Annotated in this window: 45 protein-coding genes, 6 pseudogenes and 1 riboswitch (1 of these 52 running past the window's edge); of the genes and pseudogenes, 17 read left to right on the top strand and 34 right to left on the bottom strand. The window is 60.5% G+C overall.

Going from position 1 to position 57,671, the window contains the following annotated elements; translation table 11 throughout:
* The 5 genes from ACEUKI_RS00815 to ACEUKI_RS00795 all read right to left on the bottom strand — a co-directional run.
* Positions 1-614, bottom strand: the 5' portion of a protein-coding gene (locus ACEUKI_RS00815; protein WP_080786105.1) for a PLP-dependent aspartate aminotransferase family protein. It extends 619 nt beyond the left edge of the window; the window shows 614 of its 1,233 coding nt (coding positions 1-614); it begins with the start codon at positions 612-614; its stop codon lies beyond the left edge, outside the window.
* A 129-nt stretch (positions 615-743) separates the two neighbouring features.
* Complete coding sequence (locus ACEUKI_RS00810) at positions 744-1,640, bottom strand: cysteine ABC transporter substrate-binding protein (protein WP_080786104.1); 897 nt, start codon at positions 1,638-1,640, stop codon at positions 744-746.
* 65 nt (positions 1,641-1,705) lie between these two features.
* On the bottom strand, positions 1,706-2,497 hold the full coding sequence (locus ACEUKI_RS00805; protein ID WP_080786103.1) for an amino acid ABC transporter ATP-binding protein: 792 nt from the start codon (positions 2,495-2,497) through the stop codon (positions 1,706-1,708).
* Complete coding sequence (locus ACEUKI_RS00800; RefSeq protein ID WP_080786102.1) at positions 2,490-3,164, bottom strand: amino acid ABC transporter permease; 675 nt, start codon at positions 3,162-3,164, stop codon at positions 2,490-2,492. Before ACEUKI_RS00800 ends, ACEUKI_RS00805 begins: the two co-directional genes overlap by 8 nt.
* Positions 3,151-3,810 (bottom strand): amino acid ABC transporter permease, encoded by a 660-nt coding sequence (locus tag ACEUKI_RS00795; protein WP_007058318.1) that lies wholly within the window; start codon positions 3,808-3,810, stop codon positions 3,151-3,153. The genes ACEUKI_RS00800 and ACEUKI_RS00795 overlap by 14 nt, the downstream gene beginning before the upstream one ends.
* A gap of 226 nt (positions 3,811-4,036) precedes the next feature.
* On the opposite strand from ACEUKI_RS00795, the gene ACEUKI_RS00790 reads away from it, so the two are divergent.
* Positions 4,037-4,687 carry an alpha/beta hydrolase gene (locus tag ACEUKI_RS00790; protein ID WP_115770391.1) on the top strand — a complete coding sequence of 217 codons (651 nt, stop codon included), beginning with the start codon at positions 4,037-4,039 and terminating at the stop codon, positions 4,685-4,687.
* An 8-nt stretch (positions 4,688-4,695) separates the two neighbouring features.
* On the opposite strand, the gene ACEUKI_RS00785 is transcribed toward ACEUKI_RS00790, so the two are convergent.
* Positions 4,696-6,951, bottom strand: a complete 2,256-nt coding sequence (locus ACEUKI_RS00785; protein ID WP_374156353.1) for a GTP-binding protein — start codon at positions 6,949-6,951, stop codon at positions 4,696-4,698.
* A 146-nt stretch (positions 6,952-7,097) separates the two neighbouring features.
* Between ACEUKI_RS00785 and ACEUKI_RS00780 the strand changes: the two genes are divergently transcribed.
* The gene (locus ACEUKI_RS00780) at positions 7,098-7,805 is read left to right on the top strand and encodes a PolC-type DNA polymerase III (protein ID WP_080786100.1); all 708 of its coding nucleotides are present in this window, start codon (positions 7,098-7,100) and stop codon (positions 7,803-7,805) included.
* Position 7,806: 1 nt separating this feature from the next.
* On the opposite strand, the gene gmk is transcribed toward ACEUKI_RS00780, so the two are convergent.
* The 6 genes from gmk to efp all read right to left on the bottom strand — a co-directional run bounded on the left by gmk (position 7,807) and on the right by efp (position 15,488).
* Complete coding sequence (gene gmk / locus ACEUKI_RS00775) at positions 7,807-8,397, bottom strand: guanylate kinase (RefSeq protein WP_144169620.1); 591 nt, start codon at positions 8,395-8,397, stop codon at positions 7,807-7,809.
* Positions 8,398-8,576: 179 nt separating this feature from the next.
* The gene (gene pyrF / locus ACEUKI_RS00770) at positions 8,577-9,497 is read right to left on the bottom strand and encodes an orotidine-5'-phosphate decarboxylase (protein WP_144169621.1); all 921 of its coding nucleotides are present in this window, start codon (positions 9,495-9,497) and stop codon (positions 8,577-8,579) included.
* Positions 9,497-12,880 (bottom strand): carbamoyl-phosphate synthase large subunit, encoded by a 3,384-nt coding sequence (gene carB, locus ACEUKI_RS00765; protein ID WP_144169622.1) that lies wholly within the window; start codon positions 12,878-12,880, stop codon positions 9,497-9,499. The genes pyrF and carB overlap by 1 nt, the downstream gene beginning before the upstream one ends.
* A 1-nt stretch (position 12,881) precedes the next feature.
* Positions 12,882-14,069, bottom strand: coding sequence for a glutamine-hydrolyzing carbamoyl-phosphate synthase small subunit (gene carA / locus ACEUKI_RS00760; RefSeq protein ID WP_370739569.1), 1,188 nt, complete (start codon positions 14,067-14,069; stop codon positions 12,882-12,884).
* Between the two features lie 225 nt (positions 14,070-14,294).
* Positions 14,295-14,867, bottom strand: a complete 573-nt coding sequence (gene nusB, locus ACEUKI_RS00755) for a transcription antitermination factor NusB (RefSeq protein WP_144169624.1) — start codon at positions 14,865-14,867, stop codon at positions 14,295-14,297.
* 54 nt (positions 14,868-14,921) lie between these two features.
* Positions 14,922-15,488 (bottom strand): elongation factor P, encoded by a 567-nt coding sequence (gene efp, locus ACEUKI_RS00750; protein ID WP_144169625.1) that lies wholly within the window; start codon positions 15,486-15,488, stop codon positions 14,922-14,924.
* A 126-nt stretch (positions 15,489-15,614) separates the two neighbouring features.
* Between efp and ACEUKI_RS00745 the strand changes: the two are divergent.
* Together ACEUKI_RS00745 and ACEUKI_RS00740 are read left to right on the top strand one after the other, a co-directional pair.
* A pseudogene (locus ACEUKI_RS00745) lies at positions 15,615-16,382 on the top strand (ATP-binding cassette domain-containing protein).
* The gene (locus tag ACEUKI_RS00740; RefSeq protein WP_144169626.1) at positions 16,379-17,011 is read left to right on the top strand and encodes an ABC transporter permease; all 633 of its coding nucleotides are present in this window, start codon (positions 16,379-16,381) and stop codon (positions 17,009-17,011) included. The pseudogene ACEUKI_RS00745 and the gene ACEUKI_RS00740 overlap by 4 nt, the downstream one beginning before the upstream one ends.
* Positions 17,012-17,087: 76 nt before the next feature.
* On the opposite strand, the gene ACEUKI_RS00735 is transcribed toward ACEUKI_RS00740, so the two are convergent.
* Positions 17,088-17,810, bottom strand: coding sequence for a L,D-transpeptidase (locus ACEUKI_RS00735; RefSeq protein ID WP_144169627.1), 723 nt, complete (start codon positions 17,808-17,810; stop codon positions 17,088-17,090).
* A gap of 58 nt (positions 17,811-17,868) precedes the next feature.
* Positions 17,869-18,159, bottom strand: a complete 291-nt coding sequence (locus ACEUKI_RS00730; protein WP_115770395.1) for an ABC transporter ATPase — start codon at positions 18,157-18,159, stop codon at positions 17,869-17,871.
* Between ACEUKI_RS00730 and ACEUKI_RS00725 the strand changes: the two genes are divergently transcribed.
* A complete protein-coding gene (locus tag ACEUKI_RS00725; RefSeq protein ID WP_260847490.1) occupies positions 18,143-18,631 on the top strand; it encodes a TetR/AcrR family transcriptional regulator in 489 nt (162 codons plus the stop codon). The genes ACEUKI_RS00730 and ACEUKI_RS00725 overlap by 17 nt on opposite strands.
* A gap of 69 nt (positions 18,632-18,700) precedes the next feature.
* On the opposite strand, the gene ACEUKI_RS00720 is transcribed toward ACEUKI_RS00725, so the two are convergent.
* The 11 genes and pseudogenes from ACEUKI_RS00720 to ACEUKI_RS00670 form a co-directional block, all read right to left on the bottom strand.
* Positions 18,701-19,477 (bottom strand): methyltransferase domain-containing protein, encoded by a 777-nt coding sequence (locus tag ACEUKI_RS00720; RefSeq protein WP_131212775.1) that lies wholly within the window; start codon positions 19,475-19,477, stop codon positions 18,701-18,703.
* Between the two features lie 51 nt (positions 19,478-19,528).
* Positions 19,529-19,858, bottom strand: a complete 330-nt coding sequence (locus ACEUKI_RS00715; RefSeq protein WP_115770398.1) for a DUF4432 family protein — start codon at positions 19,856-19,858, stop codon at positions 19,529-19,531.
* Positions 19,800-20,168, bottom strand: coding sequence for a hypothetical protein (locus tag ACEUKI_RS00710; protein ID WP_186289917.1), 369 nt, complete (start codon positions 20,166-20,168; stop codon positions 19,800-19,802). Before ACEUKI_RS00710 ends, ACEUKI_RS00715 begins: the two co-directional genes overlap by 59 nt.
* Positions 20,169-20,370: 202 nt before the next feature.
* The gene (locus ACEUKI_RS00705) at positions 20,371-21,345 is read right to left on the bottom strand and encodes a 3-hydroxyacyl-CoA dehydrogenase family protein (RefSeq protein ID WP_115770400.1); all 975 of its coding nucleotides are present in this window, start codon (positions 21,343-21,345) and stop codon (positions 20,371-20,373) included.
* Between the two features lie 247 nt (positions 21,346-21,592).
* A pseudogene (gene yicI / locus ACEUKI_RS00700) lies at positions 21,593-23,652 on the bottom strand (alpha-xylosidase).
* A gap of 153 nt (positions 23,653-23,805) precedes the next feature.
* Complete coding sequence (locus ACEUKI_RS00695) at positions 23,806-24,627, bottom strand: carbohydrate ABC transporter permease (RefSeq protein ID WP_115770401.1); 822 nt, start codon at positions 24,625-24,627, stop codon at positions 23,806-23,808.
* A 17-nt stretch (positions 24,628-24,644) separates the two neighbouring features.
* Positions 24,645-25,597 (bottom strand): annotated as a pseudogene (locus tag ACEUKI_RS00690) (carbohydrate ABC transporter permease).
* 133 nt (positions 25,598-25,730) lie between these two features.
* Positions 25,731-26,894, bottom strand: a pseudogene (locus ACEUKI_RS00685) (ABC transporter substrate-binding protein); the annotation flags it as partial.
* A gap of 402 nt (positions 26,895-27,296) precedes the next feature.
* Entirely contained in the window at positions 27,297-28,316 is a 1,020-nt protein-coding gene (locus tag ACEUKI_RS00680; RefSeq protein WP_144169631.1) for a LacI family DNA-binding transcriptional regulator, read from the bottom strand.
* A gap of 239 nt (positions 28,317-28,555) precedes the next feature.
* The gene (locus ACEUKI_RS00675; protein WP_080786087.1) at positions 28,556-30,664 is read right to left on the bottom strand and encodes a family 20 glycosylhydrolase; all 2,109 of its coding nucleotides are present in this window, start codon (positions 30,662-30,664) and stop codon (positions 28,556-28,558) included.
* Between the two features lie 110 nt (positions 30,665-30,774).
* Positions 30,775-31,587, bottom strand: a complete 813-nt coding sequence (locus ACEUKI_RS00670) for a carbohydrate ABC transporter permease (RefSeq protein WP_080786086.1) — start codon at positions 31,585-31,587, stop codon at positions 30,775-30,777.
* Positions 31,588-31,611: 24 nt separating this feature from the next.
* Between ACEUKI_RS00670 and ACEUKI_RS00665 the strand changes: the two genes are divergently transcribed.
* The 3 genes from ACEUKI_RS00665 (at position 31,612) to ACEUKI_RS00655 (ending at position 33,434) form a co-directional block, all read left to right on the top strand.
* Positions 31,612-32,214, top strand: a complete 603-nt coding sequence (locus ACEUKI_RS00665; RefSeq protein ID WP_236838392.1) for a LacI family DNA-binding transcriptional regulator — start codon at positions 31,612-31,614, stop codon at positions 32,212-32,214.
* The gene (locus ACEUKI_RS00660) at positions 32,199-32,336 is read left to right on the top strand and encodes a transcriptional regulator (protein WP_318156508.1); all 138 of its coding nucleotides are present in this window, start codon (positions 32,199-32,201) and stop codon (positions 32,334-32,336) included. Before ACEUKI_RS00665 ends, ACEUKI_RS00660 begins: the two co-directional genes overlap by 16 nt.
* A gap of 267 nt (positions 32,337-32,603) precedes the next feature.
* Complete coding sequence (locus ACEUKI_RS00655) at positions 32,604-33,434, top strand: hypothetical protein (protein WP_007054011.1); 831 nt, start codon at positions 32,604-32,606, stop codon at positions 33,432-33,434.
* Positions 33,435-33,707: 273 nt separating this feature from the next.
* On the opposite strand, the gene ACEUKI_RS00650 is transcribed toward ACEUKI_RS00655, so the two are convergent.
* The 3 genes from ACEUKI_RS00650 to ACEUKI_RS00640 all read right to left on the bottom strand — a co-directional run bounded on the left by ACEUKI_RS00650 (position 33,708) and on the right by ACEUKI_RS00640 (position 41,466).
* Entirely contained in the window at positions 33,708-34,823 is a 1,116-nt protein-coding gene (locus tag ACEUKI_RS00650) for an Mrp/NBP35 family ATP-binding protein (RefSeq protein ID WP_144169633.1), read from the bottom strand.
* A 174-nt stretch (positions 34,824-34,997) separates the two neighbouring features.
* Complete coding sequence (gene ligA / locus ACEUKI_RS00645; RefSeq protein ID WP_144169634.1) at positions 34,998-37,760, bottom strand: NAD-dependent DNA ligase LigA; 2,763 nt, start codon at positions 37,758-37,760, stop codon at positions 34,998-35,000.
* Between the two features lie 64 nt (positions 37,761-37,824).
* Positions 37,825-41,466, bottom strand: a complete 3,642-nt coding sequence (locus ACEUKI_RS00640; protein WP_186289905.1) for a M48 family metallopeptidase — start codon at positions 41,464-41,466, stop codon at positions 37,825-37,827.
* Between the two features lie 97 nt (positions 41,467-41,563).
* Here ACEUKI_RS00640 and ACEUKI_RS00635 point away from each other — a divergent pair, with 97 nt between their 5' ends.
* Positions 41,564-43,825 (top strand): hypothetical protein, encoded by a 2,262-nt coding sequence (locus ACEUKI_RS00635; protein ID WP_186289906.1) that lies wholly within the window; start codon positions 41,564-41,566, stop codon positions 43,823-43,825.
* Positions 43,826-43,835: 10 nt separating this feature from the next.
* Positions 43,836-44,069 (top strand): annotated as a pseudogene (locus ACEUKI_RS00630) (aryl-sulfate sulfotransferase); the annotation flags it as partial.
* Positions 44,070-44,169: 100 nt separating this feature from the next.
* Here ACEUKI_RS00630 and ACEUKI_RS00625 read toward each other — a convergent pair.
* From ACEUKI_RS00625 to ppgK, 3 genes are all read right to left on the bottom strand, one after another.
* Positions 44,170-44,955 (bottom strand): ATP-binding cassette domain-containing protein, encoded by a 786-nt coding sequence (locus ACEUKI_RS00625; protein WP_181896242.1) that lies wholly within the window; start codon positions 44,953-44,955, stop codon positions 44,170-44,172.
* 47 nt (positions 44,956-45,002) lie between these two features.
* A complete protein-coding gene (locus tag ACEUKI_RS00620; protein ID WP_186289907.1) occupies positions 45,003-46,268 on the bottom strand; it encodes a pyridoxal phosphate-dependent aminotransferase in 1,266 nt (421 codons plus the stop codon).
* A 289-nt stretch (positions 46,269-46,557) separates the two neighbouring features.
* Complete coding sequence (gene ppgK, locus ACEUKI_RS00615; protein WP_007053237.1) at positions 46,558-47,325, bottom strand: polyphosphate--glucose phosphotransferase; 768 nt, start codon at positions 47,323-47,325, stop codon at positions 46,558-46,560.
* Positions 47,326-47,554: 229 nt separating this feature from the next.
* Between ppgK and ACEUKI_RS00610 the strand changes: the two are divergent.
* Positions 47,555-47,746 (top strand): annotated as a pseudogene (locus tag ACEUKI_RS00610) (nitroreductase); the annotation flags it as partial.
* Positions 47,747-47,790: 44 nt separating this feature from the next.
* Here ACEUKI_RS00610 and ACEUKI_RS00605 read toward each other — a convergent pair.
* Entirely contained in the window at positions 47,791-48,813 is a 1,023-nt protein-coding gene (locus ACEUKI_RS00605; protein ID WP_007054002.1) for a glycosyltransferase family 2 protein, read from the bottom strand.
* An 84-nt stretch (positions 48,814-48,897) separates the two neighbouring features.
* A riboswitch (FMN riboswitch) is annotated at positions 48,898-49,049 on the top strand.
* Between the two features lie 6 nt (positions 49,050-49,055).
* Here ACEUKI_RS00605 and ACEUKI_RS00600 point away from each other — a divergent pair.
* The 3 genes from ACEUKI_RS00600 to ACEUKI_RS00590 all read left to right on the top strand — a co-directional run bounded on the left by ACEUKI_RS00600 (position 49,056) and on the right by ACEUKI_RS00590 (position 52,649).
* Entirely contained in the window at positions 49,056-49,709 is a 654-nt protein-coding gene (locus tag ACEUKI_RS00600; RefSeq protein ID WP_115770460.1) for an ECF transporter S component, read from the top strand.
* Positions 49,710-49,839: 130 nt separating this feature from the next.
* Positions 49,840-52,272: an energy-coupling factor transporter ATPase gene (locus tag ACEUKI_RS00595; RefSeq protein ID WP_144169636.1), complete on the top strand. Its 2,433-nt coding sequence runs from the start codon at positions 49,840-49,842 to the stop codon at positions 52,270-52,272.
* 71 nt (positions 52,273-52,343) lie between these two features.
* Complete coding sequence (locus tag ACEUKI_RS00590; RefSeq protein ID WP_007053232.1) at positions 52,344-52,649, top strand: YhbY family RNA-binding protein; 306 nt, start codon at positions 52,344-52,346, stop codon at positions 52,647-52,649.
* Positions 52,650-52,747: 98 nt separating this feature from the next.
* Here ACEUKI_RS00590 and ACEUKI_RS00585 read toward each other — a convergent pair whose 3' ends face one another.
* Complete coding sequence (locus ACEUKI_RS00585; protein WP_013141089.1) at positions 52,748-53,113, bottom strand: phage holin family protein; 366 nt, start codon at positions 53,111-53,113, stop codon at positions 52,748-52,750.
* A 109-nt stretch (positions 53,114-53,222) separates the two neighbouring features.
* Between ACEUKI_RS00585 and ACEUKI_RS00580 the strand changes: the two genes are divergently transcribed.
* Together ACEUKI_RS00580 and ACEUKI_RS00575 are read left to right on the top strand one after the other, a co-directional pair.
* Positions 53,223-53,831, top strand: coding sequence for a TM2 domain-containing protein (locus tag ACEUKI_RS00580; protein WP_374156352.1), 609 nt, complete (start codon positions 53,223-53,225; stop codon positions 53,829-53,831).
* Between the two features lie 425 nt (positions 53,832-54,256).
* On the top strand, positions 54,257-54,676 hold the full coding sequence (locus ACEUKI_RS00575; RefSeq protein WP_186289908.1) for a glycerophosphodiester phosphodiesterase: 420 nt from the start codon (positions 54,257-54,259) through the stop codon (positions 54,674-54,676).
* A 124-nt stretch (positions 54,677-54,800) separates the two neighbouring features.
* On the opposite strand, the gene ACEUKI_RS00570 is transcribed toward ACEUKI_RS00575, so the two are convergent.
* A complete protein-coding gene (locus tag ACEUKI_RS00570) occupies positions 54,801-55,787 on the bottom strand; it encodes a D-2-hydroxyacid dehydrogenase (protein ID WP_186289909.1) in 987 nt (328 codons plus the stop codon).
* A gap of 324 nt (positions 55,788-56,111) precedes the next feature.
* On the opposite strand from ACEUKI_RS00570, the gene ACEUKI_RS00565 reads away from it, so the two are divergent.
* Positions 56,112-57,569 (top strand): MFS transporter, encoded by a 1,458-nt coding sequence (locus tag ACEUKI_RS00565; protein WP_144169639.1) that lies wholly within the window; start codon positions 56,112-56,114, stop codon positions 57,567-57,569.
* The last annotated feature ends 102 nt before the right edge of the window (positions 57,570-57,671 follow it).

Genomic DNA, 57,671 nt, shown 5'->3' with positions numbered 1-57,671 from the left:
AGATACTTGGTGGCGGAGTGAATCACCACATCGGCACCCAAAGCAAGCGGCTTCTGCAGATACGGGGTCACGAACGTGTTATCCACAATCGAAAGCGCCCCGAAACGGTGGGCCACCGTGGAGATGGCGCGCACGTCGTTCACCTTGAGTAGAGGATTGGTCAGGGTTTCAAAGTAGACGGCTTGGGCAGGCGCGATGCCGTTCGCGCGGTCGCCCTTGACGGCGGCCTCCAATGCTGCGATGTCCTGAGTGTCGACGGCCTCGACGATGATTCCCCAGCGAGTGAAGAACTCATTGAGCTGGGAATACGATCCGCCATAAATATTGTCACCGACCACGATGCGGTCGCCGGGCTTGAAAATGCTCAGTACCGCGTGAATCGCCGCGAGACCGGAGGCGAACGCAAAACCACGCGTTCCCTGCTCGAGCTGGGCGATCTGCTGTTCCAGGAAGTCACGTGTGGGATTGCCGCTGCGCGCATAGTCGTAACGGGGCATCGCGTCGACCCTCTCGAAAGCATATGTCGTTGAGTTGTAGATCGGCGGGTTCACAGCTCCGGTGTTATTATCGTCAACCGGCAGTCCGTGGACGAGCTGAGTATTGAATCCGGTCATTGCGCACCCCCTTAAAGTGTTGCGTCATCTGCGCGAAGCCGTTCCCCGCGCGGCACGATTACGACCTTAACGCAAAACGCCGGCCCGAAGGCCGGCGTTGCTATATGTGTTGGTTATGGACGGGTATAATCAGACCTCTCCGCCTTCTACCACGATGTCATCGGGGTTGACTTCGTTGCCGTAGGCCGGCTCCAGAGTCTCCTGGTAATCCTTGTGGAAGAAGTTGTCTTTGCCGAGCTTGACGATCTCGTCGTTCACGAAGTTCAGCAGTTCGGTGTTGCCCTTCTGCACGGCGGGCGCGATGGTGTCGTCGTCACCAAGGTGGGTGATGCCGACCTTGAAGCCCTTGTTGGACTTGGCCCAGGCGAGCACCTCGGTGTTGTCGGTGGAGAAGGCGTCGCCACGGCCGTCCAGCAGCGCGTTGTAGGCATCGGCGTACTGGTCGTACTTCTGCAGCTTGACGTTCGGCGCGTTCTTCTCGAACCAGGTTTCGGCGGTGGTGCCCTTGGCGATGATCAGGGTCTTGCCGTCGAGCTGGCTGACATCGGTGATCGGGGCGCTCTCCGGGGAGACCACACCAAGCGCCACCTTCATGTACGGCTTGGCGAAGTCGACCTTCTCCTTGCGCTCATCGGTGACGGTGAAGTTGGCGAGCACCAGATCGACCTTGTTGGAGGTGAGCACGTCCACACGGGCGGCCGGGTCGACCGACGTGTATTCCGACTCCACACCCAGATCCTTGGCCAGCTGTTCGGCGAAGTAGACGTCATAGCCCTGGTACTTGCCGTCCTTGTCCACGTAGCCGAATGGCGCCTTGTCGGAGAAGACGGCAATCTTGATCTTGCCGCTCTTCTTGATCTCGTCGAGGCTGCGGGCCTTGGCGCTGGAGCTGGTGCCCGTGTCGGAGGACTTCGCTTCGCTCGGGGTGCCTGCCGACGGACCGCATGCGGCCATGGACGCCGCCATTACCAATGCCGCGCCTGCGGCAATCAGTGCTTTGAATGATTTCCCAACCTTGATACTCATTGGGTTCTCCTTCTCTTGTTGTTATTGATATTTCTTCTCAAATACGTCGATATGGCACAATCGAATCACTCGAATTCGAAGGTGTGCAGGAACTGCTGCGCACGTTCGGTTTGCGGGTGTTCGAAGAACGCCTGCGCATCATACGATTCCTCGACGATGTGCCCGCCGTCCAGCAAGATGATGTGGTCGGCGATGGCTCGCGCGAACTGCATTTCGTGGGTGACGATAAGCATCGTCTGCCCGGACTTGGCCAGTTCGAGCACCACGTCGAGCACTTCACGCACCATTTCGGGGTCGAGAGCCGCCGTAATCTCATCGAGCAGCAGTACTTCCGGGTGCAGAATCAGCGCACGGCAAATGGCCACACGCTGGCGCTGACCGCCGGACAATTCGTGCGGACAAGAGTCCTTGCGATCGGCAAGTCCCACGCGGCCAAGCAACCGGATCGCTTCAGCCTCCACCTCGGACTTATCGCGTTTCTGCACGAGCACCGGCGCCATGGTGATGTTGCCAAGCACCGTTTTGTTCGGGAACAAATCGTAGCTTTGGAACACCATGCCGATACGCGTGCGCAGTTCACTGGACCGGTCGGATCGTCCGGCTCGTTCCGTGCCGGGCTTGCCGGCATCGATCACCTGATCGTTGATGGAAATCGTGCCGCCCTGAATCGGTTCCAGACCGGCGATGGTGCGCAGCAGCGTCGACTTGCCCGAGCCGGAAGGACCCAGCACCACGAGCACCGAACCATGCTCCACCTTGAAGGAGATGCCATCCAGCACCGGCTTGTCGGCATTCGCATACTGTTTGACCAGATGATTCACCTCGAAACCCTTGCAGGTCGTTTCGGGTTCAGTCATTCGACCACCTCTTTTCCAGTCGGCGGGCCACAATGGACAGCGGCCAGCACACGATGAAGTACATAAAGAAAATCACGCCATAAATCCACAAGGTTCCGGTCGGGAACTGGAATCGGTTCGCGTCGATAATCTGCTGGCCGACCTTGATGACCTCGACCACACCGAGCAGCACGGCCAATGATGTCGTTTTGACGATACGTGTCGCCAAGTTTACGGATGCCGGCAGCATACGGCGAACAGCCTGCGGCAGAATCACCCGAGAGAAGGTCTGCCACGGTCTCAACCCCAGTACGTAGCTCGATTCGTACTGCACTTTGGGAATCGACTGCAATGCGCCACGCACCAGATCGCCCAGCTCGGCGCCTCCCCACAGGATGAACACCAGCACGCAGGCACCGGTGGCATCGAGATTCCAATCGAACCATCGAGCAAAACCGTAGTAGGCAAGGAACAGCAACGCCAGCTGAGGCATAATGCGGATGAAGTCGAGGTAGATGCGCATCGCGGCCCGGATCACGGGATTCTTCAGCGTCATCAACCAGCCCACCAACAGGCCGACCGGGATGGACGCGCCTACGGATACGCCGGCTATCCACACGGTGACCCACAGGCCTTGCAACAGACGTGGGAATACGCCCGGCTGGAGTAGTATTTCAGCGCCGCTCATAATCGAATCTCCGCTCCAACCATGTGCCGAAGATGGAAATCGGCAGCAGAATCACCAGATAGGCCACGACCAGCATGAACAACGACTCATAGGTGCTGTAATACATGCCGATCAGATCCTTGGCCATGTACATCACGTCGGCGAGCGCAATGGCGGAGACGACGCTCGATTCCTTAAACAGGAAGATCACATTGGCCACTACGCCGGGAATGGCGGTGGACACTGCTTGCGGCAGAATGACTCGGGTGATGGTTTGCGTGGAAGTCAGTCCCAGCACGTACGCGGTTTCGCGCTGCACGTTGGGCACCGCTTCCAATCCGCCGCGCATTGCCTCGGCCATGTAGGAACCGCCCAAGAATCCAAGGCCGACTATCGCGCAGGTTTCGGCGGACCATACTACGCCGAGTTTGGGCAGACCGAAGTACAGAAAGTACAGCTGTACCAGCAATGGCGTATTGCGGCTGAGTTCGATGTAGATTCTCACGATTTGCCGGGCGACCGGGATACGCGCGATTTCCACGCCAGCGCAGACCAGACCCACCGCGATGGCAAGCAATATGCCAAACACGGATATGAATAAGGTCATCAATGTGCCGTTGACGAAGAAAGGCGCGTAACGCTGCACGAACGACCAATCGAATGTCATCGGGCGCGCTCCTTCCTTTGCTTCTCGTTTCTTCTCCTGCGCATAAACGGTCTTAGCCACCCATGTACGATTTCGGGGGCCGAACATACCTGTCCCCTGCCGTGTCATCGTAGAGTATCAGAACACGTGGCACGGCCGCTGCGCTATACGCATTACTTATGGGACGTTACTCGATGGGCGAACATCAGGGCATTATTGTCACCCAAACAGTGGATACACTGAGGCTATGAAGATCACCAAAGCTCTGACCCGCCTGACCGGTTCCGAAACCGCTCCGGTGTTCGTGCTGTTGCACGGCTGGGGTTCCAATGAATACGATTTGCCCGATCTGCTGAACTATTGCGGTGCCGGTTCGGCTGATTATGCCAGTTTGCAGGCATCCATCGCCTATGGCATGGGATATACATGGTTCGGTGCGTGGGCGCATGAAGGTGTGCCGGAGGGCGAATCATTAGACAAGCAGGCGGCTGAAGCCGCCCAAGCCATTGATGCATGGGTTGCGGAGCATATTCCCGCCACTCGACCGGTGGTTGCCATGGGATTCTCGCAGGGCGGCCTCTTGGCCGCGCATCTGCTGCGTTTCAATCCGAAGCGATATGCCGCAGCCGTCTCCTGCTCTGGATGGCTGGCACCGGGGTCCGTTGCGGGCGATGCCGAATTGGCTTCGTTGAAGCCGCCCGTATTCTACGGGCATGGCGCTGTGGACGACATCTTCCCGAAAGCCGATGTGACGGCGATGGGTGAGTTCTGGCGCGAGCACGGCACGTTGACCGAACAAGTGTATCCGGGCATGGCCCATTCGATCAATATGCCGGAAATGCGCGATATTCAACGGTTCTTGGAGACCAACGGATTCATTCGGCCGCAGATTTGGTAGTCACCACCTCACATGGCGTAGTCTACGTGGGCGAATTCGGGGACCTTGTACCATTTGACAGGGTAGCCGGCACCGTGGGCGCAGAAGACCGAGTCGGGGGTATTGTCCAGATCGGCTTCGGGATCGTAGGCGGCGGCTGCGATGACCTGTTCGGCGTCATGGCATGGCTTGTAGCCGCCGAAGGTGGCGGAGAAGCGGCCATGGCCGTGCGTGTACTGGTTCACGTCCATCGCATAGTCGCGCATTTCGGACACCGGCGCCTCGCCTTCGATCACGGCGTATTCGCCATCGGTGACCGGGGATTCGAAGGTGCCGGCCATGCGCTGGATGTCGCTCATGGCACGGCCGATCATGTCTGCGGGCACTTCGAGCCGGAACCGGTACCACGGTTCCAGCAGTCGGCAGTTGCCCTCCCCTGTGGTGTCCGGCCGGCTCTCGACCGTTGTCTCAGGTCGCCCGCTGACTCCCGCTCTGGCTTCCATGAGCCCTTGACGAATCGCACGATAGGTGGCTTGGCGGAAGTCGCCGCCTTCGGTATGCTTCAGATGCGCGCGGCCAGCCACCACAGTCATCTTGATATCGGTGAGCGGCGTGCCAACGAGCACACCGAGATGCTCACGCTCGGTCAGGTGGGTCAGAATCAGCCGTTGCCAATTGCGATCCAAATCGTTTTCGGACAGGGCCGAGGTCACCGTGATTCCACTGCCCGGCTCCCCCGGCTCCAGCAGAATATGAGCTTCGGCATAATGACGGAGCGGCTCAAAATGACCCGCACCTTCGACCGGCGCGGTGATGGTCTCGCGGTACAGGATGGAGCCGGGGCCAAACGACACATCCAGCCCGAACCGGTCGTGCAGCGTCTGCTGGATGATCTCCAGCTGGACCGCGCCCATCAATTGCACATGAATCTCGGCCAACCGCTCCACCCAGACCACATGCAGCAGTGGGTCTTCGTCTTCCAGCTCGCGCAATGCAGTGATGACCTTATGCAAGGTCAGATCATCGAACTGGGGACGGGCCGGCGAGTTCTTGTCCGTCTCTGCGTCTTGGCCGGCAGTGTCGTTCTCCTCATTGCGGCTGGTTCCCGATGTGGCGGCATCATGCTCGGCATCGTCCCGATTCACGCTGTCATGGCCGGCGCCACCGCGTTTGGCCGCTCCCGAGGTGCCGGCCGTATCGGATTCAGCTCCGGCGGGCAACACCGTGTAGGTCAACACGGGTTGCAGTGACGGTGATTCAGCGTCCGGTTCCGCTCCCAGCCCTTCGCCGGGGAAGGTCCGCGTCAGTCCGGTCACCGCACACACCGATCCGGCAGGCACCTCGGTGACCGTCTCGAATTTGGCGCCATTGTAGATGCGCACCTGATCGACTTTCTCGGACCATACCGTGCCATCATCCCCCTGTACCGGCGACGGTGCTGATGACGCCGAACACGAGGATGAAGAGACGATCTCCTTGGCTTTGAGCGCACCGCCGGTGACGCGCAGCCACGTCATACGGTTGTGCTGGCCGTCGTGGGCGATTTTGAACACGCGTGCGGCGAAGGCGGCCGGCCATTCACGTTCGCGGGTGAACGTCTCCAGCCCGTCCAGGAATTCCTCGACCCCTTCGAGCTTCAATGCCGAGCCGAAATATACAGGGAACAGCTCGCGTACGGCGATCATCGCTCGCAATCTGCCCACGGACAGCGCGCCATGTTCCAGATAGTCGTTCATCGCATCCTCGTCCAGGGTGGCGATGTCTTCGGCGAACGCGTCCAACGGTACCGCGCTGCCCTCAGTGGACTGTTCCATTGCCGGCAACGGATATATCGCATCGCTCAGGCGTTTGCGCAACTGTGCCAGAATGGCCTCGCGGGCGAATCCGGCGGCGTCGCACTTGTTGACGAAGATGAACGTCGGCACACCGTATCTGGCCAGCAGACGCCATAGTGTCTCGGTATGGCCTTGCACGCCATCCGTGCCGGAGACCACAAGAATCGCGTAATCAAGCACACGCATCACACGTTCGGTTTCGGCTGCGAAGTCCACGTGCCCCGGCGTATCCAGCAAGGTCAGACGCAGGTCGCCGTGTTCCACCAATGCCTGGTGCGCGAAAATCGTGATTCCTCGCGCCTTCTCCAAGGAATTGGTGTCCAGAAACGCATCGCCGTGATCCACTCGCCCCAATTTGCGAATCTCACCGGTACGGTAGAGCAGCGCCTCGGACAGCGTGGTCTTGCCCGCGTCCACATGCGCCACGATGCCTGCCACTATCTGTTTCATCAGCTGTGCTCCCTTCCCGATGCGCCGCGCAATTGCCGGCCGCCTAACCAATATATCCGAGAAAATCCGGGAGGGAATAATTTTACCGTCAGACCGGGCTGCCGGTACAATAAGTCACCGAACACCGACTGATATGAGGAGCCTCCGTGACCACTTCCGGCATTACCGTTTTCGGCCAACCATCCCAGCCCAATCATGGTGCCGGCGGGCGAATCGCCATGGACGATGCCCTCTTCCCCACCGATTACGTGGCGCTGGATCTGGAGACCACCGGCTTTTACCCGAACAGTTGCGCCATCACGGAAATCGGTGCCGTGCGCGTGCGGGAGGGGCATATCGTCGATCAATTCCAGCAGCTGGTGAATCCCTTGCGGCCGATTCCGCGTCAGATCACCACGCTGACCGGCATCACCGATGCGATGGTGGCCGACCTCGATCCGATTGGCGAGGTGCTTCCCCGATTCATCGCGTGGCTCGCTGCCCCGGCTGCCGGTCCCGCCGTTGAGCCGATCGTCGGTCATAACGTCAGCTTCGATCTGCGATTCCTGGATTACAACACCCGGCATATCGCCGGCTGCGGCTTTGCCTGCGCGGATTATGACACGATGCAGATCAGCCGCGCCCTGTTCCCCGCGCAGCGGCATCACCGTCTGGCCGACCTGATCGTACGCTTCGGCATCGCGGACAATGAGGAACACCGCGCATTAAGCGATGCCATCCAAACCCAGCAGTGCTTCGAATGGATGCGGCATTACGTCACCGAGCATCACGAAACCGAAGCAATCCGCTGGAAGCAGGCGCCGGCCAAAAACAGCACCGAAATCCTCCACCAGCAGTTGGTGGTAAAGCGGTAGTTTACAGCCCGTATTCCTTGGCGATGACGGACCAGAGGTCGGCGGCGGCCTGATCAACGGTTTCGTTGACGATGGTGACGTCGAATTCGCTTTCGGCGGCGAGCTCCACTTTGGCGGTTTCCAGGCGACGGGCCTGCTGTTCGGCGGTTTCGGTGCCGCGGCCGATCAGGCGGCGCTTGAGCTCTTCGAAGCTTGGCGGCGCGATGAACACGTACACCACTTCGAGGTCGAGTTCGGCGGCGCGCTGCTTGACGCGGCGGGCGCCCTGCAGGTCGATTTCCAGAATCGTGGGCACACCGGCGGCCAGACGCTCCTCCACAGGCTTCAACAAGGTGCCATAATGGGCCATGCCGTGCACCACTGCAGTTTCCAGGAACTCCCCCGCCGCTTCGCGGGCCAGGAACTCATCTTCAGTGAGGAACCAGTAGTTGACGCCATCAACCTCGCCGGGGCGCGGGACACGCGTGGTGGCGGAGACGGACACCCACACTTCGGGGTGGTCGGCGCGCAGCTTGGCTTCCACGGTGCCCTTACCTACTGCGGTGGGGCCAGTCAGGACGATTAGACGGCCGGCATGGGTGTTTTCAGTCATGGGTTCCTCCGGAGATGATGTGGTGTGCAGCGATTATGAATCCAATGTGGTAACGGCTCACCGGCGAGATGACCGGTAACTGCTACAGCCCCGACGAACAGGGAAGAACATGGATCGTGATGCGACGTACGCGATGAGATAGACACGTACGCATGCCGCACCATCCGATTCCGTTCTGATCACTGGTTTTCCGCGCCTTCGGCAGTGGCTTCCATCAGCGCCTGACGTACGTCAAGCGCAATCGACTCGGTAGCTTGGCTCAGTGCGGCGATATCCGGCCCATGCGAGGCGATGAAGCGGGACACGGTGACCAGTACGTTGCCGCGCGTACCACGGAACACGGTTTTCAGATCCTTGGCCTCGGCACCCTGCCAACCGTAACCGGGGGAAAGAATCGGACCGGTGAACTTGGAGGGACCCACGCCGGAATCCTGCATCCATTGGCCGATGGTGGCACCGATGATCAGACCCACCGAGCCCATGCCTTCGATATCCGCGTTATGCTTCTGCGCGGTGGAGGCGATGCCGTAGGCCACGGTACGTCCCTTGTAATCGCCGCTCTGGCGCAACGCGGTCTGCAGACTCATGCCTTCCGGGTTGGAGGTCAGGGAGGCGATGAACACGCCGCGTCCGTTTTCCAGCGCTTCGGTAATCAGGCCGTTCAACGAACGCGCGCCATAGTACGGCAGCAGCGTGATGGCGTCGGCCAGCAACGGTGCACCGGGCTTGAAATAGGCGTCTGCGATGGCGGAAATCGTGGTGGATAGGCCGCCGTGCAGGCAATCGACGATGGTGATGACGCCCATTTGTCGTGCCGCGTAGAGCACGCGCTCGAGCGCTTCGAAACCTTTGGCTCCGTAGCGCTCGAACATCGGCGTCTGGAATTTGACTGCTGCGGCGCGCCCGTTGGCGGCCTGCAGCATACGCATGGAGAAGAGTTCGGCGCCTTCGGCGTCGACGTTGTATCCCCAGTCGGTGAGGAGCTTGCGATGCGGGTCAACGCCCACACACAGCGGCCCGTATTTGGCCATTGAATTGCTTAATCGCAGACCGAAATCCGAACGTTGTGCCTGCAATTCCTCACTGCTGAGTGTAGTCATCAGAACTCCCGTCGCTCCAATTCGAACAGCTGCTTCGAATGCTCCTGAATGCTCATAATCTGATAATCATTATGCTTCACGGCCTCGATAGCGAGCAGTGCGGCCTGGAACTCGGTGATGGTGGTGAACTGCGGCAGATCGGCGGCAATGGCGGCGGCACGGATGGAGTAGCCGTCGGAACGGGAGCCGCGCGAGTTCGGCGTGTTGAGGATCATGTCGATCTTGCCTTCCTCGATGAGCTGAACCACGTTCTTGCCCACGGATCCGGCAGCGTGATGCACCTCGACCGGGGCTTCCGGATCGGTGTCCACGCGGGTGCTGATCTTGTCCACGATGTTCGACTCGATGCCGTAACGGCGAAGCACGGAGGCGGTGCCCTCGGTGGCCCAGAGCTTGAATCCAAGCTCCTCGAGACGAACGGCGATCAACGGCAGCTGACGCTTGTCGGTGTCGTTCACGGAGATGAACACGTTGCCGTGGGTCGGCAGGCCACCGTCGTAGGCAGCGAGCTGGCTCTTGGCGAAGGCGTGCGGGAAGTCACGGTCGAAGCCCATGACCTCACCGGTGGAACGCATCTCAGGTCCGAGCAGGATGTCGACGGTCTTGCCCACCGGGGTGCGGAAGCGCTTGAACGGCAGCACGGATTCCTTAACCGCGACCTGCTGGCCGGGGCGGATGTCGCCGCCGTCGCCCTTGGGCAGCAGCAGACCGTTGGCACGCTGATCGGCGATGGTTTCGCCGGCCATGATGCGGGCAGCGGCCTTGGCCAGTGCCACGCCGGTGGCCTTGGAGGCGAACGGCACGGTACGGGAGGCGCGCGGGTTGGCTTCGATCACGTACAGCGTGTTGGCCATGAAGGCGTACTGCACGTTGATCAGGCCCTGCACATGGCAGCCCTTGGCGATGGCGTAGGTGCCTTCACGCAGGCGACGAATCTGGTCGTCGGACAGGGTGGACGGAGGCAGGGTGCAGGCGGCGTCACCGGAGTGGACACCGGCCTCCTCGACGTGCTCCATAATGCCGCCGATGTACAGTTCCTCGCCGTCGAACAGTGCGTCGACGTCGATTTCGATGGCGTCTTGCAGGAACTTGTCGATGAGCAGCGGGGAGGGCAGGCGGCCGGAGACCACGGTATCGGCCTTGGCCTCGGCAAGTGCGCGGTCCACGTACTTGTTGAGCTGCTTGTCATCGTAGACGATTTCCATGCCACGGCCGCCGAGCACGTAGCTCGGGCGCACGAGCACCGGGTAACCGATGCGGTGGGCGGCTTCCTTGGCCTCTTCGAGGCTCAGGGCGGTGCCGTAACGCGGGGCGTTCATCTCCGCCTTCTTGAGCACTTCGCCGAACAGCTCACGGTTCTCGGCCAAGTCGATGGATTCCGGGGTGGTGCCGAGAATCGGCACGCCGGCGGCCTTCAGACGCGCGGCCAAGGACAGCGGGGTCTGGCCGCCGAGCTGGACGATGACGCCCTTGACCGGGCCCATCTTCTTCTCGGCCTCGTAGATCTCGAGCACGTCCTCGAAGGTGAGCGGCTCGAAGTAGAGGCGGTCGGACATGTCGTAATCGGTGGACACGGTCTCCGGGTTGCAGTTGACCATGACGGTGTCATAGTCCTTGCCAAGCTCCTGCACGGCGTGCACGCACGTGTAGTCGAACTCGATGCCCTGACCGATGCGGTTCGGGCCGGAGCCGAGGATGATCACAGCCTCGCGTTCGCGCGGGCGCAGCTCGGTTTCGTCGGCGTAGCAGCTGTAGTAGTACGGCGTGGCGGCGTCGAACTCGGCGGCGCAGGTGTCGACGGTCTTGTAGACCGGGCGCAGACCGTAGGTCCAGCGCAGTTCGCGGATGGTGTTCTCGCCTTCGTCGCCCAAACCACGCAGGTGGGCCACCTGCACGTCGGACAGACCGGCGAGCTTGGCCTTCTTGAGCAGCTTCGGGGTGAGGGTTTCGGCCTCGCGCACCGTCATGGCGGTCTCATTGATGAGGAAGATCTGCTTCAGGAACCACGGGTCGATCTTGGTGGCCGCGAACACCTGCTCCAGCGTGGCGCCGCCCCAGATGGCGCGCATGAGCTGCAGGTAACGGTGTTCGGTCGGGGTGTGGATGGCCTCAAGCAGTTCGGCCACTTCTTCGGCGGACGGCTTCTCGCCATCCCAATTGAAGCCCATGTGGCGCTTGTCGATGGAGCGCATGGCCTTGCCGAGGGACTCCTGGAAGTTGCCGGCCAGGGCCATGGCCTCGCCCACGGACTTCATGGAGGTGGTCAGGGTGGGGTCGGCGCCCGGGAACTTCTCGAAAGCGAAGCGCGGCACCTTGGTGACCACGTAGTCGATGGTCGGCTCGAAGGAGGCCGGCGTGGACTGGGTGATGTCGTTGCGAATCTCGTCGAGCGTGTAGCCGAGAGCCAGCTTGGTGGCGATCTTGGCGATCGGGAAGCCGGTGGCCTTGGAGGCCAGTGCGGAGGAACGGGAGACGCGCGGGTTCATCTCGATGACGATGATGCGGCCGGTGTCCGGACGAACGGCGAACTGGATGTTGCAGCCGCCGGTGTCCACGCCCACGCCACGGATGATGGCGATGCCGATGTCACGCAGCTTCTGGTATTCGCGGTCGGTCAGGGTGAAGCAGGGGGCCACGGTGATGGAGTCACCGGTGTGCACGCCGACCGGATCGACGTTCTCGATCGGGCAGACGACCACGACGTTGTCGTTGCGGTCGCGCATGAGCTCGAGCTCGAATTCCTTCCAGCCCTCGATGCCCTCTTCGATCAGGACTTCGTCGGTGGGCGAGTAATGGATGCCGGCGCCGGCGATGCGGTGCAGCTCCTCCTCGTTGTGGGCGATGCCGGAGCCCAGGCCGCCCATGGTGAAGCTCGGGCGCACGACCAGCGGGTAGCCGAACTTCTCGGCGATCTTGTCGACTTCCTCGATGCTGTGGGCGATGTCGGAGCGGGCGGATTCGGCGCCGGCCTCATCGACGACCTTCTTGAACAGTTCACGGTCCTCGCCACGGTCGATGGCTTCCAGGGAAGCACCGATCAGTTCGACGTTGTACTTCTTCAGGACGCCGGCCTCGCCCAGCGCCATGGCGGCGTTGAGTGCGGTCTGGCCGCCCAAGGTGGGCAGGAGCGCGTCGGGGCGTTCCTTGGCGATGATCTGCTCGAGGATCGGGGTAGCGATCGGCTCGATGTAGGTGGCGTCAGCCATCTCCGGGTCGGTCATGATGGTGGCCGGGTTGGAGTTGACGAGGATGACGCGGATGCCTTCCTCACGAAGGACGCGGCATGCCTGGGTGCCCGAGTAATCGAACTCCGCAGCCTGACCGATCACGATCGGGCCGGAGCCGATGACCATCACGGATTTGATGTCGGTGCGCTTCGGCATATCACTTACCTTCCTTGGAGTTGTTCTTCATAAGTTCGCAGAAACGGTCGAACAGGTAGGCCGCATCGTGCGGGCCTGCTGCGGCCTCCGGGTGGTACTGCACGGAGAATGCGGGGATGTCCACGCACTGCAGGCCTTCGACCACGTCGTCGTTCAGATCGATGTGGGAGACGAACACCTTGCCGTACTTGCCGTTTTCAAACGGCGCGTCGACCTGCTTGCCGATCGGGGCGTCGACCGCGAAGCCGTGGTTGTGGGCGGTGACCTCGACCTTGCCGGTGGTCAGATCCTTGACCGGCTGGTTGATGCCGCGGTGGCCGAACTTGAGCTTGTAGGTGCCGAAGCCGAGTGCGCGGCCGAGCAGCTGGTTGCCAAAGCAGATGCCGAAGAACGGGTAGCCGGCGTCAAGTACCTGGCGCAGCAGCTCGATTTCGGGACCGGCCTGTTCCGGGTCGCCCGGGCCGTTGGAGAAGAAGACGCCGTCCAGGTTCAGGTTCTCGATTTCGGCGAAGGTGATGGTGGAGGGCACCACGTGCACGCGGCAGCCGCGTTCGGCCATGCGGTGCGGGGTCATGCCCTTGATGCCGAGGTCCACAGCGGCCACGGTGTACAGCGGCTCCTTGCCTTCGTACTCGCCGCACGGCTCGACGGTGTAGGTCTCCTCGGTGGACACCTCGTCGTACAGGCTCAGACCCTGCATCTGCGGGGTGTTCTTGACGTCTTCGAGCAGCTGCTCGATGGTCTTGAGCGCGCCGGTGGCCTGATCGGTCAGGGCGTCGCCGGAGAAGATGCCGGCGCGCATCACGCCTGCGGAACGCAGGTGACGCACCAGCTTGCGGGTGTCGATGTGGCCCAGGCCGACGATGCCGTTCTTGGCGAGGTCGTCGTCCAGGCTGCCCTCGGCACGCCAGTTGCTCACGTTCGGAGAGGGATCACGCACGATGTATCCGGCAACCCAGATGCGGGAGGACTCAGGGTCTTCGCTGTTGACGCCGGTATCGCCGATGTGCGGGAACGTCTGCACAACGATCTGGCGATCGTAGCTCGGATCGGTGAGCGTCTCCTGGTATCCGGTCATACCGGTGGCGAAGACGATCTCACCGGTCGTCTCGCCGAGGGCGCCATACGGCTCCCCCACATATACCTGTCCGTCTTCCAAAACGAGGACTGCATCGTCCTTGTCATACATCGGAATTGCGATGGTCCCGGACTCGTTCTGGCTCACCAAAACCCCCTTATGTTTTTCGGGTATTCGTACCAAGGTTAACGGCCAGCGCAGACTCACACGCCGTTGGGCGCACAGTCTCACCCCGCTGGCGGGGCTGTCGGCAAGGTGCCGACTTGAGAATGTACGGCGGCACAAGTGTCCGCCCATGAAAAAGCCTCCCGAATGGGGAGGCTGAACAACAAATGACTAATCGACCGTCGGCTGAATCTCAGCGGACGGGGCAGCAGGCTCGTCGGATGCACCGGACGAATCGGGCGAATCGGAAACATCGCCCTCATCGGTCGGCTCGGATGCGGCGGCATCGGAATCGGACGATTCCTCATCGGCCTCTTCTGCCACGGACTCCGGTGCCGGTGCTGCGTTCTTGGCGATGCACACCGCAGACAGCAGGCCATGGATGAAAGCGGGCGAATCGTCATCGCACAGGGTCTTGGCCAATGCCAGAGCCTCGTCGATGGCGACCTTGTCCGGCACATCATCGTTGAACAGAATCTCCCAAGCGGCGATACGCAGAATGTTGCGATCGACCACGCCCATACGGCGGACCTTCCAACCCGTGGAGTGTTCGTCCAGGGTCATGTCGATCTGACGACGGTGCTCGGCCACGCCCTTGACGATTTCAATGGCATAGTCGGAAAGCGGGGTCTGGGCACCGGGATGTGCGATGCGCTCGTCAAGCAGGGAGAGAATATCCTGGCTTTTTTCGTCGGCTTCGTACAGGGTGTTCAGAGCCCTTTTGCGCGCGGTGGAACGTGCCATACTGCTGCTGTCCTAGTCCTTTATACGGTCGGTGGTCTGTTGAGGATGCGGAGATCAGTTGTTCTCGCGGCCGGTGTAGGAACCGTCCTCGGTGTTGATCTTGACGCGGTCGCCCTCATTGATGAACAGCGGGACCTGAATCTCGGCTCCGGTCTCAACGTTGGCCGGCTTGGTGCCGGCGTTGGAGCGGTTGCCCTGCAGGCCCGGCTCGGTGTGGGTGATGGTCAGGACCACGGAGCCCGGCAGATCGATGCTCAGCGGGGTGCCGTCGTGGAAGGAGACCAGGCAGTCGGTGCCTTCGAGCAGGAACTTGGCCTTGTCGCCCACGAGGGTCTTCGGAACCATGATCTGATCGTAGGTGGTCATGTCCATGAACACGAAGTTGTCGCCGTCCTCGTAGGAGTACTGGAGAGTGCGGTTGTCCACGGTCTCGAATTCCATCTTCATGCCCGCGTTGAAGGTCTTGTCGACGATCTTGCCGGAGAGCACGTTCTTGATGGTGGTGCGCACGAAGGCGGGGCCCTTGCCCGGCTTGACGTGCTGGAACTTCATGACGGTCCACAGCTGCCCGTCGAGGTTCAGGACGGATCCGTTCTTGATGTCGTTAGTAGTCTGTGCCACGTTATTCACCTATTTCAAATTCAAACTAGCTTAGGCAAAGCCCAAAAATTGCCTCGGCTATTATGCCACACCGGGTATACAGGAAGTGAACGCTGGGGTTTCCCACGTGACCCCCGACTAGACTGGATGAATATGCGATCCTTCTTCGAAGCCGTATCCGTGTCCTGCGTCGTCCCCGCGCAATCGCCGGCGGACGGCGAACGCACGGTGTTCGACAACCTGTCCTTCAGCATGGAACGCGGCGAGATCGTCGATCTGGTGGGACCGTCCGGCTCCGGCAAGTCGAGTCTGTTGACCGCGTGCGCCCGGCTCAACCCGCATGCGCACGGCGCGTTCGCCCTTGAAGGCAAGGGCAGCGGCGAGTTCACGCCGCAGCAGTGGCGGCGGGATGTTGCCTACCCGCCGCAGAAGCCGATTCTGACAGGCATGAACGTGGCCGAGGCGATCCGCCTGCCCTAGACGCTCGCGATTCGCGGCAAGGGCGGCAAGGCCGAGCAGTTGTTGCCCGACGAGCGCATCCGCACGACGTTGGACGCGATGGGCTGCGAGGACATCAATCTGGAGCGCGCCCCGCACGACCTGTCCGGCGGCCAGGCGGCCCGCGTGGCCCTGGCCCGCACACTGCTCACCGATCCGAAGGTGCTGCTGGCCGACGAGGTAGATGCCGGTCTCGACGACGACAACGTGGCCAAGGTGGCTACGATCATGGCGGATGCCGCCACACGCGGCATGACGATCATCCGCATCCGCCACCGTCCGCCGGACGGACGGGCCACCCGCACGCTGACGCTGGACAAGGGGCGGCTGACCGAACGCGAGATGACGGATTCGGCGGCGCAGGACGCGAACGCGGTGCCTGCCGGCGCCGATGAAAATGAGGAGACGCAGGCATGAGCGGCGATCTGGGCAATTCCTACAACATCGATATCTGGGGTCTGCTCATCGCGCTGGGCATGGTGGCCGTGGCGGCCATCATCAGCGAACTGATGCACATGTGCATCGGCAAGACCCTGATGTGGTCGTCGTGCCGCGCATTGGTGCAGCTGTGCGCCACGGGCTTCATCATCGGCTACGTGATCCGGTCGAACAGCGTGTGGATGGTGTTCGCCCTGATGGCGGTCATGCTGGTGGCGGCCGTGCAGATCGTGATGTCCCGCGCACGCGGCATCCCCAAGGGCCTTGCCGGACCGATCTTCCTGAGCCTGGTCATCACCATGCTGCTGATGCTGGCGCTGGGAGCGACCCCGTGGGAGTCGGCCCGCCCGTCCATCGTCTCATCGATTCGCCTGGGCCTGCTGCCCACCACCGCCTCGCTGGCGTCCAGCGGCATCGTGACGATCCCGGGCATGATGGCCGGTCAGGTGATCGCCGGCGGCGACCCGCTCAACGCCGCCAAGTACCAGTTCGTGGTCCTCGACGCCATCGCCGCGCTGACCCTGCTGGCCGACGGCCTGATCATGGTCATGATCTACCGCACCTGCTTCACCGCCGACGACCAATACCGCCCGCCCGAAGCGCGCTAATCAGCTAAGCTCCCTCTGATAAGCTCCCTCTGACGAGGGAGCTGTCGAGCGCAACGAGACTGAGGGAGAGACCACTCTACGCGATGGTGACCAGCGTGCCGTCCGGCACCTGGTCATAGAACCATTGCGCGTCGGCCACGGTCAGGCGCACGCAGCCGTGCGAGGCGGGCTGGCCGAGTTTGGCACCCTCCTCCGGCAGATAGTCGCCGAAGGCCTCGCCGGTCGGCACCGAGTGGAACAGGTACGAACCGTAGAACTGCACCCAATAGTCGGCGCCCATGCCTTCTTCGGCATTGTAGAAGTGTTCGCCGCGCGTATCGATGGTGTACGAGCCGTGCGGGGTGGCGTCGCCGACGCCGGTGCTGGCGATCATCGTATAGATGGTCTGGCCACCGGACTTGACGTACACCCGTTGTTTGGCGAGACTGACCTCCACGCTCAGGTCGGAGTACTGGGATAGGTCGGGCTGTTTGCCGGTCGGCCCCTTCCAGTCCACGCTTTGCGCGGCTTTGTCATCGCCGTTCTGCGCGTTCTGCGTCTTCCGCAACGCGCCCTGTTTGCCGCTATCGGGAACCTGCTTGCGGGTAACGGCCGTGGGCTCGTTCGCCGCTGCGGTTGCGGCGGTGGCTGCCCCGGCGGCGGATGCGGTGTCGGCCCGCGGCCAGCTGCGTTGCGCCGCCGCGGTCTCGACTCCGGCGCCGATCAGGCAGAACAGGATACAGCAGGCGACCACTCCGCGCCGAATCACGTAGACCCGATCGCGACTCCAATTCACGTTCAACGTCGGCAGCCTCACCATATGCCTCTTCTCACCACAAAGACCATTCGAGTCGATTGTAAACAGGCATTGCGACGCCCTACGCCTCGGTTTCAGCCGTGATCTCGACTGCAGGAACGGCATCGTCCGGAGAATCTTCGCCCGACGCCGGCACCGTCCAGCGCCGCCGCAGCAGCACCCACAGGCCGATGATCATGGTCACCGCACCAAGCCCGATGCCGAACAGTCCCGAGGATTGCGCCGCGTGCGCGGTTCCCTGGGATTCCAAAAGCACGTCCTGCGTGACCACCAGCGAGAGCATCGCGTCGATGAAGGTCACGAACTTGACCGACGAGTCGATGGGGTTGTGCGTTTTGTGCGCAATAACCATACCGCGAATCGCAATCAAGAAGAACCCGCAACTTACGCAACAGACGGTCAAGCGCCTCAAGGAGGCGTTCCGGAAGCTGTACGGGACCAAGCCGATCGAGAAGATCTCGGTGCGTCAGATCACCGAGCTCGCCGGCTACAACCACGCCACGTTCTACCTGTATTTCTCGTCCGTGCGCGCCGAGGAGACCGCCTGGCCGTTCCTGCAGCCGATCCTGTTCCCCGGCGAGCCGGATATCGGCTCCATCGCCGATCCGGCCGAACGCAAACGCCGCATCCTCCTGAAGCAGTTCTACGTTTCCGGCATCATCGGCACGTTCCGAGCCGCACTGAACGGCTCGATCATGACCGACCCCACCGAAATCGGGCACTTCGTCTCCGAAAAACTGCTCCCCCGCATCGCGCCGCATATGCAAATGCCATCGCAATCGGAAACAGCGCAGCAGCCAGCGGCATCACCGCAAGCCCAGTAGCGAGGTCAACCCACAGCTGGCGGCGCGGGAAACAGGTCGCGCCGCCCAGTACGCGAATCCGGCGAGCCTCTACCGAGTAGCGAGGAAGAAGAAGCGCGGGAACGGGAAGATGATGCTGCCGTCCGACTGCGTGGGGTATTCCTCGCGGACTTGGGCGAACACTTCGGCCTCGAACTTCTTACGGCCGGCGTCGCCAAGCGCCTGCAGATACGGACGCATGCCGGTGCCGCGATACCAGTCCATAATCGCCTCATGCGAGGGCAGCGTGTGCATGTACGTGACCTTCCATATGCGGAAGGCGCTGGCATGCGCATGCAGCAGCTCCCAGTATTCGGGCGGCGTGAGGTTGTAGAACTCGCGTTGCTGCGGCAGCTTGTCCGCGAACGCAGGCGAGTGCACGATACCGCCGATGATGCGGTGGATCGGCTCCTCATAGTTCATCGGCGTCTGCACGGCCAGCACTCCCCCGACCCTGAGCCGGGCGAGCAGACCGGGAATCAGATGCGGATGGTCCGGCACCCATTGGATGCAGGCGTTGGAGAAGACCACGTCGAAGTCGGCCGGCAAATCGTTCAGCTGCGTGGACACGTCGCACAGCTGGAAATCGATGTCGGGATAGGTGTTGCGCGCCACCTCGATCATGTCCGGCGAGCTGTCGACGCCGAGAATCTTGGCATGGGGATAGCGCTCGCGCAGCACGGCCGTGCTGTTGCCCGGCCCGCAGCCGATATCCAGCACGCGCGTGACGCTGCCGTCGTCCGGCGGCAGCTGCATCGCCAGATCACGCGCCGGCTGCGTGCGCTCCCGTTTGAATCGCAGATACTGTTCCGAATCCCAGGTAACCATGCTCCCCACGCTAATCAGCCGTTCACATATCGACCGATATTATCTCATAATTCAGCCGAGCAGGGCGTCACGGCGGGCGATAAGCGCGTCAATCGCCGCCTCGCCTTCGATGACGGTGAAGGTCAGGGACTTGCGTTCGCTGGCCTGCGGGGCGATGGTGTGCAGGTCGCCGCGCTGCTCGTGCCAGCCGCGGCCGTGGACGCTGGAGTTCGAGGGCTCGAGGCCGACCACGTAGTCGCCCGCCCCCATCGACTTCCATTCCATGAAGTACGGGAAGAGGCTGACGTCGAAGTCCAGACGGACGCCGAGTCCGAGCTTGCGGTTAACCACGGCGGCGAAGCTGCGGCCATTCTCGTCGGCGGCGAGCTCGTGCAGGTACACGCTTTCGGGGAGGTTCGTCGCGGAAGGATTCGTTGGTCACCTCATCCTCGACCGTGATCGACGGCCGGCCGTACACGCTGGTGATTGTGCGACGCAGTACGAGGTTCTCGCCGCGGTATTCGAACTGGCAGACGTCGAGGGCGCGGTCGGCCATGGACACGAAGCGCAACGGACCGTTCTTCACCTCGATGGCCTTGAGGCCGTGGGCTCGGCCTTCCTGGTATTCGATCGGGCGCACGTAGGCGGCCTGCTGAAGGCTGCCCATATGGGCCAGCATGTCGGCTCGCGTGCTGTGTTCTGTGGATGTCATCGTCGTCACCGATCCTTGCATGTATCGGTTTGTTGTCCGTGTGCACATCATACTGTAAGCGTTTTCCGCAATTGTCGCTATCAACAACGCATACGCATGCCGATGAGCCAGATCAGAGAACGACGTAAGTACAACGAAGGCTCCCCTGAGGGGAGCCTTCCATCGTGATATACGTCACGCACGAACATTCGTCATTCGTGCCTTACGCTCCCGCGGCGGCCGCGTCCGCGGCATCGTCCTTCAGTGCACGCAGCAGGGCCTTGTTGCGGGTTTCGATGATGCGCTTGCCATCCTCGTCCTGCCAGGAGAAGAAGCCGCGGCCGGTCTTGGCACCAAGGTTGCCTTCCTTGACCTTTTCGGCGAGCAGCGGGCTCGGGCCAGTGCCGTTGTCCATGTCGTCGAACAGGTAGGTGCTGATGTTGTAGAACACGTCGAGTCCGCCGAGGTCGATGCTGGCGATCGGGCCGACCAGGTTCCAGCGGCGGCCGAGGCTGTACTTCATCACGTCGTCCACGGTGGCCGCGTCCGCGATGCCCTGCTGGACGATGTAGAACGCCTCGCGCAGCACGGCCAGTTGCAGACGGTTGCCCACAAAGCCCAGCGACTCCTTCTTGATCTTCGCCGGCTTCTTGCCGATCTTGGCCATGAGGTCGAAGGTGATGTCCACCACCTTCGGGTCGGTTTTCTCGCCCGGCACCACTTCGACCAGCGGCATGAGCTGTGCGGGGTTCCAGAAGTGCGCCACCACGAAGCGCTCGGGGTGTCCCATCACCGACTGCAGCGCGGTGGGGCTCAGGCCGGAGGTGTTCGTGGACAGAATCGCGTCCTTGGGGGCGGCGTGCTCCACTTCGGCCCAGACGGACTTCTTGATGTCAAGGTTCTCGGCCACGGATTCGATGACGAAGTCCACGTCCGCCACGCCGCTTGCATAGTCGGCGTAACAGGTGATGCGGGCCAGCACCGCGTCCATGGTGTCGCCGTCCTTGAGCAGTCCGGCTTCGGCGAAGTCCTCGGCATCCGAACGAATCGCCTTCATCGCCTTCTCCAGCGAGGCCTCGCCGCGGCCGACCAGATGCACCGGATATCCGGCCAACGCGAACTGCAACGTGATCGCGTGGCCCATGGTTCCCGTGCCGACGTTCGCAATCGTCTTGATATCGTCCACTGTCTCAATCATGGAGACCCCTTCTTTCCGGCGGTTCGTCTGGCGTTGGTGTACGCATGAACAGCACCGTGCCGTTATGCGTTTGCTCGCATTCTATGCCGATTTCGCTACGTGAACATTTGCTGAACATTTCGCGGATTCGACTAGTACAAATCCCTATATCAGCACAAAAGCGTGGTGCCGCAACACCGAAATGTTACAGCACCACGCTGAAATGTTCATGTCGTTACGCTGCTATCGCGCACCCACAGCACGCGCGTCACAGCACCACGCTGCCATTTGGAACGTCGACGATACCGCCGGACGCACCCAGGCGTGCACGGAACGGGCGGCCATCGGAGCTCGCGACCTCGATGCCGGCCGGCGTGCGGCGTGCGGTGAAGGTTACGGCGGAACCATCGATTTCCGTAACAACGGCGTCGGCGGTCTCCACCTCATCCACGAACACGGAGACCAGCGCGTTCTCACCGTACACACGGTCCGGCTTGGTTTCGCCGGGGTTGGTGACGATGACGCTGCCGTCGCGCACCCACAGCGGAATCGAATCGTAGTCGTGGGTTTCCTTGCGCCAGCCACCCTGCGCCTTCTCGCCGGTCAGCCAGTTGGTCCACACGCCGTCCGGCAGATAGTAGGAAACCTCACCGGAGTAGGTGAACACGGGGGCGACCAGCATGGACGGACCGAACATGTACTGGCGGTCCAGCGTGCGACATGCCGGGTCATCGGGGAACTCCACGAACATGGAACGCATGACCGAGGTGCCGTTCACATGAGGCTGCAGGCCAAGCTGGCCGCCGACGGTGGCGGAACGTGCATACAGACAGGCGTTGCCCTTGCCGTAGGTTTCTTCGATGGCTTCGAACACGGCCTGGTTGTACAGCTGGGTGTACCAGTTGTGCATGGAGAGCTTCGGAGAGCCGTCATACCAGACGACGTCGCGCGGGATGCGCTCGCCGAAATCGGTCTTGATGGCGTCCACGCCCTGATTCAGCAGGGCCTTGACCTTGACCTTGAACCATTCACGGGCGGCCGGGTTGGTGAGTCCACCAAGCCCATGCCGGCCTGCCAGAAGTCGGTCTGCCAGACTTCGCCATTGGGCTTGCGCACCAGATAGCCCTTGTCTCGGCCTTCCTTGAACATTTCGCCGCGCTGGCCGATGTACGGGTTGATCCAAGCGCAGATATGCAGGCCCTTGTCTTCGTGCAGGCGCTTCAGCGTGGATTCGATGTCGCCGAAGAAACGCTTGTCCCACTCGAAATCGCACCAATGGAACTCGCGCATCCAGTAGCAGTCGTAGTGGAAGGCGGCCAGCGGAATATCACGCTCGGCCATACCGTCGATGAAGGAGTTGATGGTGGCCTCGTCGTATTTGGTGGTGAACGAGGTGGTCAACCACAGACCGTAACTCCATGCGGGCACATTCGCCGGACGTCCGACGAGCTTGGTGTAGCGGTCGAGAATCTGCTTGGGGGTGGGGCCATAGATCACGCAGAAGTCGATGGCCTCGCCGGGCACGGAGAACTGCACGGCCTCGGTGTTCTCGGAACCGATCTCAAAGGAGACATGGCCGCGGTTGTTGACCAGTACGCCATACCCATTGGAGGTCATGTAGAACGGGATGTCCTTGTAGCCCTGTTCGGAAGCAGTGCCGCCATCCTCATTCCAGATGTCGACGCTCTGGCCGTTCTTGACGTACGCGCCGAAGCGTTCGCCCAGGCCATACACGTCTTCGCCAACCGACAGATGCAGCTGGATGGTGGTGAACACGTCGGATTCATCACGGGCGGAACCGTCCATGGTCACACCGAATCCGCCGACCGGCTGGGCGGTGACGTTCGATTCGGCACCGAGCTTGAATCGGCCCAGCGACTTGCCTGCGCACTCGGTGAGCACCTTGCCGTCCTCGCCGATGAAGGTCAGGTTCCAGGGGGTGCCCTTGACGACCTTCGCGGTAAGTCCGCCAGTGGTCAGCGTGACGTCCGCGCCATTGACGCCGACTTCGCCGTCGCCATTGCCGTTCGCCTGAACGGTCACGTAATCACGGTTGCCGGGTTCGTCGGCATTGAGCGGGAATCCGGGGTATTCGGTGGCGCCTTGCCAGTGTTCGGCACGCACACGAATCACGCCTTCTGCCGGCGTGGTGATGTCCACATTGAATGTGGGCAGGTTCAGGGTATCGTACCGGCCGCGCACCACGGAGGTCGGGGCGAGGACGTTGAGGCTTTCGGTGGTGGCATCCGCCGCCAGTTCGTAGGCTTCACGAGCGTAGAGGGCGTCGACGCCGTCACGAATCATCCAGTAGCCGTTGGTGAACTTCATTGTTGCTGCTCCTTGGTGGAGAGGTGGCTTCGACCGCTAGGGAACAAGGCGGCCGAAACCAAAATCAATATGTACTGCTTGTTGATTGAATTGCCTGTTGTGCGAATGACCTTACTTCACCGCGCCGGTGGTGATGCCGTTCGACAGCGTCCTCTAAAAGAGGAGGAAGAAGATCAAGGTCGGCACGATACTGATCAGCGAGGCAGAGGCCGTGGTCGTCACATCCATCAGACGGTCGCCGGACAGCGAGGCGATGGCGATCGGGACGGTCTGCGAAGAGTTGTCGATCAGGAAGGCCATCGGAATCATGTAGTCGTTCCAAGTCCAGATGAAGAAGAACACCAGCATGACGGCCAGAGTCGGCTTCGAAATCGGGAAGACGATATCCTTGAGAATCTTCCAGCGGCTTGCGCCATCGATGGTGGCCGCTTCCAGAATCGCCTTCGGGAAGGTGCCGTACACCGACGACAACAGGTATGTGCCAAATGCGCTTTGAATCACGGTGAAGATGATGACGATGGACCACGGGTTGTTGTACAGGCCGATTTCCTTGAACATGATGTACAGCGGGTATAGGAGGGCTTCCTGCGGCAGCATGTTCGCGAGCATGATCAACAGGATGATCCAGCGACGGCCCTTGACTCGGCCGATGCCGAGGGCAAAGGAGTTGAACACGGACAGCACCACGGCAAAGATTGCCACCAAGCCGGAGGTCCAAATCGAGTTCCACACCTTTTCGGGGAAGTTGACGCGGGTCCAGAACTTGATGAAGCCATCAAGCGTGAACGAGGTAGGCCAGGACAGCGGGCCGTTAGCGTTGTAGTCGGCCGAAGTCTTGAAGGCGTTCAGGCACAGAACGACGAACGGGAACAGCATCACCAAGCCGCCGATAATCAGCAGTACGATGATCAGCCAGTCACCGGCAGTGCGGTTCTTCTTGACTTTGGCGATTTTCTTCAGTTCAGCTGCGCTCATAGTGCTCATTTTTTCAATCACTCTCCGTCCTCGGCTTCGACCTTCTGCTGAAGGTTGGTGAACACGATGGCCACGATGATGATGACGACTGTCAGAGCGGTCGCAATCGCGGCACCGTAGCCGACCTGCTGTACCTGGAAGAACTGGGTGTAGGAGTAGTAGGACGGCACGATGGTGGTAGTGCCGGGGCCACCCTTGGTCAGCATGTACACCGGGGCGAACACCTTCAGTGCCGCGATGGTGCAGGTGAGGGCCACCACGAAGATCTCCGGCTTGATGGACGGCAGGGTGATGGTCTTGAAACGCTGCCACCAGTTGGCGCCATCGAAGCTGGCGGCCTCAACAGTTCCGGATCGACGCGCTGCAAGCCGGACATGAAGATGACCAACGGATAGCCGACCTGAATCCAGATCATGATAAGCATCAGGAAGATCAGGGCCGTATCCGGCTTGCCAAGCCAGTCATGTTGCAGGCTTCCAAGGCCTATGGCACTGAGCAATGAGTTCAGAGCACCGTTCTCAGCTCGGAAGATCCAGCCCATGACCAAGGAGCCGATGGCGATAGGCAGCAGCTGCGGGAAGTAGTAGACGGCACGCATCGTGGACGCGGCCTTGGGGCCGAACTTCTTCTGCACAACGTCGAAGATCAGCGAGGAGAGGATCAGACCGAGCAGAATCGGGATCACCACCATGGCGATGATCATCCAGATCGAGTTGCGGAAGGAGATCCAGAAGGTATCGTCCTTCATCAGTCGGGCCCAGTTCTTGAGGCCGGCCCAGACCGGCGGCCTAATGCCACGATAGTTAGTGAAACTCAGATAGATGTTCCAGATGCCCGGAACGATGATGATCCAGGTGAGCATTGCCACACCGGGAATCAGGTACAGCCAGAAACGATTCGAAGGGCTGCCCGGGATGCGCGACATTGCGGTTTCTTCCGGGTGCTTGGCTTTATTGGTCTTTGTTTTCATCAGACACTTCCAAACGGTAGAGTGTGCAAGACTGTTGGGACACGAACGGAGACGTGTGACGGCAAGGGAAGGAGAAACCGACCACACGCCTTCGTTCGCCTATTGGAAGAAGGGAAGAGGAAAGGATCGAATGCTACTCGACGACGATGCCTGAGGCCTCGAGGCCCTTGTCGTAGTTGTCCTTCATCTGGTTCAGCGCGGTCTTCACGTCGGCGGTGCCGTTGACCAGCTCCTGCAGGGAGGCGTTGAGCTCATCGTAGAAGGTGGAGGTCGGCCAATCCGGGTAGAAGCCGAGCTGGCCTTCCTTGACGGCGTCATCGAACTGGGCCACGAATTCCTTGGTGTCCTCATCCTTGATGGAATCGACGTCGGAGTTGATAGCCAAGCCACCCTGCTCGGCCATGTAGTTCTGGACTTCCTTGCTCAGAGTGATGTTGATGAACTTGGCAGCCAGATCCTTCTTGGCGGAGTTCTGAGGAATGACCCAGACGTTACCGGAGGAGCCGACAATCTTCTTGGTGTCAGGGAACTTGGAGTAGGAAACGTTCAGACCGGCGGCCTCTTCCTTGAAGCGAGCGTGCCACCAGGTGCCGGAGAAGAGGATCGGATTGGTGCCGGTCATGAGGTTCTGGCCGGCGTCCTCAGCCTTGAGGTTGGTGGAATCCTTGGAGATGTAGCCCTTGTCGACCCATTCCTTGATCTTCTCGGTTGCGTAGGTGAGCGGTTCGGAATTCCAATCGACCTTGCCGTCGTACATCTCGTAGGCCTTGATGAACTTGTCATCGGCCTTGGAGAGCACCAGCTGCCACCACAGGTGCTGGGTCGGGTACTCGGCGGAGCCGACGGACAGTGCGGTGATGCCGTTCTCCTTGAACTTGGCCATCGCGCTTTCCAGCTCGTCGAAGGTGGTCGGAATCGCGATGCCGTACTTGTCGAACATGTCCTGGTTGAAGTAGAGCAGGCAGTCCTCACCGTAGTTGGTGATGCCGTACCAGTCGCCGGAGCCCATCACGCCTTGCTCATCGTACTTGCCGGTGTCGGCCAAGGAACCGGTGATGATCTTGTCCCAGCCATATTCGGACACGTAATCGTTGAGGTTGGTGAGCAGGCCTTGGCTGGCGAGCAGGCCGGACGTGGCGTTGCCCTTGTTGTATTCCATAACGTCCGGAGCGTCGTCGGAGTTGAGGATCTGGGAGGCGTTCTGGCGAATCTGTTCGAAGGCCTTCTTCTCGAATTCGACCTTGACGCCGGTCTCCTTTTCGAAGATTTCGATAGCCTTGTCCCACGCCTTGCCTTGCGCGGTGGTCGATTCCTCGTAGTGCTAGATCTTGATGGAGGTGGGGTTCTCCTCCTGTGCGACTTCATCGCTGCTACCACAGCCAGCAACACCGATCATGGTCGCAACTGCAAGTCCAGCGGCGATAAATTTGCGAGTCAACTTCATCGTTTTCTCCTTTTCAGCTTCTTTACTGATGAGAGAACATTTCGACGATTATTGAAACCGGTCGAAATGCCATCCACTAGAAATATAAGGGACCGGTAACGACGTTCTCAAATTATTTCGATAATTTCGACGATTATTTCAACGACTTTTCGATGTGAGCACTCTCATTCTTAACACTGTTAATTCATATTCGGAATACTGCATAAAATGCGACTATTCACCTAAGGCGAATAGCCACAAACACCCGAGCTCTTGTCAGCTGCGCGAGCATTTCGCCATGGTGCCACGTGCGATATAACGCGAAGAAAGCATCTCCACACGGCCGACATCGTCACGGTCGCCGTTGAGCACCTCCATCATGAGATCCACTGCACGCGAGCAGGTTTCGGTCGGCATCATCGGCATCTCATCCACGCCTCGCGGCAAAGATCCCAGCCCGTGCGTGCATGCGGCCATCACCGAAACGTCATCGGGCACGCACAATCCACGATCCTGCAGACCGTTGAGCACGTTGGCCACATGCACCGCATTCGTCTGGCAAATGATCATGGAAATCGCCGGGTTTTCAAGGAACGTCTCATCCAACATCAGATTGACGTCGTCACGTCCATTGCCGGTAGATGGCTTGAAGATCACGGATATGCCGAGGTCATCGCCCTTTTTCTTTGCGGCGTCAAGAAAACGGACCAGGTAATTGGAGCCGTCTTCATACGCGCTGCTGTCCGCGCCGGCCACCAGCACATGGCGATGCCCCAGCGCATACGCCTTCTCCATCGCCTCGCGACCCATACGCTCGAAATCCAAATCCACCGAATACACCGCATCGGAATTGCTCGGGTACCCGACCGCCACCACAGGCACGTCGAGAGCGCGAGCCACATCGGCACGGGCATCGCACATCAGCACATCCAACAGCAGGATGCCATCGACCACGCCTTCGGCGGCGACCCGGGTCAGTTCCTGATCGCCGTATTCGTGCATGAGCAGCAGGAGGTCATACCCATATCGCTTGGCGCGCATGGCAAGCGCAAAGAAGAACACGGCATAATTCGAATAGTCGGTGTATTCATGGAGCGGCGAACTCAACGCCAGAACCTTGGTCGGGCCTCTATGCCGCAGCTCCTGAGTGCGGCTTGGCATATATCCCAGCTCTTTCGCCGCTTTCAGCACCTTTCGTTTAGTCTCTTCTTTGATGGAGCGCTTTCCGCTCATCACATACGACACCGTGCTAATCGATACGCCGGCACATGCCGCCACATCTTTGATACCTGCCACCACCACACCCCCTTAATGGACCCACCACACCACGAATGTTGACTCTTTATCATACGTTATATACGCCGGTCTCACACATTTTCATGCTTTATGCAAAAGCTGTGAGGCATACGCACATTCCCCATCAAACGCACAGGTGCAAGAATGGCAGCAATTCGCCATTTTTGAAATCACCATGTGCGTTTGACGGCGCGTAAGCCTCACATTGTTCTCAGCAGGACCGAATTTCTGTGAGCCCCCTATAGCGCTCCCCTACGCAATATGTCCGCAAACGACCACACCACATGGGCGATACGCGCCAACTCGGCGTAACGGCCGATGGACAGCCACTGCACACGGTACCGTTCGAACCACAACTCCAAATCGGCGGCAAGACGGGCGCGGCGCGAGGCATCCAGCGCACGGCCGGTCACATCCTTGGCGCCACAGGCGTCCTCGCCGCCAGCCAATACCAGCCTATTGAACAACCGCTGCCCATCCAGCATCACCCACAGCAGCTCCGGGTTCAATCCTCCTCGTGCCGAGCCATCGAGCACCGCGACAACCGCACTGCCGCAATCGATCAACGTCCGGTCGCAATCCCGGCGTCGTTCGAGACGGGCATGGTTCCGCAAGAGCAGTCGGCGGCGCGCGTCGGCGCATCCCAGCGCACGGTCAAACATGAGCTCTCCCCCGCACGACCGTTCCACATACGATGCCACATCCGTATTCAGCATGCCGGTGCCGGAACCGTATTCCAGTTCCAGCACTTGCACGGCGAGGTCCCAGGGGAACGACACTCCATCGGAGTCGATGCGAGCGAGTGAATCCATAAGCCAACCGGATTCGTCGCCATACGCCAGATTAGAAATCCGATGGTTCATTTCGCATGCGTCAATTGCAACCGGGTTCCATGCGTTTTGCGCACCGTAACACAGTCCCGGCACGCTCAACCGCGGATCATTGACATGCCCATAGTCACCCCAATCGGTGACCACCATGCCTTCCGCACCATATTTGAGCCCAGCCACCGCCATGCGGTACGTGTTCAGCCAGGCACCGCCATAGTCGGGGAAGAACCGGCTCCACGCCCGCACAGCAGGGCACACGAATTGGCGGCGGCCTTGTGATGCGATGGTCTGGATCTTGCTTTCGTCGATATCCGGCTCATACATCCAGTTGAGCATCGTGATGTCGCCGGGCAGCAAGTCCATGGTGTGCGGATTCTCGAGCGCGATGTCCGCCCACAGCATCGGTTGTAGACCACGATGGGCAAGCGTGCTGCATAGGTCTTTGACGAAATCGGCATACAGCTCATCGCGACTGGCGCCCGGCGAGTCCTGTACGGACCGGCCACGGCCCAAGTCGAAAGTCTCATCGCCACCAATATTGAAGGACCGCGAGCGGAACAGCGGCGCGTATTCCTCGATTAGGTGCGAGGCGAAATCGTGCGACTTGGGGTTGGCTGCGTTCAGTGTGTGGTGTTCCATTCGTTCGATGAAACTGAACGGACGGTCGGCGTCTTCGGGGAACTCTCCCAGTCCACGATGTTCACGGATGCGCAGGTTCATATACATGGGCCCGAAAGCGGCCAAGGACGGCACCAGTTCGATACCGTGGTGCGTGCAGTATTCGTCCAGGAACATGATGTCGCCGGCCGTGAGCGGGTCAGTGCCGCGCCACGCTTCGCTGAGCTCGCCGAAAGCGAAGGCATGTTCCACGTACAGCTGGAATTGGTTGTACTTATACAACGCCAGCTGATCGATGAACCAGGTGAGGAACGCCACCGTCGGCACACGCCCGCGCGTCACGTCAAGACTGTAGGCGCGCACCGCGAACGCAGGCTTGTCTTGGATATGCAGGCAGGGCAAGGTCCGCGAGGTTTGCCTGATCATCTGCCGCAGTGTCTGCATGCCGTACCGCAATCCGCTTTCGCTGCCACCACGCACGGCGATGGTATCTGAGGCGAACACATCCAGCGTGTATTCGTCATGTGCCAATCGCGCATCCACACACAGCGATATGACGGTGCCGTTCATCGCTGCCGGCGCACCCGCACCCGCGCCCGCATCTCGCGCTTTTTCGGCGGCATTGGCGCCGGCGTCGGCTTCATCTGTGGCTGTGAGGACTCGGCGCGTACGGACGGTGACGCCGCAGTAACGCTCGAGTTCGCTGGACAGCTGCTCAATCGGCAGCGTTTCCCAGGCCTCATCGGCATCTTCGGTGACGGCATATTCGGGAATTCGTTTCTCGATCGTCACCAAGGACCCGATCATAGCCGTGCCATGCGTGTATTCCAATGTCACCGGAGCGGGAATCAGGGTGAGACACGGCGTTGCGGCATCGGCCTTATATTCGAATGTGGGCACAGCTGTCCCTTTCATACTGTTTTTATTATCGTTCGTCCGCTGACGGCAGGCGACACGTGGCCGCGCCGCCATCAGCGGACGAATCGTTTGGTGAGGTACGGCGGCATACGCTATTTCACGGCACCGGTCGTCACGCCCTTCATGATGTTGCGCTGGATGAGCATGAAGAACACCACCACCGGCAACGAGAAGATCACCGAAGCGGCCATCTGCCCGCCGAAATCGGTGCCCATGGTGGGTGTCGAGAAGGACGACAGCCATACCGGCAGCGTATACTTCGACTGGTCCTTCATGAACGTATAGGCGATCATGTAGTCGTTCCAGGCGTTGATGAACGCGAACACCGAGGTCGAGACGATGCCGGGCGCGGCCAGCGGGAAGGTGATCTTCCACAGGATCTGCCAGTCGTTCGCGCCTTCCACGCCCGCGGATTCGAAGATGTCCTTCGGGATGTTCAGGAAGAACCCGCGCATGTTCCAGATCGCGGACGGCAGCACCATGGCGATGTACGCCAGGATCAGGCCGCTGTATTTGTTGAGCAGGCCGAGCTGGTTGTAGATGATGAACTGCGGGATGATGCCGCCGGAGGTCATCTGGATGGCCAGCACGAACACCATGATCGGCTTGCGTCCGCGGAAGCGGTACAGGGTCAGGGCCGCGCACGCGAAGAACGCGACAATAATCGACAGGACGAGCGAGAGGTGCGTGGGCCAGAACACGGGGGTCGTGGTCATGATCTCATCGCGCGGCTTTACGGCGGTGATAATCATCCAGTAGACCGGGAAGAACCATACGACGCAGAACAGCAGGTCGAGGATAGTGGTGCCGGCGCGGCGCGCGATCTTGCCGGGGTTGGTTCGGCGGCGGGGCGATGCGGACTGCGCTGCGCCATGCGGTACGGCCTGTGCAGGACTTGCACTCATTGACGTACTCATAGGTCCTCTATCATGGACGTCGCCGCGGCATCCGGCGTCTCCTACGCCACCGTCTCCCGTTATCTCAATGGCAATCCGCACGTCTCGGCCAAGGCAGCCGAGCGCATCGCCGCAGCCGTCAAGCAGGTGAACTACACGCCGAACAACGCCGTCCGCTCATTGGTGCGCCAACGCACGCAAACCGTGGCGTTCGTGGTGCACGGGCAGCCGGATTCACTGATCGCCGACCCCAATATCAGCACCATCCTGCTCAACGCCAACCAGACACTCGGCAACGCCGATTATCAACTCATCACGCTGATCTCCGTCTCCCCTGCGGCCGGCGCGCGTATCGCCAGACTCGCCTCCAGCGGATTCGCTGACGGATGGATTCTCAACACATTTCATAAGGACGACCCGCTATTTCAGGGATTCGCCAATATCAGCGTGCCAGTCGCCATTTCCGGCGTCGGCTATGGCAGCGCCACCCCCTTCCCCACCGTCGACATCGACAACCGACTCGCTTCACGCAAGCTCACCGAGCATATGTTGGGGCGCGGGTATCGGCGAATCGCCTATATCATCGGACCGTCGTACTTGCCGACGCCGACGCCGACGCCATGCACCCGCAGCTGACCACCGTGCGCCAGCCAATGGACGCATTCGGCGTCAGCTTGGCCACCCTAGTGCTTGGCCAGATCGAGGGCCGGCCGTTCCAGCGCACGGTGTTCCTGCCCACCGAGGTCTTGGCCAGATAGGCGCGCAGAGAACGGTTCTCAATAATATCTGTGCACACTTCTCTACGCCCGAAGCGCACATGGAATATGCCCTAATCACTGCCATGTCGCCGTTTGCGATGATGTGAGATTGTTATGTTCTTGTTCATTTGAGCGCACAGATACTACTGAGAACCGTTCTCTGCGCAAATAGACAATGTGGATAACTCCATAAGCTGGAACCACATTGCCCTGCCTGGCTTGCGTTCAAGTCCAAATCAGCTTTACGGTCGCATCATGAGCTCTTTTATGCATGAGGATATTGTCGGCCGACGCCGAGCAGAACGTGAACGCTGCAATGATGCTGCGCGCCGTTCGAAAGGTCCATTGCTGGTGGGATACATCAATGCGGCCAACTACTACGGCGCGCCCATCCCCCGACATTGCACGCTATCTGTTGATGCCGTGCACGCCTGTGTTTCCAGTGCCAACAAACGCAGACGAATCAAAGGCGTGGTCTTCCATGTGTTTAAGGGAAAACTGGATATCCGCAAAAAGGATTATGAGCAGTTCTGGATTGCCTCGCCGGTCATGATGTGGGCTCAGATGGCCCAATACTCCACACTGGAGGAACTTGCGGCCATTGGAGCCTCTTTGATGAGCCGCGATAAACGGCGCAGAATGGCCACTCGCAAGGATTTCGATACCTACTTGGAAATCAGTCCGCGGTTCATAGGTCGTAACAAATGCCACGAGGCACTGCCCTACATGACAGAGAACACGGATTCTCCGCCGGAAAACACGCTGTTTGGGATGCTGAAGGATTCGGGCTTGGGATGCCCCACCGCCAACTATCGCGTGAATATCGGCAACTCATACGTCATATTGGATATGGCATATCCGGACTGCCGCGTCGCGTTCGAATATCAGGGAGCCTATCACGCCGATCCGGCACAAATGCGAATCGACGCGGCAAAGCGAAACGCATTGCAACTGCTCGGCTGGATCGTCATTCTCGTCACTGCGGATGACCTGAGAACAGCCGACACGCGGCATCGTTTTATCGAGATGGCCCATGTCGTGGTGTCCCGGCAACGCAATCTCGCCGATTGGAACCGCTCATGGGCCATTACCTCTTAGCATCGCACCGATAATGCGCTATTCCGCTATTTACTGCGAGGCGCCCGCCAGATATCGGGCTCGACGTAGATCTCCCATTCATACCAAGGCAGCGCGGCACGGCGTCCTCGTCCATGCGAATGGCCTGCAGGTTAATGAGCCTATCCACGCCGGCAGTGAGCTCCACTGCCTCGACCACCAGGTCACGGGTGCTGTGGTCAAGCGATTCGCCCACCAGCAGCGAGCCGGACTTAAACGCCAGCGCCGCCTACAAAAGTGTGAAGCTGCGCGGGCTCACACTGCCAACAGCCGTTCAGCCAACCCTCGGAAGGTCTGGCCAATGCCATCCGTACGCAAAACGCCGTCGGCGTCCAGCACCGCCGGCCGGCCGGCCTCGCCGGTCTCGCGCACTTCGGGTTCCAGCGGCAGCTGGGCCATCAGCGGCACGTCATAGCCCAGCGCCTGAGTGAGCTGTTCAGACACGCGCTGACCGCCGCCAGCACCGAAAATCTCCAGCTTCTCGCCCTTATGCTCGTAGTAGCTCATGTTCTCCACCACGCCACGCACCTTCATCGGCACCTGCAGGGCCACGAGTCCGGAGCGCACGGCGATGTCAGAGGCGGAGGGCTGCGGGGTGGTGACCACCACGAGTTCGGCGTTGGGCAGCGCCTGGGCCACGGAAATCGCCATGTCGCCGGTGCCGGGAGCCAAGTCAAGCAAGAGGACGTCCGGCTCGCCCCACCATACGTCAGACAGGAACTGTTCCAAGGAGCGCTGCAGTCGCGGCCCACGCCACAGAATCGCCCGGTCAGCACCGGCGAACATGCCGATGGAGATCAGTTTCACGCCCCACGCGGTGACCGGCATGAGCATGCCATTCAGATTGGTGGGCTGTGTATGCACGCCGAACAGGCGCGGCAGTGAGAAGCCATAAATGTCCGCGTCGATGGCGGCCGTGTCGAAGCCGAGGGCCGCAAACGTGGCGGCCAGGTTCGCGGTAACCGAGGACTTGCCGACGCCGCCCTTACCGGAGGCGATGGCGAAGATGCGGGTCTTGGCACCCGGTTTGCTGAAGGGGTTCTGCTTGCGTTCGGCCTTGAGGTCGGCGACCAGATCGGCCAGCTTGTCACGGCTCATCGAACCGACTTCGATATGGGGCAGCAGCTGTGCGCCCGGATAGGAGCTGACCGCGCCATTGATCTGGTTGGTGATGGTCTCGCTCAGTGGGCATCCGGGAACCGTCAGCTCAACGTGCACGGTGACGTCGTAAGTGCCGGTGTCCGACGATGCGGGCGCGGCTTCGATGGCGGCAATCATGCCGAGGTCGGTGACCGAACGACCGAGCTCGGGGTCGATGACCTTGCTCAGGCGTTCGTAGATGTCGGCTTCGATCTGACGTGCGTCGCTCATAAATCCGTATCCTCCTTTAGGGCCTGTTCTACCCTAGCGTGTGATGCGGCGGCATGCCAGAGGGAGTGGATAAGTCACACTGGGGCGGGATTCGCTTTTTCTCTCCCCCAGTCAGCCTAAAGGCTGACAGCCCCCTCATCAGAGGGGGTTAATGAAGCGTCTGAGGGGGCTATTTTAGATGGTGCCGGTGGCTAGGAGCTGGGCGAATTGGGTTTCGCCCAGCATGGGGATGCCGAGTTCCTCGGCCTTGGTGGCCTTGGAGCCGGCGTTTGCGCCAATCACCACGTAATCGGTCTTCTTGCTCACCGAACCGGCCGCCTTGCCGCCGCGCTCGATAATCGCCTCTTTGGCGGAATCACGCGAATAGCCCTCCAACGAACCGGTGACCACCACGGTTTTGCCGGTCAGCGTCTGCGGCAACGAACTGGTCTCGGCCTCGTCGACACCCACGCCGGCGGCCTGCCAAGCACGCAAAGTCGCGCCGCGCCAGTCGCCGGGTTCGCGGGTGGCGGCGAACCAGTTCACCACCGATTCGGCGATTTCCGGGCCCACCCCGTCGATGGCCGTCAGATCTTCAATCGTGGCGTTCTCGATGGCTGTCAGCGAGCCCATCGCCGAGGCAATCAGGCGTGCGGTAGGCGGACCGAGCCGGCGAATCGACAACGCGACCAGCACACGCCACAGGTCGGCGTGACGGGCCTTGTCCATTTCGTCGAACAACTTGCGCGTGTTTTCGCCGGGCCGAATGATCACCGGTACATCCGTGACGCCAGTGCGCGTGGCCTTGTGATCCACGCGCACGATAACCGCGTCGGCCGGCACGTCATACTCAGGATAGGAGGCTGCGGCAAAGCCCGGCATAGCACCAAGTGGAGCCTCAGCCCCGGTAGGTGCGCCGGTCGTCTCGCTGGCGGTACCTCCCTGTGTTTCGGCAGATTCGATTGCGGCCTCCCCTTGCGCGCGTTCGGCCAGCTGCTTGGCCGTGAGCTTTTTGGCCGGCGTGGGCGCGGTCCAGAAGGCAGGCACCTGATGCCACAGGCCAGAGCCGCCGACACGCTTACGCACCTTTTTCTTCTTACCGTTCGCACCGACCGTCTCATGCACCTCGACGATTGCGGCCTCACGCCACACGCGCACGTCGCGCAGATCGGCGGCGGTCAGGTTGAACAACCCGGATTCGTTAGACAACACCGGCTTCTGCGCGGCCGGCAATTCCAGCCCTTCCACCGGCTCGTACGGGTCAGGCTCTTCGCCGGGGGCGACCAGAACCTCGGTGATGTTCGGCGCGTAGGTCGCCACCGAATCAGGCCGGTTCTCCTCCGGGTTGGTCAGAGCGATGGCCGATTGTTCGCCCAAGTGCTCGATGTCGAACGCCTTGCGTGAGGCCAGCGAAATCACGCGCTCGGTCAACTGGGCCGGGCAGCTTTCCACATTCGGGCAGCGAATGTCCTTGTCACCCTCCTTGGCGGGTGACAGTTTCGCACCGCATGAAGGGCAGAACTCGGGCATGACGAATTCGCGCAGCTGGTCCTCACGCCCTTTGCGCCGTTCAAGCACCGGGCCGACCAGTTCGGGAATCACATCGCCGGCCTTGCGCACCACCACGGTGTCGCCGATCAGAATGCCCTTGCGTTTGACTTCAAATCCGTTGTGCAGCGTGGTACGAGCCACGGTGGAGCCGGCCACGTAGACAGGTTTGAGCACGGCGACCGGCGTCACACGGCCAGTACGCCCCACCTGCACGGTGATGTTGAGCAGTTCGGTGTTGACCTCTTCGGGCGGGTATTTGTAGGCGATGGCCCAGCGCGGCGCGCGCGAGGTGGCACCGAGGGTACGCTGCAGGCCCAAGTCATCGACCTTGACGACGATGCCGTCGAGCGCGTGCTCGATGTCGCCGCGATGCTCGCCGTAGTACTCGATCATGTCCAGGATCTCCTGGAATGAGGTCACCGCACGATTGTGCGGGGAGACCGGCACGCCCCACTTGGTGTATAAATCGTAGGCCTGCGACTGGTCGGCGACCACATCATGGGTGCCGCGCGGATGGTCCGGCCCCCAAGTGAGCTGCCCCAGACCATGCGCATAGAAACTCAGGCGACGAGTGGCGGTGATGCGAGGGTCTTTTTGACGCAGCGAGCCGGCGGCGGCGTTGCGCGGGTTGGCAAAGGGCGCTCGTCCGGCGTCCTCCTGCTCGTTGTTCAGGGTGTGGAAGTCATCCCAGCGCATGAACACTTCGCCTCGGATTTCCACGAAGTCCGGAACATCTTCCTTGGGGCCGCCGAGGTTGGCGGGAATGGAGCCGATGGTTCGCACATTCAGGGTGATGTCTTCGCCGGTAACGCCATCGCCGCGCGTCAGGCCCTGTTCAAGTACGCCGTTGCGATAGATGAGGTTCAGGGCGAGGCCGTCGATTTTGACCTCGCAGCTCATAGGCAGGGGCTTGGATTCGGGCCAATCGAGGTCGCGAATCACCGAATCGTACCAATCCTTGAGCTCTTCGATGGAGAAGACGTCGTCAAGGCTCATCATGCGGCTGGGGTGGCGCACGGAGGCGAAGTCGTTGGAGAAGGAGCCGCCGACGCGATGGGTGGGCGACTGCGGATCGTCCAGTGAGGGGAACGCCGCTTCGAGTCGTTCGAGGCAACGCATGCGCGCGTCGTAGGCGGCGTCGGAGCTGACGGGTGAGTCGTCGATGTAGTAGGCGATCTGATCGGATTCCACCCATGCGGCCACGCGAGCCCACAGGCGGGTGGCGGCCTCAGCGGTCATCGTGTTCACGTCGAAACGGTCGAGGCGTATCGCGTCGTCGTCAGTGGGCTGCAGTGCGGCTATCCATTGTTCGGAGCCAGGGGCAAAACGTGCAATACCGGTATCAGGCCGGACCTCGGCCACATCCCCATCGTCGAAATCCCATGCCAGTTGTTCGTTCGTGCTCATGGTTGTCTATCCTAGCGGACTCGGCTCCCCTCGGCCGGCTATACCGTCAACTCCCCTCAGGCGGCTACGCGGATAGCGAGCGCAGGAACTGGGCTTGGATGATGTCGATGTTATCGCCTTCGCCGTCATTCATTCGGGCCACAGCCACCGAGAGCGTGCGGGCCGGCACGAACATGCCCTCATCCACGCACACGCGAGCGGCGTCACGCACGATGTCAGCCACTTCGATATGCGGCCAGACCGGCAGATCATGCGTGGCAAGCACATGGGCGGCGGCCTCCACCGATTCAGGCACCGGTATGCACTGCGAGTCCGCACGGGAAACCAGTTCCTGCAGTTCACTTTCCAGCGAACCAATGGCCCCGGGAGCGATGTGATCGCTCATAATGTAGGCTGCGGCGGCTGTATCGAACCGGTCAAGCATCCATTCGGCGTAGGCAAACCGGTAGTAGGCGAACGCAGCATCGTCGCGGTCCAAGGCCACGCGCAGAGTATTCAGGCAGGCGGCGCGTGCCGAATCCCAATCCTCGTTGCGTGCCAGTTGGATGGCGAGCTTCAGATGTGAGAGCGGGTAGGCGGGCGCGTACGCCACCATACGGTTGAGATGCGGGATAGCCGCCTCGGCACCCTTGATCTGACTCAACACGTCAGCCAGCTCCATGTGCGCGTAGAACAGATTGTCCGGGATAAGCACCGTACGCTCGTCCAATGTGGCGAACAGCCGGTTGTAGACCACGCGCTCGGCATAGGAGTTGAAGTATCGAGGTACGCCATGGCCTGCCGCATACACGTGATCCAAATGGGCCACGGCCGCTTCGGCCGCTTCGATGGCCTGATCGGCTTGGCCCGAGAACAGCATGTCTCGGGCGCGCAGACGCTCCTTGTCAAGATCGTCGGCAAGCGTGAACGTGAAGTCCGGTGTGTCCTTGCCATCGATCAACGCACTGGTGACCTGAGAGGCCAAGCCGGTCAGTTCGGGATCGCATATCGATTCGATGACCTGCATGGCTCGCTGGGCCTTTTCCACGGAGCCGAGCGACGTGTTCCTGGCGATATCGTGGAATTCGTTGACGCCATGCTGCAGCAGGTCCACTCGCTGGATAGCCAGTCCGGAACTGACCTGTGCGCCCAGCACGTGAGCAGTCGCCGGGCTGAATTGACGGTCGGCCAGTTCGGGCTCCTCCTGGGACCCGGTGGGAGAGAACCGGCTGTCCGCCAAGTCGAAGTCGGCGCTGATGGGTTTCAGACCACCTTCGCCGTCCACGTCCATCACGGCACCGAACATGCGGTAGGTTTCCTCGGGATTGTCAAGCCCAGCGGTGTCCAGTCGCTTGAGGAAGGCATCACGGGTGAAGGTGACGGTGACCATATTGCGCACGGTGGGATTGCGGCGCAGCACGCTCATCGGATCATCGTCCATGCCGACGGCCCCATCAGCACCGTCAGTGCCGACGCCCTCGCCGCCGATACCGCCCAAGTCGTCGCCTGCGCCGGTATCGTCCGGCATGCCGAACGCCATTTCGTCGATATCGACGCCCTTCATCAGGTCTTCGAACTGCGAATCGATGGACGCGGCGCCATCGGCGTCAGCGGATTCGGCCGCGGCCTGATCCGTAGCATCCGCAGACGGTCCGGTACCGTTGCCGGTTCCCCCGGCCGTGCCGCGTTCGTCACCGGATGCCGTCTGTCCGAACGTCTCCTCATGAGTGATGGGGCGGGTCGGGTCGCCATGGAAATCACCATCTTTGGGATCGGCTTTGGAACCCACACGCCCCAAATCGCCACTGCGCAGATGTTCAAAAGCGCTTAAAGCCTCGCTCATCATCGCCTCGATGGCGGAATCCTGTTCGGCAATCGCCTCTTCAAGACCAATGGAATCGATGTGCAACGACATCTGGCGCACGGATTCGCTGGTGCCGAAACTTAGCGCGGCCATCATCAGGCCGACACGCAGGTTGTAGGCGGCGCTCATCGACGCGCGTTCGGCGCTGCTCAGCGCACGCCACGTACGTCGAGTGGTGTCATACCGGCTATCGGGCATCATCGAGGTGCCGGCGGTGGTGAAGCCAATGGCCACTTCACCCGAATCCAAGCGCGACCGGAACTCCACGTCAAACCGATACGGCAACCGTAACCGGCGCAACAGTGAGGAGAGGGTCTGACGATACACCCATTCGTCGCTCCTCGCCGGCGAATACGAAGGCCGAGCGGCTTGAGTGTTGGTGTCGCTCTTATCGGTCCGCTCTACAGCACTCTCAGCACTCTCAGCACCCTCAGCACTCTCAGTACTTTCAGCGCCCGCAGCATTCGTCACACCCGAATCCGGCACGTTCTGCTGGGTCAGCACATCTCGAGGATCGGGGAATTCACTGCGAATCTGTCCAGCCGTGCGTGCGGCGATATCGACCAGGCTCAGCACGGCCCGACGCTCCTGCTCGCCATCATACGGGTCAAGCGCCATAATCGCAGGGTTTTCGATGAGTTTCATGTCGATTTGCGCGGCCTCGGCACGGGTCACCGTATCTTCCGTAGGGTTGCGTCCCAAGGAAGCGTTGCGCTCCAACCAAGCGCTCACCGCAGCGAATCGGTTGAGGTTGCCTTCGATCTTCAAGGATTTCAGCGCCTGCCCGAATGCCAAGGACTTATCCCACGTAAAGAAATAGCCGCTCGAATACGTCGAGGTGTACAGGTGCAACGGTTCGGCGCCATGCACCGCTTCCAGTCCCGGCGTGGTGTCGAGAGCGCCGGCTTCGCGCATCAGATCGGCGAAATGATCCTCCAGACCGGAGGCCCGCATGCCGTGGGCACGTGCCGCCAAAGTGTCACGCACCGAACGGCGAATCGCACCGATTGGCGCCTCACGGTTGAGACGGCGGAAGATATTGCCGGAACCGAATCCGATGAGCAGACCATTGATCTGCGGCAACATATACGTGGCGAAGAACGCGATGGTAATGGCATCGCGGTATTCCAAATCATGACGCATCGCAGGCGGCAGATTGGCACGCATCTGCTCAAGCGTGTACCGGTTGCCGGCCTTGAGCCATGAGGCGAGCCACGTCATGCGTCCGGTGTCGTCGCGCCCCACCACGCCACCGGTAATGGCCTTCACACCGTCAGCACCATGACCAAGGCCACGCCCCAAACCACGCCCATGATGCAGCGCACTTCCCAGACCACGGTCTGCACGGGAGAAACCGGAACGTGAACGCGGCTCGTCGCTTTCGCCCAGCCGCTCACCGTCCGGCAATGTCACTTCTTTTTCCTTGCCGAACATGAATCGCGCCTGCATATCCTGCACGTCCACGTTGGGGTCGGTGCCCACGAATACGCGGCCATGCGTATCGGCGAACGCCACCTGCGCAAAATGATCGCGGTCGGGGAAAATGCCAAGCGAAAAGCCACGGCCTCTGGTGGAGGGCAGCTGCGCCCATCCAAGCACCAGCCTTTCCGGCACGTTCTCCAATTCGGGGAAGGTGCGTCGCTTGATTACAGGACTCAGCGCCACTGCATGGCGAGTCAGTTCGTCGATAATGCCGCCTTTACGCTCACTGGTCTCCCGTAAGGCATCGCCGAACGGATTCGTATCGTGCTTCTTCGGCTTGGACAGTCCCAGATCGGCCGCGAGCGCGTTCATCGAATCCTTCAGTCCGCCCAGCAGTGGCGTGCGGTTGTGCTTCCCATGGTCCGATGTACGTTTTGGCATGATTCACATTATCTCTTGTTTGCCCGACATCAAGCCCGAATAAAATCTATAGAATAAATGCGTGCATTCCATAGACCACACTCGCGCAGACTGTCCGATGCCGTCGAATCATGAACGGCACCTGCCCAGCCGCCCGGATATCCGGCACCGGCTGCGTTTGGTGCGTCTGCTGATCGCCTTGCTGGCCGCCGTCGCCGCCATCGCCGCCATGGAGTGCATCGTGTTCAACCTGCCGTTCTGGCGTACGCTCGGAGCGAGCACGGATACGAACGCCGTGCATAACACGCTGGGTTCGGGTCTCACGCGCCGGAATGATGGCATGTTGACCGTCACCGATCCGACCAGGGCCTATCTTGAACTGACCGCGGACGGCACGTCGGATTACCTACGCATCGATACCGCGAGCAGCAAGGTCATCGATAAGGCCCGTGAGCAGGCCGAGGCCGAATCCGAAGCGAACGACGATAAGGAAGTCTTCAAACCGCTGGCGACCATCCATGTGCGCGCGGATGTCGATGGCATCACCGGCCAGGCCCAGTCGATGAATCCCGACGCTATTCGCAGCTATTATGTCAAGGCGCCGGGTGCCGGCATCGTACGTATTTGGATTCAGGAAGAGCGCGGCGCGATCGTACCGGTCACCGACGCCCGCGCCAACGTGCGCGTACCGTTCGTCATCAATTGGATGCGCGTGCTCGCCATGGCCTTGGTGTTGCTGATGATTGCCGTCTGGAGGCCGGGATCGCGCCTGTGGCGTATCACGCTTGACCCGTCCAGCACTCGGCAACGACTTGCTTTCGTGGGGCTTATGGCGATTCCTACCCTGCTTATCGGCGCATCCATCATCCACGAACTGTGGTACGCGTCTCCGCTCGTCTCCCACGTTTCCGGCGATTACACCTATGATTTCGACCAGTATGGGCATGTGGCCGATGCGCTGGTCGCCGGCCGGCCCTGGCTCGACTTGCCGGTTCCCGAACAACTGGCCGCCACCGAGCACCCCTATGACGTAGCCACACGTGCCCAGCTACTCGCCAATGGAGCCAGTCCGCTCTATTGGGATTACGCGTATTATGACGGTCACTGGTATTCCTATTTTGGCGTGTTGCCCGCAGTGCTGCTGTTCGTCCCCTATCGTCTGCTGACCGGTCATAATCTGCCGACATCCGCCGCCGAGTATATTCTCGTGCTGCTGTTCATCATCTTCTTCTCCTTGCTGGCGCTGCGCGTCATCCATCGCGTGATGCCGAAGACTTCGGTGGCGGCCGCGTCGTTAGTAGTGGTCTCATCGTTGGTGAGCGCGCAAGTGGGGTATTTGCTGTATCGCACGAACTTCTATCAGATACCATTCGCCGCATCGCTGACGTTGACGTCGCTGGGACTATGGCTATGGCTCGGCGCGGACACGTCCCGCCGTCCGCTGAGGCCATCGGACCGATGGCAGGCGGGCGATGCCAAGCCTCTCTCCCTGCCGCGACTGGCCTTGGGTGCCTTGTGCATTGCGGCGAATTTCGGATGCCGGCCGACGTTCACCTTGACCGCATTGCTTGCGTTCCCCCTGTTCTGGCCGCAGATTCGCGCGCTGGGCACCGGTCTGCGCACACGCCGTATCAAGCCGTTGCAGGCGTTGCGCGCGCCGCTGGCGGTAATCATCCCCGCTATTCTCGTCGTGACGCCTCTGATGGCGTGGAACATGGTTCGGTTCGATTCCCCGTTCAATTTCGGCAATGCGTATCAGTTCTCCATATCCGATATGACCCGGCATACCACCCCGTCCGCGGATATGCCCGCCAACATCTGGTATTACCTGTTCCTGCCGCTGCGCTTCATGGAACGTTTCCCGTGGCTGGCGGGCTCTCCCGCCCCGATGCCGCAATGGGGCTATTACGAGGTGATGGTCGGCGCGATTTTCACGGCCACGCCACTGACCTTGATGGCTTTGGCGCTGCCCCTGCTGCGCAGATTGGAGACGCGCGGCATGCGGCCATGGCTGATGTCTTGCTTGGCCGTGGCGGCGGTGCTGGTCGTATTCGACAGCCACGTCGGCGGTTTGGGATGGCGGTATTCCGCCGATTTCGGCTGGCTGATCTCGCTGGCGTCCATACCGGGGCTACTGTGGCTGGTCAATGGGCGCGAACCGAGCCGCTCATTGGCGGGGGCCAACGACGCCGTTTCAGGCGATGGCATCGCCCGCGTCACTCCGTGGCGTTGGCTGATGCGCTGGGTCGTGGTGCTGGCCGTATTGTGGGCGCTGGGCATAGCCATACTAAGTTGCTTCGTGCAGTCGCGCAGCGATTCGATGATCGACAACAATCCGACGCTCTGGCATCAGGTTCAGTCTTGGTTCACCCTGCTATAGGACCGGACCGCTCGGCAATGGCCTGTACGCGATTCTCGGCAATGATTCCAACGAGCAGAATTTCATGTACTACTATGACGCGAACGGTGTGATTCGCGGCGAAATCCCGGTGCTCTACTACCGCTCGCACCGTCTGCTGTTCGACAATGACGGTATCATGTGGTTCTCCGCCTCCACCAAGCATTTCGTCGGCATGAACCGTCTAGGCAAGCTGGTCAAGATGGTGCTCAGTTCGGGATACATCTACCGCGTCTACCAGTACGGCTTCCGCGGCTTCTACTTCGCGTGAGCCTTGGCATCGGCCTGAGGCCGATGCCAATCCCCCAACGGCCGATTCCTATCTGCTACCGCTTCGCAGCCTCATACTTGCGGCGAATCAGATCCTCATAAAACGCCACAGCCTCAGCCGGCGCTCCGTCAAACGCGACCGCGTGCTCGTCCAGCACCAGTACGCGGTCGATGGCGTATTCGGGCCGGCGGATCATATCCGTGTCATGCGTGGCGAAAATCACCTGCTTGTTGTAGCTGAACAACGCCTTGGCCACATGCGCGGTGCCAATCTCATCCAATCCCTTGCTCGGCTCATCCGCCACAATCGCACTCGGCTCAAAGCTCAGCGCGGCCGCAATAGCCAGCAGGTGCCGTTTCTCGGAGTCCAGTTCGCTGGCCTTGGCCTTGGAGACCTGCGCCAAATCAAAATGCGCGAACAGATTGCCGATGCGCGCATGACGTTCTGACTCGGGCACCTTGTGCTTTTTCAGCGCTTCGGAAACAGCCTCGGAAATATTCGCCGCTTGGTAAAAGCTGTTCGGAATCTCCTCGCGTCGTACCTTGCCGACCAGATTATCGATGCGCTTCGCGTCCTTCTTCACAGCCGGGTCAAGACGTTCCTCACCGCCCGCAATGGTCACCGTGCCGGCGTTGGCCTTCAACGAACCGTCCAGCAGACCCAGCAATGTGGATTTGCCTGCGCCGTTCAGTCCGATCACGGCCACCCGCCGCTCGCTGATGGTGATGTCCGTGGGAGCAAGTCCCACGTGCCCATCATCATACGTATGCCCGGCCTGATCCAAAGCGAACGTCAGCGATGCCGGGCGTGGCAGTTCTTTCGGTCTAAACAAGAATCCCATGCCGCTATTGTACGTGGAGTACATGTGCGGTGCCGGCAAACACCGGCCTATCGCAGCAAAGCGGCGACGGTATTGAGCACGGCGCGGATGCCACGCTCGAATTCGTCCGGTTCGGGTAGCAGGGAAACGGCCAGGTATCCATTGGAAGTCATGTCGAAGAAGTAGCCGGGCTGTCCGGTGAGTTGGTGCTCGTCAATTAGCCGCAACACCAGCTCGTTCTCATCGATGACTGAAGGCACTCGTAGCAGCACGTTCCAGCCGCCTTCGGCCCGTAGCACGCTGACCAGCCCGTTGGGATCGGCGTCAAGCAACTCGTGCAACTTGGCCAGGTTATTGCGCACACGTTCCCCCACCCGTCTGGTCTGTGCGGGCGCGGCGTTCAATAATGCGGGAATCCGTTCGGCAATGATGTCACTCATCGGCAGATAATCATCGGCGATGACGTCCAGTCGACGCTGTGCCTCGGCAACGTCCTCGTCGGGTCCAGATACCTGAATCCACCCAACTTTGGCGTGCGGCGCGGCCAGCATTTTGGAGAATCCGTCTAGGGCGAAGGTGAGCGCGCCGCGCTCCCCCGCAAGCCGTGCGTTGTCGGGGAAAGGTTCGAGAGAGTAATCGAAGAACACTTCATCGGCGATAAGGGCGATGCCGCGCTCACGGCACAATGTCACGATACGTGCACGCTCGGTTGGTTTTACGTACGAACCAGTCGGATTGTTCGGGTTGATGAGCACCAATGCTCTGATGCGTTCGCCACCGGGCTCGCTGAGCAGTCGCTCGAGTTCGGCGATGTCGATGAACCAGGAGCCGTCGAATTGCAACTGGTATTCGACCGTGTCGACGCATTCAAGCCGTGCAATCGACTCGATCAGCGGATAGCCGGGTTTGGGCGCCAGCACCGCGTCGCCGGCGTTGCAAAGTAACTTAATCAGCCACGAATACGCCTCGGACGTGGAGCTCAGCAGATACAGTGCGTTCGGGTCAGCGCCCTCGATGGCGGTATTCGCATTGGTGAAAGCGGCATGGCGCTCGTTCCCGCCCTCGCTGGCAGCGGGCGAAGCCAACTGAGGGCTGCTTGCGTCTACCACCTTTGCCGTATTGAGGAATGCGGCCAATGCTTCTCGTGCCGCACGCGGTCCACGTGGGTCGGCCGTATACACGCTCGGCACCAATTCGGGTGCCAGCCCGTGGCGGGTCGGATTGGAATCGTTGAGTTTGCTGAGTGCGATGCCGTTTGCCTTGGCTGCCACCTCGGCCGCCGCAATGGGATTCGGCGCAGAAATATCCACACGAGAAGAGAAAAGCACGCTCATGCCCTCCCACGATAGAGCGTGGTGCCCCCTGTCCCGCTCTCAATCGCGCAACATTCCCGGAAATGCGTCGCTCTGGACCCGAATCACACCCTCAAACGCGGCACATTCCCGGGAATACGTCGCCACAGACCTCCATACACGCTCACTTTGCGCAACATTCCGGGGAATGCGTCGCATACCTTTCCTATGCAATGCAAAAGGCCGCCCGACTAGTCGGACGGCCTGGAGCGTATTCGCGGGTCAGTGCTGCAAAACCAACGCTCAGCGCTGCACACCCACGCTCACTGGCTCACTGCTGCTTGGTGCTGGCGTAGTAGGCGGCACCGACGATGCCGGCCTGGTTACGCAGCTTGGCGGGCACAATCGGGGTCTTGATATCCACGTACGGCAGGAACTTTTCGCTTTGACGGCTCACGCCGCCGCCGACGGTGAACAGGTCCGGGTTGAAGTACTTCTCCATAAGGCCGTAGTACTTGGTCAGACGCTTGGCCCACTTCTTGTAGCCCAGTTCCTCATTCTCGCGAATCGCGGAGGAGGCATACTTCTCGGCGTCCAGATGCTTGGCGCTCAGGATGATGTGTCCGAGTTCGGTGTTCGGGATGAGCACGCCGTTGTAAATCAAGGCGGTGCCGATGCCGGTGCCCAGTGTGGTGGCGATGACCAGACCATCCTGGCCCTTGGCGGCACCGAACTGGACTTCGGCCAGGCCGGCGGCGTCGGCGTCGTTTACCACGACGACCGGCCGGCCGCAGGCTTCGGAGAACACTTCAGTAACATCCACGCCAATCCAAGACTGGTCGAGGTTAGCCATGAAGTCGAGCTTCTGGCCGGGCTTGATCGGCGCGGGGAAGGCGATGCCAACGGGTGCGGATTCAGGCACTTCGAAGTGGTCGAGCTGCTGCTTGACGATTTTGGCCACGGCCTGAGGCGTGGAGACCTCGGGAGTGAGAATCTTCAATCGTGGCTCGGCGAAATCGCCCTTGGTCAGATCGACAGGTGCGGCCTTGATGCCGGAACCGCCAATGTCAACACCGAAAGCCTGTGCAGTTTCAATCATCGTTGACCTTCCTTTCCATACGTTTTCATCAGTTCGTAAGGTTGCGCCCAGTCTAACGCGAATTACGCTCAACACGAAACCATTACACACCAATTGTGCAAACGTGTGCATCATCGCCGGTCATTACGTACCCTATTCGTATCGTTTTTCAAGCCCGCCAATGGGCAATGCATGCGATTTCGATACTAGGAAAAATCGGCGTCTATGGCGGACTGACTCTGTGTCGCGCGCGATGAACCGTCAGCCGATCACCTTCTCGTATAATCCGGCCGACGATACCGCCGCCGCACATATCGATCAGAGTGCGGGAGATGAGCATCACGCGTTCAATGACATGGGCATCGCCAAACTGCGCTTCCAGATCGGTGCCGGCCAAGGCCAGTGGGCTTGGGGCGACGGTGGCCTGTTCATTCATAAGTAGTCTGTAGTGGCTCCCCCCCCCATAGAGGGGAGCCACTACTACGGCTACTTCAGCGACGGCATGGGCTTCCAGGTGGGGTCGTGCATCAGCTTGCGCGAGTCCCACCAGCCCTTGGCAATCTGCACCAAACCGGTCTTGAGGTGCTCGCGATCCACCATCACCAGGCGAATGACTTCCTTGGCCGCGGTGAGCACGGTACCCAGTCCAAACACCAGCGGACGGAAGTCACCGTAGGTCATGAAGTACCGGGCCATGTATCCGCGGTTGCGCATGATGTGATACCGGTTCATGTCGGATGTGGAGTTGAGCTGGCGCACGCCGGCGATATCCCAGTTGCCGATTTCGCGCGTACGGCGCAGGATCACGTCGGGCACCACAATCGGGTTGGTGACCTTGCTGGCGCGGTAGCCATACATCGTGTCATCCCAGTAGATGAAGAAGCGCGGGTCCGGCAGACCGATTTCCGTAACCACACGGCGGTTGAACAGGCCGCCTTCGAAGCACAGCGTGTCCATCACTCGATACCCGGCCGGACCAAATGCGGCGGGCGCAATCGGATTCGGAATGCCCAGCGGCACAATGAAGTCGTACTGCCAGTAGAACGGGCCGCCATCGTAATCGAATCGGGATCCCTGAATCACCTCGTGCTTGTCGGTCCACTTGGACAGCTTGGCAATGGCGTCCGGCAGCACGGCCACATCGTCATCCATCACCCAGAACCATGCGGCACCCAGCTCGTAGGCTTTGGCCACGCCGGCGGAGAAACCGCCCGCACCACCCAGGTTCTCGGTCTGCGGCGCATAGACCACACGTTCTTCGTTACCGGACTGGTCGGCCACGGTGGTGCCCCATTGGCCGGTCACCTTGCCGGCAAACGCAGCGACCATGTCCGCCGTCTGATCGGACTGCTCATTGTCCACGATGACAATGCGCCACGGTGCCTGCTCAAGCGCCAGAATCGAATCGAACAGTGTCTCAAGCAACTGCTGACGTTTGTAGGTGGTGACGATCAGGGCAAGCTTGTCGATGGTGTTGTTGGGTTTCTTCACTTCAGCCATGGCTCCCATTGTTGCACTTGACCGGCACAAGACGAATTTCTGCACAGTGAAACGCGGGTTGCATACGTCCGGCGCATGGCGTATGAATAAGCGTGTCAGTTTCAGGGAAGGTGCAATTCCTTACTGGCGGTAACCTGTACCCCGGGTTTCATAACGGGGATGGCAGGAGGCCCGCGACCCGCGCAAGCGGCTGATCCGGTGAGATTCCGGAGCCAACGGTATAGTCCGGATGGAAGAAACGAGGGCTCATTATGGGCGTATCTTCGCGTATCCGCATGCAAGTTGTTCGTTCTGTGGCACCCGAGGTCGAGGGTTCGGCCAGCGCGTCCACCGCCAGCGCCAGCGCCAAACTCGGCTCACACACCACTGGTGTGGCCGATTCTGGCTGCTGGTCCACGCGCCGTATCGCCATGTATGCACTGTTCGTGGCGCTGGCGATGGTCACCAGCTTCATTGAATTCCCGATTACGCCGGTCACTTGGCTGAAGTACGACCCGTCTGGCATCGTCTGCCTGATTGCCGGCTTTGCGTATGGCCCGGCCGCCGCCGCAATCGTGTCTGTGCTCGGCTTTGTGCCGCACATGTTCGCCAATCCGTGGGGTTCGCTGATGGCTGTGCTGGTGGCGCTGTTCCTGTCTGCGCCGGCCGCGTTCATCTACCGTAAGATCCGTACGCGCAAGGGTGCCGCCATCGGCATTCTGGTGGGTGCGGTGCTGGCCATCGTGGTGGCGCTGGTGAGCAACCTGATTGTCACGCCGATTTACGCGCACATGACCTACCAGGCTGTGGCCGCGATGATTCTGCCGATTCTACTGCCGTTCAACGTGGCTAAGATGGCGATTCACGCCGTGATCACCTTCCTGATCTACAAGCCGATCTCCAACCTGCTGTCCAAGCAGCAGTGACTGGCCTGAGACGGGCCGATGCCCGCCACGACTAACGACCACTCAACGACCACTCAAAGAACAAGAACGCAGAACTCCGGCCCTTGCCGGGATTCTGCGTTTTCGCCTATCAGTTACGGATTGCTGTTTCATGACCGTTGCACCCCATTCCTTCGACGCCGACGAGTTCCACGATTCTGCCGAACCTCACACTTCCGCCGAGCCTGCCTCCCCCGCCGCCGTGCTCAAGGACATTCGTTTCAGCTATGACCGCGGCACCTCATGGGCTTTGGATGGCGTTTCGCTCACGGTCCATGCCGGCGAGCGCCTATGCTTGGTCGGTCCGAACGGGTCGGGCAAATCCACGTTGGCCCGTCTGATTGCGGGATTGACCGCGCCGGACGGTGGTGAAGTGACGTTACTGGGGCAACGCGTGTACGCAGCCGGTCCGAATGCCGACGCCTATCGTGCTGCCCGCCGCGGCATCGGTATGGTGTTCCAGAATCCCGAGGATCAGCTGGTCACCACCGTGTTGGAGGATGACGTGGCCTTTGGCCCGGAGAATCTCGGGCTGGAGCGCGAGCTCATCGGCGAGCGTATCGTTGATTCATTGCAGGCCGTGGGGTTGGCGAACTTACGCCAGTCCGACCCGACCCGTATGAGCGGCGGGCAGCAGCAACGCGCCGCCATCGCCGGCATGCTGGCCATGAACCCGGCAATGCTGGTATTGGATGAGCCGACCGCCATGCTGGACGAATCCGCACGCGCCGAAGTTATGCGCATTTTGGATGATTTGCAGGCGCGCGGCACCACTATTGTGCATGTCACGCATCATCCAGATGAGACCGTTCATGCCGATCGCATCGTGCACATGGAGGCCGGGCGAATCGTTGGTATCACTGCAGCCGTCGATAATCGACCCCCGCTAGCGGAGGCTGTCTCGCAAAGCGAGACTGAGGGTAGTGTCGGCACAGAAGCCGCCCCCAGTCGTCCTACGAACGACAGCCCCCGCCAGCGGGAGCGCGAAGACGGCTCCGAACTTCCGCTGCTCTCCGATGGCATCGGTGATATGACGAACCCCATTATTCGCGTCTCGCATCTGACCTATCGCTATCCTTCGGCCAAACGGGCGGTTATCGATGACCTGTCGTTCACCATCGCGCGCGGTGAAACCGTGGCACTGATGGGCGTGAATGGTTCGGGCAAGTCGACGCTGGTGCGCATGTTGTGCGCACTGGCTGCGCCGACCGCCGGCAGCATCGAGGTGGCCGGTGTTCCGGTGGCCTCGACCGGCAAGCGCGGTCGCAACGCGCGCCCGAAGTCGGCGAATCGCAAGCGATTGGCGCAATTGCGCCGGCATGTGGGTTACGTGATGCAGCATCCGGAGCATCAGCTGTTCGCTGACACAGTAGCCGAGGATGTGGCGTACGGCCCACGCAACCAAGGGCTTGGCGAGACCGTGGTAGCCGACCGCGTGCGCGAATCACTGGAACTGCTGCATATCGGGCATCTTGCCGACCGCTCCCCCTTCGATCTGTCCGGCGGGCAACAACGATTGGCAGCCATTGCCGGCGTGCTGGCTTGCAATCCTGACGTGCTCATCATGGACGAGCCGACCGCGAGTCTGGACGCCCAAGCCAAGAAGCGTATCCATGAGCTGTTGCGCACGCTCAAACCGCGTGGCGTGACCGTGCTCATCATCACCCATGACCGGGAGGAGGCCGAGCAAATCGCCGACCGCGTGGTCCGTATGCCGATTGCCGCCCTCGCAGCCGGCGGCCCCGTCGCGGCCACCGTCACCGAGCCGGCCGTATCCTCCAACGGCCCTGCGCACTCAGTGATACACCGACTTGACCCGCGCGTGAAGATGGTGGGCTTCCTGGCCGCCATGTTCACGATGTTCGCGGTGAACACGCCAACCCAGCTCGCGCTGGGCATCGCCATCACCCTGGCCGTTATCGCGGCGGCACGCCTGAGCCCGTTACGGGTGCTTGAATCCATTCATCCGATTCTGATCATGCTGGTGCTGATGGGCGTGGTCAATCTGTTTGTGGTACGCACCGGCACGCCGGTGGTGGCGCTTGGCCCGCTGAGCATCACCGATCAGGGCGTGACCATAGCCGTGCTGTACGCCTGCCGTTTCGCATTGGTAATCATTCTGGGCGCGGTGTTCCTCACCACCACCACGCCTACCGCCATGACCGACGCCTTCGCCACCTTGATCAGTCCGCTCAACCGGCTCGGTATCCATGCCCAAGAAATCGCGCTGGTCATGAGTCTGGCATTGCGATTCATTCCAACGCTGACCGACGAAACCCGCGCCATCGTCGACGCCCAATCCACGCGTGGCGGTTCCATCGAAACCGGTTCGCTGGCCCAGCGCATCAAGGCGATGAGCGCGATTATCGTGCCGATTTTCGCCGGCACGTTGCGTCACGCGGACAATCTGAGCCTCGTACTTGACGCCCGCTGCTACGAGGAGGGCATCCGCCGCACCCACTGGCGTGCCCTGACCATCGCCGCGCGAGATCTCGTATTCGCCGCTGCCGTCATCGTCTACATCGCGGCCATCATCGTGCTGTAGGGCGGCAAACAGCGCAGACAGCACCGGTTGCTATGCTGGTGTGGTTATACGAAAGATGTAAGGAAATTCCCATGGCATTGACCAAGAAGCAAATCAAGCAGCTGCGCGCGATGGCGAACTCGCTGAAGCCCCTGTTCTATGTGGGCAAGAACGATTTGACCGAGTCGGCCGTCAATCAGGCCGATGAAACCATTGAGAAGCACGAGCTCATCAAGTGCGCCGTGCAGGACGGTTCTGGCCTGACCGCCAAGGAAGCCGCCGCCGAGCTTGCCGAGCAGCTGAACGCCGAAGTGGTGCAGTCCATCGGCAATCGTTTCGTGCTGTTCCGTCGCTCCCGGCGCGACGATGTGGAGCATATCCGCTTGGTGCGCGAGTAGCGTTCGCCCCGCTCGATCCCGTAGCTTGATATGAGTAATGGCGGCTGGAATCAGTCCAATTCCAACCGCCATTACTCATATTCGCCCAGCGAGCACCGTCACTGATCCAAGATGGACCCGACGATTCCCGCAACAATGGTCAGGACCAAGGACCCCAGTACCGACCACCAGAAACCGTGTACGAAGACGCCCACGCCGAATAGACTGACCGCCAGCCAACTGGCGAGTCGCATGAACAGCCAATTGATAATCAAGGTGACCAGCCCGAGAGACAGAATCGCAAACGGCAGTGCGATCAGATGCACAATCGGCTTGATTGACGCATTAATCAGCGCCATGAACAAAGCGAACGCGGCGATGCCGAGAATCGGAGGCTCCCCCACCGGGGTCATGCCGGGAGTCACCGCGACCATGACGGCGGCGGCGATAGTCATAATCAACCAGCTGGTCAGGAAACTTTTCATGGCCCAATCGTAGCGCGGCAGGTTTTACTATTGGGCAAAACATGAGATGATGTTGTGCAGAAACGGTAAGAAGGTATTGCCGTTCCCGATTGAGAAGGGATAGACCCACATGACTGATAATCAACAACAACCGTACGGTTCGGACAGTGTTCCACAGCCGGCACAACCTGCACAGCCGGCACAGCCGTCGTACGGCCAAGATGCCGCACAGCAGCCGCAGGGCTATGGCGCCCCACAGCCCGCCGCATACGCTCAACCCGCCGCCGGAAGCTACGGCCAGCAGCAGCCGCAATACGGCCAGCCCGCCGGCGCATACGCTCAGCCGCAGTACGGCCAGCCGCAGTATGACCAGCCCGCAGCGGGCTACGGCCAGCAGCCCGGCTATGGACAGGCTTACCAGCAGCCGAACGCCTACGCACAGCCGCAATACACCGCCGCTCCGTATGCCGCCGCCCCGGTGGGGCAATCGTCCAAATCCAAGCTGGCTGCCGGCCTGTTGGGCATCTTCCTCGGCGGACTTGGTGTGCACAACTTCTATCTCGGCAACACCGGCAAGGCCGTGGCTCAGCTGCTGCTGACGCTTGTCGGCTGGATTCTGCTCGGACTTGGCCCAATCGCAGCCGCCATCTGGGGCTTGGTTGAAGGCATCATCATTCTGTGCAGCAAGCCCGGCTCGCCGTGGCATAAAGACGCCAACGGCTACGAACTATCAGACTGAAACTGACCTCGGGCCACGTTCATTGGGCCTCTGATCAACCACGCCTCTGCAGGTATCATCTCGATGCCGCAGTCGCAGCGGGATGTGACACGCCGGCCGTGTACATGAGTTCATGTACACGGCCGTTTTCTTTGTTGTTTTCACCCTCAAAACAAACATTTATCATGTTCACTTTTGCAAGATATGAACATCAAACATCACAGACTACCATAACTTCCCAATTGTATTACCAATAGATTAATAACCAGCAAAACGGCTTATATCCGCCATTTTTCATGCTAGGCTTTGGAACCAGCACATCAATAAAGTGCACAATCCTTTTCTACAGAGAAGGTAACATGTTGTTCAATTCACATGTGAATCGAACAATGCCAGTACTTCCCTAGGCGTTTGCTTGGGGAACACCATGCTGAAAGGAACACATTATGGCGGAGGGAAAAGTCATCATCGTCAACCCGGATATGTTCGGCAAGGACCCGGATTCGAAAACAGCCAAGGCCAATGAAGTGGCCAAGAGCTTCGGCCTGAGCGACGCGGCGTTGGCCGAGGTCGAGGACTTCAAGGCACAACTCACCAAACACAACGCCTGGGATCTGCCGTTCATGGGATACGTCAACGAGGATGGCTACGGTTACGCCTACGTGCCCGGTGCCGCCGTGGTGTACGACCCGTACTGGGACGCCCACCAAGCATTCCTGGCGCTGCCTAAGGACGTGCAGACCGCATTCGCCATTCGTATGCTGTTCACGCACCGTCCGGTCGACCGCTATGGCGCCAGCATGTTCCTGCATTACGAGCGTGGCTTCAACGTGAAGTTCGAGGGTATCGGCGCGAACCAGTACTGATTGGTACTGACTATCAACCATCTTTTTCGGATTGCCCGATAAGGGGCGTATAACAACGGTGTTATACGCCCCTTATCTGTATTCAGTGTCAGGCGATGGCCGCCCGCCGCCCGATACAGGCGAATCAGTATCGCACGAGATTCAACAGTTCCTGCTGTTTGGCATAGCGGGAAACGTTGGTCAGGGCGATGCGGATGATGTGTTCGGAAGTCTTTTCCAAATGATTGCCGCCGGCCACATGCGGGGTGATCAGGCAATGCGGCTCATCCCACAACGGACTTTCCGCCGGCAACGGCTCAGGCTCGGTGACGTCCAATCCGACACCGTGGAGCCGTCCATTGTGCAAGGCGTCGGCCAAGGCCTCGGAATCGATGGCGTCGCCACGCCCGGCATTGATCACGATGGCCGTGGATTTCAGACGACCCAGACGATCCGCATTCAGCAGATGATGGGTCTGCGGCGAGCGCGGCACCGCCATCGCCACCACGTCCGCCAATGGCAACAGCGCTTCCAGCCGCTCGAAGCCATATATCTTTTCAATGCCCTTGGCCGGCGCGTCCGCATGACGGCGCACGCCGAAGGTACGCATACCTACGGATTGGGCGAGCTGAGCGAAATGCGACCCGATGTCGCCGACGCCGATAATCAGCGCGATGCCACCTTCCGGGCTCAATACCGGACCTTCATCCTGCCACTGATGATCACGCTGATTGGAGGCATACCGGTTGAGGTTCTTCATCAATGCCCACATGGTGGCGAACATGTGTTCCGACACGCTTTGGCCATACGCGCCGCTCGCATTGGTGACCATGGTGCCGCGAGGCAGCACACCCGGGCAGATGTACGCATCCACACCGGCGCTGAAGGTCTGTAACCATTCAAGACGGGTGTATTGGGAAGCCTGCGAGACCGGAAAGTTGCCGATGACTGCGGTAGCTCGGGAGCGAAGCTCCTCGGGAACAGCGGCCGACCAGACCATGTCGCCGCGGTGCGCTTCGTCGCCCACGAATTTCTGCGGCACATCGCGAGCCGCCTTGGCGAAAGCGCGCCGTTCTCCTTCGTTGAGAGGCAGGCAGTTGACAATCAGCTTATGCGTGTTCTCAATACCCATGGCTCACCAAATTAGGCGGCAGGGCGGATATTATCGCGTGTTTCCTCACACTGAACCAATGCCGAACTGCTACCGGACCAATGCCGAACCCGCCCCGCCGGACCAATGCCGAACCCGCCCCATCAAACCCCACCAAACCAAGGGACAACCCATTGCGCATCGACCGTAGCGTCCGCCCCGAACCGTACACTCACAGATGGTTTTGTGATTCCAAAGCGTGCAGCCAAGGCAGTACGATTGCCGGTTTATCCGCACGCACAGGTACCTACGCCGGTTGGTAAACCTTACATTCCATGCCTTGCAACCGAACGTTTAGGAGCATGTATGCCTGAGCAGCATATTGATAACGAGAAGGTTCCCACACGTCTTATCGGCGCGATTGTGGCTGTCGGCTCACTTGCCTTCATTGGCATTCTGACCGAAACCGTGATGACCGTGCTTTTCCCCGCCCTGATGCGCGAATTCCATGTCGACACGGCCACTGTGCAATGGATTACCACGATTTATCTGTTGGCGGTGGCCGCTACCATGCCCATCAGCTCGTTTTTGAAGCGCCGATTCGCGCTGAAAACCATTTTTCTTGCGGCTGTGATTCTGGCCATCGTTGGCTCGCTGATCATGATCGTCGCCCAAGCCTTCCCGCTGCTGATTGCCGCCCGCATTATTCAGGGCATTGGCTCAGGCGTGGCCACGCCGTTGATGATCAACATCATTCTGGAGCAGTCTCCTCGTTCGAAAATCGGCCGATTGATGGGCGTAGGATCGCTGGTCATTACCGTGGCTCCGGCCATCGGCCCGACCGTCGGCGGCGCGGTGACCACAGTGCTGCCGTGGCGCGCGATTTTCGTCATCGTCATTCCGCTGGTGCTAATCGCAGCATGCATCGGCATGAAGTGCATTGAGCAGAAGACACCGACCGAGGCTGCCTATCTTGACCCGATTCAGCTTGGGTCCATTGTTGTCGCGCTGGTCGGTCTGGTGCTGGCGCTCAACCAAGGTGGCATGGCCATCAGTGCGGCGGTGTCCGGCAAGTCAGCCACACGCTCCGGCATTATCGCCATTGTCAGTCTGATTGTGGGCCTCGCCTTGTTGATCGTGTTCGCCATGAGTTCCAAGCGTGCCTTCTCCCCGCTGCTGCGCCTTGGCATTCTCAAGGATCCCGCCGTACTGTTACACGCCTGCGCATATCTGCTGCTGCCATTGGTCGCCATCGGCTACGGCTATGTCATCACCAATGTGGCACAGCTCTCGCTCGGCACCACGGCATTTGTGGCCGGCTCTCTAGTGCTGCCCGGCGCACTGGTCGGCGCTGTCTGTGCCCCGCTTGGCGGCTGGTTCTACGATAAGTTCGGCGCGGTCAAGCCGATTCTGATTCCGATCGGCATCGCTATTTTGGGCCCAGTGCTTATGCTGGTGTTCTCGATGCAGCTTACGCCCGTGCTGCTCGCCGGATTCTATTTCATTTTCGGCCTGTTCTATTCCATCGGCAATGCGAATGTGATGACCAGTGGCCTGTCGGAGGTCTCTCCCGAGTTCAAGCCGGACGGCAACGCCATTTTCAACACGTGTCTTCAGTTTGGCGGCGCTGCCGGTACCGCACTGTTCTCCACGATTCTTTCCGTGGCTCAGGCCGGTGCAGGAGAAGAAGGCACCGCTGAGTTTGCTCACGCCACTGCCGTCGGCGGCACATGGACGTTTGCCACGATGACGGTTATCTGCCTGATTGGCTGGTGCTGTCTGGCCACCGCGTTCCGCATTCGCGCGGCACGTAAGCGTGCATAAATCGATTACCAATAGAGTCCCAGCTTTCCAAACACGTGTGGGGCGCGGCCCCGGGCTGGCCCCCGGCGCGCCCCCCCCCCGCAAGGAAAGCGCCAAAACACC

It is taken from the genome of Bifidobacterium sp. 2450 (assembly GCF_041900695.1).
GTDB lineage: Bacteria > Actinomycetota > Actinomycetes > Actinomycetales > Bifidobacteriaceae > Bifidobacterium > Bifidobacterium longum.
Note: the sequence above shows the minus strand (reverse complement) of the source record. Positions and strands in the feature narration are given on the sequence as shown.

Excerpts from the sequence above, each read along its gene's own strand:
- ACEUKI_RS00620 (WP_186289907.1), bottom strand. The coding sequence starts at position 46,268 with ATGAGCGTGCTTTTCTCTTCTCGTGTGGATATTTCTGCGCCGAATCCC.
- ACEUKI_RS00570 (WP_186289909.1), bottom strand. The coding sequence starts at position 55,787 with ATGGGTATTGAGAACACGCATAAGCTGATTGTCAACTGCCTGCCTCTC.
- ACEUKI_RS00625 (WP_181896242.1), bottom strand. The coding sequence starts at position 44,955 with ATGGGATTCTTGTTTAGACCGAAAGAACTGCCACGCCCGGCATCGCTG.
- ligA (WP_144169634.1), bottom strand. The coding sequence starts at position 37,760 with ATGAGCACGAACGAACAACTGGCATGGGATTTCGACGATGGGGATGTG.
- ACEUKI_RS00670 (WP_080786086.1), bottom strand. The coding sequence starts at position 31,587 with ATGAGTGCAAGTCCTGCACAGGCCGTACCGCATGGCGCAGCGCAGTCC.
- pyrF (WP_144169621.1), bottom strand. The coding sequence starts at position 9,497 with ATGACTACACTCAGCAGTGAGGAATTGCAGGCACAACGTTCGGATTTC.
- ACEUKI_RS00720 (WP_131212775.1), bottom strand. The coding sequence starts at position 19,477 with ATGGTTACCTGGGATTCGGAACAGTATCTGCGATTCAAACGGGAGCGC.
- ACEUKI_RS00705 (WP_115770400.1), bottom strand. The coding sequence starts at position 21,345 with ATGATTGAGACAGTGGACGATATCAAGACGATTGCGAACGTCGGCACG.
- ACEUKI_RS00800 (WP_080786102.1), bottom strand. The coding sequence starts at position 3,164 with ATGAGCGGCGCTGAAATACTACTCCAGCCGGGCGTATTCCCACGTCTG.
- ACEUKI_RS00695 (WP_115770401.1), bottom strand. The coding sequence starts at position 24,627 with ATGAGCGCAGCTGAACTGAAGAAAATCGCCAAAGTCAAGAAGAACCGC.
- ACEUKI_RS00655 (WP_007054011.1), top strand. The coding sequence starts at position 32,604 with ATGCATGAGGATATTGTCGGCCGACGCCGAGCAGAACGTGAACGCTGC.
- ACEUKI_RS00650 (WP_144169633.1), bottom strand. The coding sequence starts at position 34,823 with ATGAGCGACGCACGTCAGATCGAAGCCGACATCTACGAACGCCTGAGC.
- ACEUKI_RS00790 (WP_115770391.1), top strand. The coding sequence starts at position 4,037 with ATGAAGATCACCAAAGCTCTGACCCGCCTGACCGGTTCCGAAACCGCT.
- ACEUKI_RS00605 (WP_007054002.1), bottom strand. The coding sequence starts at position 48,813 with ATGGGAGCCATGGCTGAAGTGAAGAAACCCAACAACACCATCGACAAG.
- ACEUKI_RS00740 (WP_144169626.1), top strand. The coding sequence starts at position 16,379 with ATGAGCGGCGATCTGGGCAATTCCTACAACATCGATATCTGGGGTCTG.
- gmk (WP_144169620.1), bottom strand. The coding sequence starts at position 8,397 with ATGACTGAAAACACCCATGCCGGCCGTCTAATCGTCCTGACTGGCCCC.
- ACEUKI_RS00590 (WP_007053232.1), top strand. The coding sequence starts at position 52,344 with ATGGCATTGACCAAGAAGCAAATCAAGCAGCTGCGCGCGATGGCGAAC.
- ACEUKI_RS00735 (WP_144169627.1), bottom strand. The coding sequence starts at position 17,810 with ATGGTGAGGCTGCCGACGTTGAACGTGAATTGGAGTCGCGATCGGGTC.
- ACEUKI_RS00595 (WP_144169636.1), top strand. The coding sequence starts at position 49,840 with ATGACCGTTGCACCCCATTCCTTCGACGCCGACGAGTTCCACGATTCT.
- ACEUKI_RS00785 (WP_374156353.1), bottom strand. The coding sequence starts at position 6,951 with ATGAAACAGATAGTGGCAGGCATCGTGGCGCATGTGGACGCGGGCAAG.
- ACEUKI_RS00600 (WP_115770460.1), top strand. The coding sequence starts at position 49,056 with ATGGGCGTATCTTCGCGTATCCGCATGCAAGTTGTTCGTTCTGTGGCA.
- ACEUKI_RS00810 (WP_080786104.1), bottom strand. The coding sequence starts at position 1,640 with ATGAGTATCAAGGTTGGGAAATCATTCAAAGCACTGATTGCCGCAGGC.
- ACEUKI_RS00710 (WP_186289917.1), bottom strand. The coding sequence starts at position 20,168 with ATGACATCCACAGAACACAGCACGCGAGCCGACATGCTGGCCCATATG.
- ACEUKI_RS00805 (WP_080786103.1), bottom strand. The coding sequence starts at position 2,497 with ATGACTGAACCCGAAACGACCTGCAAGGGTTTCGAGGTGAATCATCTG.
- ACEUKI_RS00580 (WP_374156352.1), top strand. The coding sequence starts at position 53,223 with ATGACTGATAATCAACAACAACCGTACGGTTCGGACAGTGTTCCACAG.
- ACEUKI_RS00575 (WP_186289908.1), top strand. The coding sequence starts at position 54,257 with ATGGCGGAGGGAAAAGTCATCATCGTCAACCCGGATATGTTCGGCAAG.
- ACEUKI_RS00635 (WP_186289906.1), top strand. The coding sequence starts at position 41,564 with ATGCCGTCGAATCATGAACGGCACCTGCCCAGCCGCCCGGATATCCGG.
- ACEUKI_RS00665 (WP_236838392.1), top strand. The coding sequence starts at position 31,612 with ATGGACGTCGCCGCGGCATCCGGCGTCTCCTACGCCACCGTCTCCCGT.
- ACEUKI_RS00640 (WP_186289905.1), bottom strand. The coding sequence starts at position 41,466 with ATGCCAAAACGTACATCGGACCATGGGAAGCACAACCGCACGCCACTG.
- ACEUKI_RS00660 (WP_318156508.1), top strand. The coding sequence starts at position 32,199 with ATGCACCCGCAGCTGACCACCGTGCGCCAGCCAATGGACGCATTCGGC.
- ppgK (WP_007053237.1), bottom strand. The coding sequence starts at position 47,325 with ATGATTGAAACTGCACAGGCTTTCGGTGTTGACATTGGCGGTTCCGGC.
- ACEUKI_RS00795 (WP_007058318.1), bottom strand. The coding sequence starts at position 3,810 with ATGACATTCGATTGGTCGTTCGTGCAGCGTTACGCGCCTTTCTTCGTC.
- ACEUKI_RS00565 (WP_144169639.1), top strand. The coding sequence starts at position 56,112 with ATGCCTGAGCAGCATATTGATAACGAGAAGGTTCCCACACGTCTTATC.
- nusB (WP_144169624.1), bottom strand. The coding sequence starts at position 14,867 with ATGGCACGTTCCACCGCGCGCAAAAGGGCTCTGAACACCCTGTACGAA.
- carB (WP_144169622.1), bottom strand. The coding sequence starts at position 12,880 with ATGCCGAAGCGCACCGACATCAAATCCGTGATGGTCATCGGCTCCGGC.
- ACEUKI_RS00730 (WP_115770395.1), bottom strand. The coding sequence starts at position 18,159 with ATGGTTATTGCGCACAAAACGCACAACCCCATCGACTCGTCGGTCAAG.
- carA (WP_370739569.1), bottom strand. The coding sequence starts at position 14,069 with ATGTATGACAAGGACGATGCAGTCCTCGTTTTGGAAGACGGACAGGTA.
- ACEUKI_RS00585 (WP_013141089.1), bottom strand. The coding sequence starts at position 53,113 with ATGAAAAGTTTCCTGACCAGCTGGTTGATTATGACTATCGCCGCCGCC.